Here is a 56,531-nt window from a genome sequence, read left to right on the forward strand (position 1 = left end):
CGTGGCCCGCGTCCTGATCATGTCCCAGGTCGCCTCCACCACGGGCGCCGACAACGGCCTGGTGGTGTCCCGCGGCCGCCGCCGCACCGGCGGCGGGGTCCGTCAGCCGGAAGCCATCCGCAAGCTGAAAATCGCCACTTAAGGCGCTTCCCCGCGCCGGAACTGGCTATTGCACGGCCGGGCGTTTCGCCCGGCCGTTGCCGCTTCAAACGCGTCAAATATTGGAAGGAGGACGGAATGTCTTCTCGTGATCTTTACAACAACGTGAAAGCCCTTGGGGCGATCTCGCCGCAGGAAATCGGCAGCAACGGCGCCGTCAACGGCGCAATCATCGATACGGCAGGCTTCGAATCCCTGCTTTTCTCGATCGCGTCCGGAGCCGTCACCGACGGTGCCTTCACCCCGAGCATGACGGAGGGCGATGAATCCGACCTCTCGGACGGAACCGCGGTCGCGGCGGGCGACATGCTCGGCACCGTGGCCGGGGCGACCTTCGCCGATACCGACGACAATGCGGTGAAGAAGGTCGGATACCGGGGCAACAAGCGGTACGTCCGCCTGACCTTGACGGCTGCCGGGGTCACCAACGGCGGTTTCTTCGCGGCGACGGCGCATCTCGGCCACCCGCGTAACGCCCCGGTCGCCTGATAGGCATCCTGCAACTCTAGGGGCGGCGTCTGCCGCCCCTCCCCATTTCGGAGGCAGACATGCCGATCAAGATGAAAGAAACGCAGCCCGGATCGGTCGACGGAGTTAAAATCCACCGGTACCTCAAGGGCGAAACCTATGACCTGTCCCGGACGCCTGGCGAACGCGACCTGAAAAAGGTGTTTCTCGACAACGATTGGGCCGAAGAAGCCGAAATCACCGGTTCCGGGGGCGACGACACGCTCTACGGCGGTGACGGCAACGACACCCTCGCCGGTACCGGGGGCGACGACACGCTCTACGGCGGTGACGGCAACGACACCCTCGTCGGTACCGGAAAGTTCGAAGCGGTGCACGCCGGCGGTCCTCACTTCCATGTGGTCGACGGCGCCGGAAATCCGGTCACGAAGAAGATGCGGAAGGCGGAGGCGGAAGCCGAGGCCAAGAAGCGGAACGGTGGAGCCTGATAAGTGCTCACCACACTTGCAACGGTCAAGGAAGACCTCGGCTATACCGACACGGCCGCCGACACGCGCCTGCAGCGGTATATTGCCGAGGCTTCCTCCCGCATTGAGGGCTGGTGCAAGCAGCCCCTGCTGGAAGCGTCCTATTCACATATCGAGCGCAGTCCTGGCGCGGCAATCTTGTTGCCGCCTGACGGGAAACTAGCGTCAACGGTTTCAATAACGACCGTCACCATCGGCAGCGAAGAGCTCGACGCGGCTTTCTATGAACTCGACGGCGCCATTCTTTACCGCCTGTCCGTTTCCGGCGCCCGGGTCTGCTGGGGGTTATCGCCGGTAACGGTTGCCTATCAGGCCGGATACAAGGGCGCCGCCGAGGCCGGGGCAAATGTCCCTGCCGATCTGGAGCGGGCCTGTATCGACCTGGTCAAGGACCTGGAAAGGTCGCGCGAACGGGATTCCTTCATTCGCCGCGAAGATTACAGCGACGGAACGTCGCTTTCCTACGGCACGATGGGCGCCGGGCAGACCATCTTCGACGCCAAGCGAGGTCCCCTCGCCCCCTATCGCAAGTGGGCGCCGGTATGACGCCCGCGAAGATGGGAGGGATCCTGCGGCGCCTCGGAGAAGCCGCGATCTACACCCCGCCTTCGGGCCCGGCGGTCGCCTGCCACGTGAAGCGCGTCGGCGGTGCGCGGTCGGTTCAGATCGGGCAAGTGACGGTTACCGTCTTCGACCTTGGAATTCACGTTCTGAGAGACGCCCTGACGCCGGTTTCCGGCGGGCAGATTTCCATCGGCTCGCAGACCTGGACAATCGGGGCCGTCGAACCGCTTGAAAAGGATCCTCTGGGGCTGCTTTGGAATTGCCGGGCGACCTGGGGTGTTCCGGTCATCTGGAAGCACAAAGCGGGCGCCGGCACCACCCGGCAGCCGGTCATCGGCGGGCCGTTCGCCGCCTCCGGCGACGCGGGTGTCGGCCTGATGACGGTCGCCGCGACGGGCGCCCATCCATTCGCCGCCGGCATCCTCTCCGCCGGCGCCAAGATCACGGTCGGTGGAACCGAATACACCGTCACGGGCGAGGTAAAAGCTTCGTCCAACCAATTCACCAATGTGCCCGTCACGCCGGTCCTGGCGGCCACTTATGCCAGTGTCGCCTGCGAAATCACTCAGGCGGGCGAGAACAGTATCACGGCGGCCGTCGGCCACTATTCGGAAACCGAGATCCTCGGCGGCGTCGCGTCCGGTGACCGGCGCCTGGTCGTGCGCGCCTCCGAATTTGCAACGGCGCCGGAGCCGGGCGACGTGGTCGAGATGGAAGGCGACGAACTCCTGGTGGTCGACGCCAGGCCGATCTTCGAAGGCGCGACTATCGCCGTTTGGGACGTTCAGCTGCGCAAATGAGCCTCGCTGATTTCTCGCGTGCGATTGCTGCCGCAAAGGCGCTGACGACCAGGCTGCACCTGTCGTTCGTCACCGACCTTGCAAACAGTATTGCGGCCTCCGGTCCGTCCGAAGTCATCCCCGATCAGAAGTGGGGGAAATACATCGGGGGAACGGCCTCGGTTCGGTTCGGCGCGCAGGCGCCGGCCGTAGACCTCGCCCTCGAAACGCTGGAGCGCCTCTCGCCCGTTCTCACGGGTCAATACCGGGCCAGCCATGAGGTCCTGGTCAACGGGAATTTCGTGGATTGGCCGGTGCAGCTAGGCCCGCAGGACCGGGTGAAGATCATCAACATATTGCCCTATGCGCGCCGGATCGAACTCGGCTGGTCTGCCAGCGCTCCGGACGGGGTCTATGAGGTCGCTGCTTCGATAGTCGCCGGGCAGTTCGAAAACGTCCGGGTCCGCTTCTCCTATCAGAGCGCTCCTGGCGATCCTCACGCCCGCAACCCGGGGATGGAGATTTCTCTGCGATGACCGATTCCGCCGTTATTGCACTGATCCTTGCAAGAGCGGACGCCTTCGCGGGCGCCCCGCGCCGGGGGGAGAACGACCATTTCGATGCCAACGGCCGGCCGTTCTTCGAAATTGCGTTCCCGGGCGCCGGGAAGCGCCGGGGGGCCATCGGCGACGCCTCTAACCCCCTCTGGAGCGAGGACGGGGCCTTCATGTGCCACGCCTATGTCCCGCTCGGCGCCGGCCGCGAGCATGCGGATGCCATCTGCGACGGGCTCAGTGATTTGTTCCTGGAATGGGCCACGCCGCCGGCGGGGCTGACGATCTTCGAGAGGTTCCCCGGATCCGAAGGACCGCGGGACGTATCGGGCGAGCGGTGGTGGGGCCGGTCGTTCGGAATCCGGTACCGGTACCAGTCGACCGGCTGAACGCCCCACCAGATATCGCAACAGCTTTTCGGCCCGCTCTTAGCGGGCCGTTTCTCTTCGGGAGACAAACATGGCTACCACTGGATATTTCGCGTCCCAGCAGACGGACGATCTCACTATCGGCCTCGCGCGCGAGGCCACCTGGGGCACCCCGCCCGCCTCCACCTATACCGGCATGCGGGTGCAGTCGATCAGCCTGAACGAGAGCAAAACCCGTTCGCGCCCGAACGAAATCCGCTCCGACCGGCAGGCATCGCCCGCAGTTACGCAGGACGTTTCCGCCTCCGGCGGCCTGCAGTTCGCCATTTCCTACGGCAACCAGGACCTGATCTGGCCGACGCTTTTCACCGGCGACTGGTCCACGGCCCTTGCGATCGCCGATACCGGTCTTTCGGCCGACAATTCCGGCGGAACCTTCGACGGCGGCGCCAGTGATTTCGACAGTGTCACGGTCGGCCAGTGGATCAAGGTTGCCGGTTTCGATACCGCCGGCGCGAACGGCTATTTCCGCGTGATCGACAAGGCCGGCGACGGATCCTCCATCACGGTTTCCCCGGCCCCCTCGACCGACGCCAATGGCGGTTCCAACGAGATCAGCATCACCGGCTCGATCCTGCACAACGCGAACGTCGTGAACACGCTTGCCGTTCAGGAACGCTACAGCGCATCTGTCGGGACAATGTTCTCCGGCTGCATCGCCACAGGCGGTCAGATCAACGCGGCCCGCGGCCAGTTCTTCAGCGGCACGTGCGACCTGGTGGCCAAGAGCAAGACCAAGCAGACGTCGGTGGTGGGCACGATGGGAGCCGCGCCGCAGAACGACGTGTTCAACACCGTCGGCAACATGAATGCGATCGCGCTCGGCAACCTACCCAACGCCAAGGTGAACAGCATCACCACCACCATTTCCCGCACGGGTGCCGGTGCGAGCTATGCAATTGGGGACCCCGCGGCTATCGGCGTTCGCCCCGGGTCCTTCATGTCGTCCGGCCAAATCGAACTCTATTTCAAGGATTTCGAGGCTTACGACGCCTACGCGGCCGAAACCAAGCTGGTGGTCTACTACCGGGTGACCGACGCCGCCGGTAACTCCTACATCGTGACACAGCCCCGAGTGGTGCTCGGCAGCGAAACGCTCTCCCGCGGCGGCCCGGGACAGGACGTCATGGCGACCTACGCCTTCGAAGCCGACCCGGACCCGGATCTCGGATGGATCATGCAGATCGACCGCTTCCCGGCCGCTGCCTGACAGGCGGCGCCTTAGGGCGCCGCTTCCCCTTCCCCACCAACCTCAAACCTAAGGACCATTTGACATGGAACTGAACGAATTCGCCGTTGACCCGAAGAAGTCCGAGGATGGCTTCAAGCTCGAACTGTCAGAGACCAGCGGCGTCGTGCTTCGGTCGGCCTCTTCGGAGAAGGCGGCCAAGGTGCTTGAGCGCCTCATGAAACCCTACGTCGCGTTCCAGAAAATCCCGGACGACGTCTCCCGCCGGATCGACGCGCAGTTTGTCTGTCAGGGCCTCGTGGCAAGCTGGTACGGCCCGTGGACGCTCGACGGCAAGAAGATCGACACATCGAAGCCCGGCGAGATGGAGAAGCTGCTTCAGGATCCTCGCTTTGCCGCCCTTCGCCGCAAGTTGATCATGGCGGCCCGCAACGAGGCCAACTTCAAGGAAGAACTCGAGGCGGCGGCGGAAAAAAACTAGCCGCCTGGGCCTCGTGGGTCTTCCGGTGGGCCGACCAGGCTGAAAACATCGCGATGATGCACCTTGAAGACGGCGAGGAGCCGCCGGAAAGGTGCATCCCGCCGGACTTCAACCCCGCATGGGGGGTCTATAGGCGCGCTTTCGACGCGCTGACCTATGACCGCCCCCCGGCGATAAGCGGGGTGGCCCATATACCGACCGCCGTGATCATCGCGCACGCGAAGGAAATGGACGGGGTTTCCGGCAAGGAAGACCTCCGTTTCTACCGCCGCATGGTCAGAGCGATCGACCGGGAGTGGGTGCGGGCCGCTCAAGATCTCAAACCGAAGAAAAAGGCCGCCGAGTGAACGCTCCGGCGGCCTTTTTCGCTTTTCCGGGCCCGCCACGCGAGGCCCGCCCCTCCGAATTTAGTCCCCCTAGAGGATCATCATGAACCTTGAGACCAACCGCATCGTCCACGAGGTCGTTATTGACGACCGCGGCGCCGTGCGTGGTGCTCAAGGGGTAGAGAGCGCGCTCGACAAGGCCGCCGCCGCAACCGCGCGCCTCGACAAGGCCGCCGGCGATGCGGGCGGGAAGCTGCAGGCTGTCGGCAGCGCTGCGGTATCGGCCGCAAAGGGCGTCGGGAGCGCCGCCACGGCAACGCTGGATGCCGCCGCGGGGGTCGCGGCGTTCGCCTCCGAGACGCTGACCGCAGAGCGTGCCTGGACCGCCCTCGAGCTTTCAGTCGCGACCGCGACCGGCGGCATCGGCGGCCTGAAACGGGAAATCGCGGAAACGGTGGTGGAAACCAAGCTGTTCCGCGAAGAGGCGACGGAAGCGGCGAAGGCCTGGTCAACCCTGAAGCGGGCGGCGGCCGGTATCGGCATCGGTCTCTCGATCGGCGGGCTTATTTCCGAAGCGCAGGAATACACCCGGGCTCAGAACCTGCTTGCGCAATCGGTGGAAGGGTCCTCGGCGCTCATCGAACGAAGCGTCTACGGCATCGCGCAGGCTTCCGGTCAAGCCTTTACCGAGTTGGCCGGCCTGACTAAAGCGCTGGACGAACTGCCCGGGGGACAGCGAAAGAGGCTGGACGTCGTAGAAGGCGTCGCCCTTTCCCTCGCAAAAATCCCCGGGGCCGCACAGTCGTCGAGTGCCGCCGTCACCCAGTTCACGCAAGCTATGCAATCTGGCGTTTTTCGTGGCGACGAGTTCAATTCCGTGATGGAGCAGGCGCCGCCGCTTGCCGACGCGCTCGCGAAGGGCCTGGGAGTCGCGCGAGGGGCGCTCCGGGCAATGGCCGAAGAAGGCAAACTCACGACAGAGCGCGTCTCCGAGGCGCTGAGTTCCATGCTGCCGGAACTCCGAAGATTCAACCAAGAATCCGCCCGGGCCTTCAGCCAGTGGGTGCAAATCGTTGACAACGCCTTCGGGCGGTTCTCTGCGAACGTGGACCAGCGCGCCGGCGCGTCCGCGAAGCTCGGCGAAAGCCTCGGTGGCGTTGCCGAGCGCCTGGAAAGCATCCAGGCGCAGAACGCCGCTGTTGCCGTTCTCGAAAAGCTCTCCTCGATAGCGGGTATCGCCGCCGACGCAGTCTTCCTCATGGCCGATAATCTCGACCTTCTCGTGGGTGCGTGGGTGGCTTGGCAGGCTCTCAAGGCGGTCACGGGGATGGGTCTATTTGCCAGCTCGGTTCGAACGGCATCAACCGCGATTGCTACGCTCGAGGATATCAGCGGCAGGTCGATTCCGAAGGTTGCGAAGGGGCTTACTTCTCTCGGTACCGCCGCCGCCTTTTCCGTAAGTCCTATCACCATCTTACTGACAGCCGTTCAAGCGGTAGGCGTTGGCCTCCTGCTCTATCAATCCCGAGTGACCGATGCGCAGCGCGCGAGCGAACTGCAGGCCCAGACCATGGACCTTGTTGCAGACGGCATGGCCAAGGCGCGCCGGGAAACGGATTCCACGGCGAAAGCAATGGCGGCCCTCGCCAAAGCCTCCGCCACCGAGGCAATGGTTCGCGCGCAAGAGAACCTCGCCGCTCAGGCTGAAGAACTGCGCGACCGCGTCGATGCGGTTTCTCACTCCCTGTTCGTGATGACGAACAACCGCGTTCCCGAACTCGCGAACATGCGTTCGGGGGTGAAGGAGATCATGGCCGAATTTGCGGCCGGCCGGATTGATGTCGACGGTGTTGGCGAAGCCCTGGCCAATCTGGTTGCCACCAATGAGAACTGGAGGTCGAAAGCGGGGAACTCTTTCGAGGCCATTTCGGGCTGGCGGGAACAAAACGAAGTTGTTGCCAAGGCCAACGCCCTGATTGCGGTGCTCGCCGGGACCGCGACCGACGCGGAGATTGCTTTGCTCGGGCTTGGGGACAGCGCCGGCAGGACCTCCGGTTCAGTGAACAAGTTTGTAACCGACCTTCGCGCGGAGGCGTCTCTTGTCGGGAAAGTAGGCCTCGCCCGGGAAATCGCCATCAACCTTCGAAAGGCAGAGACGACCGCCACGACCGAACTCGGCCGCGAAGTGATCAAACTTACGGCTGCGCTGGCCGGGGAGGAAAATCTTCGAACCCTCCGCGGGCAGAACGACCGGCTTGCGCTCGCGAAAGCCGAGCTCGATCTCATCGGTGAAGGCGAAGCCGCCCGCGCGAAAGAAATGGCCGTCCTGCAGAAGCAGCTCGACCTGAAGGAACGCGGCATAGACCTGACCAGTACGCAGGCCCTCGAAGAATTGCGGCTCGCAAAAGCCATCGCCGACGTCAACGAAAAAACATCCAACGCGCGCGCGACCCAAGGGCTTGAGCGCAGGGCTGCACTCGCTAAAGCCGAACTTGACCTCGTGGGGGAAGGCGAAGCCGTCCGGGACAAGGCTCTTGCCACCCTGCAGAAGCAGCTCGACCTCAAGGAGCGCGGCGTAGACCTGACCAGTGCCCAAGCGGCGGAAGAGATCCGGCTCGCGCAATCGATAGCCGAAACGACCGCGGCGACAAGCAACGCAAACAAGCTTCAGGGTCTCCGCGAAAACCTTCAACTGATGAAGTCGGAGATTCAGCTCGCCGATCAAGGCGCGGCCATCCGGGAGGCTGGGGTTGCGGTCTTGCAGAAGCAACTCGAGCTCCGCCGCCGCGGGATTGATCTGACCAGCGAGCAGGCCCGGGAGGAACTTCGCCTCGTAGAGGCGATCGCTGAAGCGTCTGCCCAGATCAATAATGTCCAGGCGCTGCTCGGGCTGCGGGAGAGCCTCAAGATTGCGGAAGCCGAACTGGCCCTCGTCGGAGAAACCGCCTCCATTCGGGATTCTCAATTGGAGATCCTGAAAAAAGAACTCGACCTCAAGCGCCGCGGCGTCGACCTCACCAGCGAACAGGCTCGGGAGGAACTCCAGCTTACTGAGCGCATTCAAGCCACGCGGGTACAGCTTGAGAGGCAGCGCGATGACCTTGGCGCGATCCGGGGTATTTTCACGGACCTGTCCTCTGCCGTGTCAGACTTCGCGACAGGGATCGCCCAGGGCACTACTAACATGCGCGACCTTGGGAACGTCGGAGAGGCTGTTCTTGCGAAACTCATCCAACGTTTCAGTGAACTTGCGTTTCTAAATCCCGCACAGAATATGCTGTTTGGCGACACGCTGCCGACTATCAGCTCCGTTCTCTCGACCGGCTCGTCAATACTCGGCGGTGGAGGAGGGATAGGCGGCGGTGGGGTGGGCGGTCTCTCGAACCTATCCGGCGCGGGTTCGTTCTTCGGCAACCTGACAAACACGGGATCGCTGACCTCTTCGTTTGTGCTTGGGCCCACTGGCCAGAGCTTGGGGCTGTCTCAGGCCATCCCGGGCGCTGCGAACGGAGCGATCGCTTCCGGATCCGGTATCGCCCCGACCGCGCTAGGCTCCGGCATCCTCCAAGCTGGATCGCTCGCGGTTGCCCCGTTCCTCGGCATGGGGGTCGCCGCGCTGGCGTCCCTGTTCATGAAGAAAGACCTTCCTCGGTCAGCGGCGCAACTCGGCGCTGAGAACGGCTTGTTCGGCGTGACCGGTGTGGACGTCGGGAACGGCGGTGACCCCGCGGTCGGGCAAGCCATCGGGGACGCTGCGGCCGGCATCGCGAACGCCTTCCTGCAGGTCTCTGGGCTGCGCCTGGGGGCTGACGCCTCGCTCGGCATGATAGGGCTTGATCAGCGGGTATTCCGCTCCACGACGAGTTCGGGCGCCTATAGCGATGCGCCCGACGTGCTCGGCATTGCGGGCTTGCCCCGGGACGGACGTTCGTTCGACAAGACCGTGGGAGGCCAGCGCGCCGCGTCGGCTGACTTCGCGGTTCGGAACCTACTGAAGCAGGTTCTGGAAGGCACACTGGACGGCCTCACCGAAACCACTGCGGACACGCTGAAACTCGGTCTCGGCAATCTGGCCCGGAACATCGAATCCTCAATGACGGAGGGCGAGGCCGAGACCTTCGCCCGCCGCCTCGAGGTGCTCGCCGGGTGGGACAGCCTCCGCGAACAGATGGAGGGCCTTGACGCGGTCGCGGGGGACACGGCGCGGCGCCTGGAGAAGGCCGCGAAGAGCCAGGAACTCTTCAACAACCAGATCTCCGCGCTTCGGGACGAAGCCAACAAGGCGGTCGCGGAATCCGGCTCCGGTCTCAAAGGTATCGGCGACTTCATTGATGACGCGCGGGCCCTGTTCGATCCGACCGGCGGCAACCGTTTCCAACTGCGCTATCAGCTCGCCCTCGGCGGTGGGTCGGATTCCATCGACGGAAATGCGAACGTCTACACCGATCCGGGCGAGAACGGGCGCGGGCGCACGCTTCAGGACATTTTCTCCTTCGGCGCGAACGACCGCTCCAGCGGCGTCAATCCGAACCAGATCGTGGTCTTTGATGAACTGATCGAAACCATTGATCAGAACCTCGGCGACAACGGAAAGCTGATCGAGGCGTTCCACAAGGCTGGTGACAACCTCGATTTCAACATCTCGAAGCTCGCCGACATTCTCGAAGAGCGGGGGGTAGAACTCCAGCCGATCCTGGACGACTTCTTCAACACCGAAGTCGCGCGGGAACGCCTGAACGAAGCCGCCGACATGGCCCGGTTCAAGGTCGACCAGTTCTTCGAAACTCTGGTCGGCGCGGGTGACGCCATATCCGGACCGCGTCAGCTGTTCGAGGACATCGTTCCGGCCGTCTCCCCCATCGTGGAGCAGTTCGAGAATCTCAAGGCCCAGATAGAGGCGACCCGGCCCGATATCGAGGCGTTGAACGAAGACCTGGCCGCGATGGGCGAGGCTGTCATTGACGTCGACGGCAAGATATCTCAGGCGACGGGCAAGGCGGCCGAACAGGCCCAGAACCAGTTCCTCGCGGGCCTCGGAATAGCGGTCGGCGCGGACGGTACCATACGGCAGGCCTCGGTTGATTTCGACGCGATCAACTCGCTGGCCCAGACCATCAAGGGGCTGGACGAAAACGCCCGCGTGATTTTCGAGAATGACCCCCGGGGCCTGTCCGGTCAGGTGGCGACGAAGATCAACGAGATCCTGCAGGCGGGTATCACGCAGATCCTTTCCGGCGCTGAAGACGAAGCGACCACGCTTGAGCAACTGGAAATAGCGTTCGGGGAACGGATCGCCGGCTTTGACCTGGCGATCGGCGACGCGACGGACGCAGTGCAGGAAATTTCCGAGGAAATGCGGCAAGCGCAGTCGCTGATGGCAACGGCCGTCTCGGCTCTCGATAGCGAGATAGCGTCCCGAACCTCGCTGATCTCCTCTCTGCGGGCCCAGGTCGCGCAAATCAGCCAGGCCCGTTTCGGCTATGCGACGAATGCGCAGACCTCGCCCTTCTCGACCCTTGAGCAGCTGAACCGTGCGGAAGCGCAGTTTGACAAGCAACTGGCGGCGGCGCTGGCGGGCGACGAGCAGGCGCAGTCCACGCTCCTGTCCACGTCTCAGTCCTTCCTGGAGGCGTCGAAAACGTTCTACGGGTCCACAACCGACCATTTCGACAACTTCCAGAAGGTCGACCAAGGGCTGGCGCAGCTGGAGACGTCTTTCCGCTCGGAAATCGAAGTGCAGGTTTCCCAGCTTTCGGTGCTTGAGCAGATCCGGGACGAACTTGCGGAGCGTACCGGGGTGACGGAAACAAATCTCACGCCGGTGACCTACGCGCGCGGATCCGACGGGCAGTACATCGCCACGTCCTCCGGTGTGGTTCAGGCCGGTTATTCGCTTGGCGGCAATCCGTCCCAGAACCTGCAGATTCTTCTCCTTCTGGCGGCGGCGGGCCTGCCCCTTCCGTCAGGGTTCGGGTCCGGCCAGCTGAATGCGCTCCGGGCTGGCAATTCAAACGTTGACGCGTTCCTGTCAGCTAACGGTTTCGCGATGGGCGGCATCATGACGCCGCACGGGCCGTTGGCACTGAACACATACGACAATGGTGGGATTGCGAACTCGCCGCAGCTCGCGCTGTTTGGCGAGGGCAGGACGCCCGAGGCCTATGTTCCCCTTCCGGACGGCCGGTCCATTCCGGTGAGCATGAGCTTCAGCGGCGCGGCGAATGATGGAGTATGGGCGGAGCTTAAGGCTGTCCGGCTAGAACTCGCTAGCATGCGCTCGGAGGCCATGAACTTCGGGGCGCCGGCGAATGACGGCTACCTGATCGAGTTGAGGGCCATGCGGCAAGAGATCGTCGCCCTGCGCTCCGAGAACGCGGAATTCCGCCGGACGGTGGCTGCGCTTGGCAACGAGGCCGCCTCGCAACGCGCCGAAAGCAACAAGATCCTCGGCAACATTGAAACGGGGGGCCGCCAGCAAAAGGCGGCGACACGCTGATGACACAATATGTCGACGTCCTCTTGCTGACCGGCGCCCCGAAGGCGGGGGATGGCGTCACGCTTGGGCACGAACTGGCGGTGAACTCTAGCCTTTCGGAAGGTGTTGCAGGGTGGGACGACGGGGTTTCCGAAATCAACTTCACGGAAGCCGGCGGCGTCCTGGCCCTGTCGCCCACCTCCACGCTGAGACAGACGCTAGGCCTGTCCCAGACGGGAAAGACCTACCGATTCGAGATCCGCCTGCGCAACGTCGACGTGAGCACTATCGTCATCGACGTGCGGGCGACAAAGGAAGCCCCCTATACAACCGACGTGCTCTATCTGAACACGTCCTTTTCCAGCACGGATTGGACGGTGATCCAGCAGGATCTGGTGGTTCAGGACGGCTATAACAGGGTTCAGCTTTATCTCGCCGTGTCGGGCTCGGGCTCCCAGACCATGGAGGTCGACTACATCTCTTTCCGGCAGGTTGGCGGCGGCGGGGAAAGCGTTTTCCTCTATGCGCACAACGGCAGCGGTGGCCTCCGCACGTCGGCAACCAACAGCCGCTTTCCGGACAGGTTCATTGCGGACCCAATGACCACGCCTGGGGCGATCACAGAGCGCCTGCAGATGACGCACCTGGTGCGGTTTGACGGGGCCCCCACTTTTTCCGAGGCGCGGCTAAACAACTCCGATGGGGCGCTGAATGGCCTGAAGAATTTCAACTTCAATGAGCGGCCGGCGGAACTTTGGCGTGGGCCTGTGGATCAGGAGCCTTTCGACGGTGACGGGTGGTTCCAGATTTACGATGCGCTGATCCGCGCCGTCGACGTTGCCGAGACGGTCAGTGTGACGGTGCGATCGAAGGCGGAGGCCGCGAACAAACCGCTGCACCGGAACTTCTTCGAAGGCACTTCCGAAGCGACCGGTGGCACCAACGGCGCGCCGGAGGTGGCCGGCCGCTGGCTGCCTGTCATGGTTGGCAATGCCAGGAACGTGGAGTTCCTGCCGCTGAACGGCGTAGACCAGATATTCGCAACCAACTTTGACAAATATGGGAATTACGCGCCGGCGCAATACGCCACAAACGACCTGATCGACATCTTCGACGGCGGGGGCCGGATCCAGTATCAGGAAGATGCCGCCGATCTGGCGGCGCTGCAGGCGCTCACGGTGACGGAGGGATACTTTGCACAGGTGCCCTCTCTCGGCTTGTTCAAGACGGGGAGCCAGCCCGTCTACAAGCTGACCGGGAGCCTCGGACGGAGTTCCAGTTCTTTCAATAGCCAGATGGAAATGAGCGAGACGATCGCCTGGCTGCTGGATAATTTCGGCGAGGGTATTTCCTCCGCCAATTATGACCCGGATGCGCCGACCGGCGGCGATATCGTCATGTACGTTTCCGAGCAGCGGACACTTGGCGAAGTGATCCAGGCCATCGCGGACGGGCAGCTTCACTACACGACGTGGGACTTGCTCGGCACGCTCTATGTCCGCCCGCTGCCGGCGCCGGAAAGCGCGACGCCGGACTACGTCCTGGACGATGCCAATATCATTTCGCTTGATCTGGCGGACCCGGGCCAGTTTGAGCGCAGCCTTGTGCCGGCGGGGCAGATTGTCGTCTATTCCGACTATAACTATGCGCCGCTGCAGCCGGGCGAGATCACCGGCGAAGCGACGGTGGACGGCCGCGCCCTCCGGGCTGAGAAGTTCGACCCGCGATATATCGAGTTGAAACAGAACCTCGAGGCGGACCCGTCAGCGGGCAAGCTGGAAATCGTCGCGCATATGAGCACGAAGAACCGGCAGCTCGAAATCGTGGGTACGCGTGCGATCGAGCTCTTCGGGGTGCCGCGCGACCCTTACTATGTGACTTTCTCGCCCGATCTTTTCGAGAATCCGTGGACTATGAGGCCGGGCAAGGTCATGCAGCTTAAGACCTCGCTCCGCGGCCTTTCGCCGGCCGGGAGCAATTTCGTGATTGTGGAGTTGGTGAAGGATCCCGGGTCGGGGGGCGCGGCGCCTGTGTTCAAAGCGCTTCTTTGGGGATGAACCGGACGCCGTCTTCTCCGATGAACTCGACCCTGAGTGTGTCGCTTCCGGCGCGGAGCGCGGCCTCGATGCTGGCAAGGTTCTCGGCAAGCATCTTCGGGGTAACTGGTGTTCGGTTGATGCGGTCGATCGTGGGCTTGGAAACGCCGGACACTTCGGCAAGGTGCGCGTTGGACCAACCGAGCCCGCCTTTCGCCGCGTATATCTGAACGCCCGTGATCATGATTTCGGAAGTATGGGGCGTGATAATTTTTTTATCACGTCGGGTCATTTTTTCGCGCTCCGGTGGTTGAAAATTTATTCTGTCGTGATAAATTATTTATCACTTAAGCAGAATAGATTGTAAATCGGAGTGTGGCATGCAACGGAAATCATGTTTTGCGCAGACGGCGAATCGGGTGCTGATGGCCGCCATCCTGCTCGTCTCGGTGGTGGCGCCCGCCGCTGCCGAAGATTTCGGTCAGCGGAAGGCTCTGATCGCCGAAGCGGTGGCGGCTTCGCGTTGGGGCCGTCTTTCGGAGCATGAGAAAACCGACTTGTTTGCCGCGCAGGCGTGGGCCGCCCTCGAAAGGGACGGCGCGGTGTGGTGGAAGTTCGATCTGTCGCTTTCCTGTCCGGAGACCCGGGCCGTTGCCGGTGGTGCGGATGCGGACGCGGAATTTCTGTTCCCGCGGCATGTGGCGGGGCGGACGGTCGCGCCGATAGTCTACGAAAAGCGCGCCTCCGAAGGACTGGAGCCGATAAAGGTCAAGGTCTGCGGAACATTCAAGTCCGGCATCATTCTGGTCCGCGACGCTGCGGCGCTGGAAGCTGTCAAAGGTATCTACCGGGTGGTCGAGTAAGGTCTCGGCCCTCGCCTCGGATCGACAATCAAAGAACTTTCGGCGCCGCCTCTCGGGGCGGCTTTTTCTATGGAGCAATCATGGCCGTTGCAGCGCTTGGGTGGATGAACCACGCCTCGACCGTCGAGGGCGGACACTTTCAGTCCGCGTGGCCCGCGGCAAAGGCCCTATCGCTGCCCATGGCGGACGTCGCGCACGCGGCGACGACCGGCGCGCGGCGCTTCTATTTCTGGGTGGAGACCGGGGGCGAGGCGGTTCAGGCGATATCCGCGCACTATCACAATATGTCCGAACACGCACAGTGGAGGGTGGTGGCCTCGGACTCGCCGCTGCCTCGCCCCGATCTGGACCTTGATTTCCGGACCAATGCGCTGGACGACGCCGTGACCCTGACCCGGGCGTCGACGGGGAACTATTACGATGCCGCAGGCGTGGAACAGCTCGCGGCGGTGGATGAGGCGCGTTTCGACCACGACCCGGCAACCGGCCGGCGCAAGGGCCTCCTGATCGAAGGCGAAGCCGTCTCGATCGCCGGGAGCGAGTTTTCCGAATTCTTCACGGCCGGCGCCGGAACGATCTATGCCGAATTCGAGATGACGAACGACACGCTGCAGCAGCAGGGCGTCATCTCCCTGTCGGATGGAACGACCGACAACGAAATCCGCGTGTCATTCGACGGGTCCGGAAACCTCGATTTCGACGTTGCGGCCGGCGCCTCTCCGCAAGCCGCCCTCGACGCGACCGTCGATATCGCGACCGGGACAATCTTCCGGGTGGCGATCGCGTGGGATACCGATGATTTCGCTATCTCCGCAAACGGCGCGGCGGTGGTGACGGATGCCGGGGGCTCGGTGCCAACGGTGGACCGCATCTTGTTCGGCGCGATCGGCGACGGCACGGCGCCCGGTGAGCTCTGGCTGAGAGACGTTCGATACTACCCGGAGCGCTTGCCGAACGCCGCCCTGGTCGCCATGTCGACAAACGGCACGATCACCAGCGCGGTGGATGCTCCGGATCTGGATACCGGGTGGCCCGATATCTGGCCCGGAGACCGGACGCCGGCGAACTCAAAGCACCTGCCGAAGCTGACGCGCATCTTTCTGTCCACCCCGGTCACGCACACGTCATGGCTGGTCGAGATTGTCGACCCTTATCAGGGCCCCGGCGAGGATCCGGCCGACGACGGCCTGGCGCTGCATATCGGCTATTTCGGGCTATTCCAGGTCTACCAACCCGCTATCAATGTCGACTTCGATCTCGAAGAACAAATCGTTCATCGAACGAGCTATCAGGAATCCAGGAGTGGCCAAAAGACTTTCGACGTCCGACCGAGCAGTCGCGAGTGGAGCGGGACATACCGCAACCTGACGCCGGCCGAAAATGCGCTCGCGCGGGAGGTCAAGATCTCGGTCGATAAGAACCTGCCGATCCTGTTCATGTTCGACCCGGCGGCTACCGACTGGCTGCAGACAGATATTCTCGCGACGAATGACGGCCGGTCTGCAAGCAGGCTCTCATACAGCGGTAATTCCGACATATACACGGTCTCCTTCCGCCTGGCGCAGATCGTGGAGCCGACTTCAATTTCATCCGCAGGAGGCGTTGCCGTGGCAAACAATGTGACGGGGCCGGCCTCGTCTGTTCTGAATCGGTGGGTCCGGTGGGCTAATACCATCGGCAACAAGATCAAGGTCAGCCTCTGGAGCGAAGACGATGCCGGTGTTGTGACGGCCGGCGGCGCGCTGAACATGAACAGCAAGGCGGTTAACAATTCCTCGAACCTGATCGAGCAGGGCCTTCACACCTTCGCCGTTCCGATCATCGGCGCGCAGACCAGAACGACGAACGGCGCGGAGCTCTATGAATCGGAGGCCGCGACCAACGATGTCATGAAGGGCGGCTACGCCTTCGATCCAGACACGGAAGAGGGCGTCCAATATTATGGCTGGCTTCCGAAGTCCTACAATGGCGGCACCGTCACCGCGATCATCGCCTGGACCGCCGACAGCGGTTCCGGTGATGTCGTCTGGGGTGTCCGGGCGAAGGTTCTGGGAAACGGCGATACGATCGATAGCGCCTTTGGAACAGAGGTCACAGTCACGGACATGCTGACCGGGGCCGGTGAATTCTGCATCGCAGACGTGACCGGCGCGATCACACCGGCCGGCACCCTGGCCGGCAACAAGCTGCTCATCGTTCAACTCGTCCGCAAGGCCGCGGACGGCTCCGACACTCTCGCGGCCGATGCCGTCGCGATGATCAAGGCGGTCAATATCACCCTGAACGCGGCGACCGACGCATGATCAGGTACGCACTCTATCGTTTCAGCGACGGCGCGTTCATACGGCACCAGGAGTTTCGCGAGGGGCGAGGCCCAGCCGCGTCCGTAGCGGGAAAGGGGCGGGCGTGGGTCGCGGATCCGCCGCCCGCTCTCACGATCTATCAGGACGAGGCTTGGGACAGCGAAGCGAAAACGTCCGTTGCCGTCCTGAAGCCCCTTTCCGAGCAACAAGCCATCAAGAACAGGCTGATCGACGCCAAGGTGATTAGTTTGTTTGGCGAAGGCTTCTATTACGAGATCCCCGGCTCTGGTGAAAAGCATCGCTACCAGCTCGATCTGCACGTTTCGCAGTTTCGCATGGTCTCGGTCATGTCGGCTCATAACGACGGCCAGGGCAACGCGAACCGCAACCGCTGGCGGGACGCGGAAAACGTGAACGTCACGATGAGCTCGGGCCAGAACAAGGCGTTCCTCCGGGCGGGCAAAGATTATGTCCAGGACATTATCCACAACGCGCAAGACCTGAAGGACGACAACGTCGCAACCTCGACGCAACAGGAATTCGACGCGGTCGACGTCGAAACCGGTATAGGCGGACAGGACGGCAGCGCCGCCGGCTGGCCGAACAACGGTAGCTGACATGCTGATCGGCAACACGATGGCGCTTCCGGGAAGGCGTCCCGCCGGCGGCGGCGCCACGGATCCGTATTTTGCAAGCGTCGCGCTGCTGCTGAACATGGACGGAGACAACGAGTCCACGGACTTTACGGATTTGAGCGCGGCCAGCAACACAGTCGCGGCGCAAGGAGGTGCGCAAGTAAAAACCGCAAGAAAGAAATTTGGAACGGGCGCTTGTGAACTGGATGGGGTTGATAGCGCCTTAAGTATTGCGGGCACATCCGCCTTTGATATGGGGGCATCCCATTTTTCGCTGGAATCATGGGTCCTTTTGGACACCCTGAAAACTTATAACGTTATCTTTGCGTCGCATTGGGACGGAACGGCCGGCGGATATTTCTTTTACATAAACAGCTCTGGCCGCCTCGCGCTCTATACCGGATCCGGGTTTCTCACGGCGTCGTCCGGCACGGTGTCGACTGGTGTCTGGAACTTCGTGGCCTGGTATCAGAACGGCGACAACCTAGGCATGTCGCTGAACGGTACCGAGGTTTTTTCCGGAGCCACGCAGACCCTGAACAGGGCCACGACCTCCACATCTGTCAATCCGAAGATCGGAACGGTTGACAACAATGCGTCTGTATTTATGGACGGCGTGCGCGACGGCTTCCGACTGACTATCGGGACAGATCGTGGATTTACCGGCAGCGGCGCACCCACGCCTACCGCCCCCTTCCCGACAAGTGGGCCCTAGCTCTAAGCGTTCGGCTTGTGTGGGACCGTGGGGCGTACCCGTGTTGAGATTTTCTGACGAATTCGGTCGCAACTCCGTGCGGCCGCTTTTCATTGAGGGGAAACGAAATGGATTGGCGGGATCAGGCGTCGGCCTGGCTTTCGAGTTTGGTGCCTTATGTCTCGATTTTCGGGGCATCGATTCTTGGCCGGTTGATGTATCTGGCGGGTCTCTGCCGGCGCGGCGACCGCCGTTTCTGGTCATGGTCGCTGCTCTGGGAAATCCCCGTTGCTTTCGGTATGGGGCTGATCGGCGCGGGTGTCGCGGAATATCTGGATCTCGGTCAGATGGGCGCACTCGGAACCATCGCGGTGGCGTCCTATCTCGGTCCGCGCGGCGCGGAAGCCACGCTGGAGCGTTTCCTTGACAGGAGGTCGACATAATGTCCGCCGCCGCACTCGCGGGCGCGCCCGGCATCGACCACGCCTTCATTGACGAGCGCGAGGGCGGGCTTCGCACGGTGGGCTACGTGCCGCATGCGGACGGCTCGGATTCCGGGGTGACGATCGGCGCGGGCGTGGACCTTGGTCAGCGTTCCGTCGAAGAACTGGAGCGGTGGGGGTGCTCCGCCGCCCTGATTTCCGCGTTGCGGCCGTATCTCGGTCTGAAAACGGCCGATGCGCAGCACGCCCTTGACGAACGGGGCTTGATCCTGGTTGAGGCCGATGCGCGCACGCTCTCGATCGCCGCGCGGCGGTGGGTGACCGAGACGCTTGCGCGCAACTATGAGCGCCACACCGGCGCCCTCTTCGAAGACCTCCCCGCCGCCGCTCAGACCGTCATCGCGTCGGTGGCGTACCAGTACGGGCCGAACCTCTATCTGCCGGCCAATAAAGGTGGTGCGCCGAAATTCTGGGCCGCCGCCTGCCGGCAGGACTGGCCAGGGCTCGAGGAAGAGCTCCGCGACTTCGGCGACAAGTACAAGACACGCAGGATCATCGAGGCCGACTACCTGCGCGACAATCTGAAGGTCGGCTGACCAACCCCTGAAAATCAGAACTGGAGATCCGCCATGCTGCGAAAGCTGGTTGGAATACCCGTGGCGTGCCTTGTGCTGCTCGCTGCGGTGGTTGCGTGCGAGAGCATCCCCGCCCCCATGGACAAGGCCGCGGACGTTGTCGTGGACGCGAAGAGCAACGAAGCCCGAGTGGTCCGCTTCGCCGGTTTCGCTGAAATCGGCTGCGCCACCCTCACGGCCCGCGGTGACACCGATGCGGGGCCCGCCTGCGCGCGACTTCGCGGTCACGCCGAAGCGGTGGCGGCTGCCCTGCAGGGCAATTTCTTCGAGCGCACCATTTCGGCCGGCGGCCAGGCCCTTGCCCTCGAGGCCTACAGGCTCATTCGCGGGGAGGTTCCGTCCGGGAAATTGTCGGCAGACGAATACCTGCAACTTGCCGCCGATGCGCTCCGGACCTTTGAGCCGGCCCGCGCTGCCATGACCGACCTCGCCGGCATGGTCAAGGCGGTGGACGCCGGAGCCATGCCTTACGGGGATGCCCTCGGTGAGGTCATGGCGCAGTTCGACAAATCCACGAAACTCTGACCGGAAGAAGTTCGTCATGAAATGGAAGAAGTACATTCCGGACCGCAAGGTCCTGTCCAGCGGGCTCGTGGGTGTCGTGGGATTCCTCGCCACCCTCGGTCTGAACGCGGCCGGTGTTGCGGTCGACTATGAAACCGTGATGCCGATCATCATCGTGGCGGCCTCTTTGGTCGCCTATTTCGTGCCGCCGTCCGCCCTGGACATCGCCCGCAAACTCAATGATGACATCATCGAGTTTGGCGTGGGCCTTGAGGAGAGCGCCGCGACCTATGAGGGTGCCTATCAGGCCGCCCTTAAGGATCCCGCCCTTAACCGGCCGGAGCGGGCCAGTGACGGTAGGAGCGGCTGATGCGAGGTCTTAGCGATATGCAAATCGCTGGCATCCTGGCGCTCGTTGCCGCCCTTGTAGGTCTCCTGCTCTGCCTCGTCGCGTGGGCTGTCTGCAAATGGATCGGAGTGCCGTTCCCGGGGTGGGTATGGGCTGTCGGCCCGTTTGGCCTCGCGGCGGTGGCGGGTGGTTTCGGTCTTTTCCTGGCATGGTCTGGACCGTGACCGTCACCAAGATCCTCGCCGCTTTGTCCGCCATCGCTGAGGCGGTGGCGGGCTTGGCCCGGTTTCTCACCAATAGGCAGCTCATCAACGCCGGCCGTGCTGCAGAACGCGCGGACCAGGCGAGCAGAGACGGGAAAAAGAAGGATGCGCAAATCAGGGCTCTCCTGGACGCTCCTCGCAATCGCGACGATATCGTTAAGCGCCTGCGCGAGGGCGGGCTCTGACGCCGACCCGCTCCTGAAGGAATACAGCCGCGAGTTCAATAATCGCCTTGCCGACGAGGTGGGGGCGATGGCGGAAGACAGTGCAACTGTTGAGGCCATAGGCGACTATATGGCGCTCCGCGATGCAATTCGCGGCGGTCGAGCGGTCCGCTAGAAATACCGGCGCGCGGCCTCTCTCGCTGACGCCCTGATCATACGCAGGTCATCCAGCCCCTCGACCGCCCACTGCCTACCGCCGAATTTGATCCGGAAGGCGTGGGCGGTTTTCTCGTCTCTGAAATAGACCCTCACGAAACCGCGGTAGCCGTGCATCTCCCAATCCGCCGGCGCAACGCCTTGGCCTGCGGGCCATGCGCGCATCGCATCGTCGGCGCGACCCAATCCCATCCCCGGAATATCGACGTCAACGCCGTGGCGGAAGGTTTTCTCTGCGGCGTCTCGGTATGGGGTGCGCGATTTGGCCGCCATGCAACCTCTCATCATTGGTGAAACGAATGTCTCTCGCCAACACCCCTATCATATCTCCCGAGCGTGACACCCTCTCCGCCTTTTTCAGCGCCGTGGACGCCCGCCTGGCGGCCTTCGGGCTGGAAGGCCACGTCCGGGACACCTGGAGCGGCCTACGGGCGTTCTGGGAGGCCTGCGGCTATCATTTCTTCGAAGGTTATACCGAAGAGGCCAATCCTGACGGATTCTGGCTCGATATCCGGAAGGACGGCCGGACGATCGCTTCCGGCGGCGGTTTTCCTATCGTGCCCCTCGAAACGCTCCGCGAGCACCTCGAGGTGGCCGGGCTGACTGCGGATCCTGCGGACGTCTGGGTGACGGAAGGAGAAGCGCGCACCGCGTGCGAGGCCATCAGGGGGACAACGGTCTTCACCGGTGCGATCGCCGTTGACCCGGACCATTGCGGCACGGCCTTAAGCGACGCGCTCGTGCATAAACTCATTCCGCCGGCGATCCGCGCCATCGGCATGGCCCGGTGGTCCGCTCCGCATTACGTGTTTTTCGTTAAGGAAGGGCGCCGGGTGGCGGAGCGTTTCCGCGCCGAACACACTCCGGTGCCGAGGGTCAGCTGGTACAGAAAGCCGGAAGACGCGCCGGCGGAGGCCCGGGACAACCCCGCCAACTGGACCCTGCAGAATCACCACGTGCTCGGCTACAGCAGCCCCGCTTTTGTGCTGGAGCGTTGCCGGGAGGTCATACGGTCTCAATCTCAAGTGTCTTCGACACGCTGACGACGTCGCCGTTCGGCCAGGGCAGAAGTAGCGTCAGATACTTCGCCCGCACCAGCGACCCGTCGTTCTGACGGATAACCGCCTCACACACGGCCGCTTCCTCCTCCTGTTCGAGGCTGCAGCTGTTCAGCCGCCCGGCGCACCATCTCCCATATTCCTTGTCGGCGGCTTCGACCAAGGGCCGCCCCTCGATGTCCGGCCCCCACAATCTCAGGCCGCCGCCGATTGCCTTCACATATCGCAGGCCGTGCTGCCCCCGGTAGGTGAGCGTCGCCCGCGGCCTGCAGATATCCGGCAGGTCCGTCATCGGCTTGCCCTCGCGCCAACTATCGAACGCCGCGCGCTGATAATCGGCCGCGCCTGGTAGAACGTGCTCCACCTTGCGGCGCGTCATGGCGAAGGCTGCCCGGGGTGTCTCCGGCGCAACAACGACGCCGGAAATCCATTCCTTCCCCTTGTCCTCGAGTTCGCTTTTCGCCATGCCGCCGGCAAACCCGGCCGTGGCGGTGGCCGCAAGCGCGGCTGCCCTCCCGATGAAGTTCCGGCGCGAAACAGCGCCGGCGCGTTCCTTCATGCGCTCGATCTCCTGCATCATCCTGCTGCTCCTTCCATTTTTTTCAAACGTGCTCGCCCGGCGGCCGTGATCGTGTATCCCGACCCGGCCGGTTCCTCCCCGTCTTCCGTCCATAGGCCACGGGCGAATTTCGCCTGTCCCTTGGCCGCCAATCCACGGACAAGCGCCCGGGCAAGGTCCCGGTCAATGACGTCGTCAGTCAGCGCGCGCATGTTGAGGTAGCCTCCCCATTCGCTATAGGCCTCTTCCAGGCGTTCGAGGATCCTCATCTCAAGACAGGAGAGCGCCGCGGTAAGTGTGCCGCCGCGTTTCGCGCTTCTATCTACGCGTAGCAGCACGCCCTCACCAAGCCCCACATGACCTGTCGGGAGAGTTCCGCAATGAAGACCGCAAAGATCACAAGCGGCATCATTGTGATGACGAACAGTCGCGCGGCCATCACGCACCAACCCGACCGGCAACGGCGCGGGAAAGGTTCACGGATTTTCCACGGATTGACGCCGACGTTCGCCGCTTGTTCTCGCATTTTTTCGCCATGCGAGGCGGAATTTCTTCGGCTAAGTCATTGAAATGATGGTGCTGCCGGAGTGATTTGAACACTCGACCTCTCCCTTACCAAGGGAGTGCTCTACCCCTGAGCTACGGCAGCGTTTTTCGGCAATAAAGCCGGGCGGCGAGGGAGGCCCCTCGCGAAGCGCGCGGAACATGCCATAGGCTCCCCCCGGGTGCAAGCCCGTTTCTTGACTGGAAATGAACCCCGCTTCCGGGCACTCTCCGGCCATGGCGAAATCCCCGAAAGAAACGGATTCCCGCGGTGCCAAGAGCGACGCGGACCTGCGCGCGGAGCGCCGGGCGGCGGCCTTGCGCGCCAATCTTCACCGCCGCAAGGCGCAGTCGCGCCAGCGCACCGAGGCACCTGTCGAGAGCGGAAAGAAAAGCACACCCGGCGATTCGTGACCGCCCCGGCGGCGCACAACCGCCTCTCAGCGCCCAAAACCTGCCGCATTCTCGGGAAATTCTGACAGTTCGCGGGGTTGAGAGACCTTATCGCGATGCGGTAGAAATAAGCAGGGTCCGGCGCTTTCAGGCGCGGGCTCTTTCATGAATGGGGACCTTTATGGACAAGTTGGTGATTCGCGGCGGCACTCCGCTCAAGGGACAGATTCCGATCAGCGGGGCGAAGAACGCCGCCTTGCCGCTGATGGCGGCGACCTTGCTGACCGACCAGCCGGTCACCCTGACCAACATTCCGAAGCTGGCCGATATCCGTTCCATGGGTGCCCTGCTCGACCAGCATGGGGTCAAGCGCAGCGTCCAGAACGAGGCCGGCGGCGGTCAGACCGTCGATTTCCACGCCGCGACGATCGAAAGCACGACCGCGCCCTACGATCTGGTGCGCAAGATGCGCGCCTCCGTGCTGGTGCTCGGCCCGCTGCTCGCGCGCTGCGGCGAGGCGACGGTGTCGCTGCCCGGCGGCTGCGCGATCGGCAACCGGCCGGTCGATCTGCATCTGAAGGGCCTCGCCGAACTTGGCGCCGAGGTCGCGCTCGAAGGCGGCTACGTGAAGGCACAGGTGCCTTCAGGACGGCTGCACGGCGGGCGCGTGGTCTTTCCGCTGGTCTCCGTCGGCGCGACCGAGAACCTGATGATGGCAGCCAGCCTCGCAGACGGAGAGACCGTGCTGGTCAATGCCGCGCGCGAGCCGGAGATCACAGATCTCGCCGAATGCCTGATCGCCATGGGCGCGGAAATCGAGGGCCATGGCACCGATACCATCCATATCCAGGGCAAGGAAAAGCTGAACGGCACCACGCACAAGGTGGTCGCGGACCGCATCGAAGCCGGCACCTATGCCATGGCGGCGGCGATCACCGGCGGCGATGTCGAGCTGACCGGCACCCGCCCGGGCCTGCTGGAGAACGTCTTCGAGATCCTGCGCGAGGCTGGGGTAAAGATCGAGGAAGGCGACCGTTCGATCCGGGTTTCGGCGGATCGAAGCAAGCTGCGCGGCGTCGACGTGATGACCGAACCCTTCCCCGGTTTCCCGACGGACCTGCAGGCACAGTTCATGACCCTGATGTGCGTCGCCCGCGGCGCCTCCATGGTCACCGAGACGATTTTCGAAAACCGCTTCATGCATGTGCCGGAACTCAGCCGCATGGGTGCGAACATCAATGTCCATCACGCTTCTGCACTGATCCGTGGTACGGATCGGTTGATCGGCGCGCCGGTCATGGCGACCGACCTCAGGGCGTCGGTCAGTCTCGTACTCGCCGGTCTCGCAGCGGACGGCGTCACCGAAGTGAACCGGATCTATCATCTCGACCGCGGCTATGAGAATCTGGTCGAGAAGCTGCGCGCCTGCGGTGCCGACATCAAACGCGTCGCGGCCGAGGCCGATGAAGAAGTGACAGTCTAAGTGGCGGGGGCCATGGTTTCGCGAGACGTATCCCTACTGCAGGCGGGCGACCGCCCGTTCCGGGTCAGGGCCGAGGACGCCGAGGATCTCGCCATCGTGGCGGCTTTCCTGCAGGACGCCCTGCTGCCGGTCTCCGGCATGACCTACGAGGCGGACACGGGCCGTTTTGTCATGCTGGTGCAGCGCTTCCGCTGGGAGACCGCACCGGAAGCGGGCACCGTTCCCGCCGACGGCGACACGCTTTATGCGGAGCGGGTCCATTGCGGTATCCGCTTCGACGGCGTGACCAAGGTGCAGACCCACGGCTTCGACCGCGGCAAACGGGAGCGGATCCTCAACCTGCTGACCGTGCATCCTTCGGACGGGCAGATCGACATCGCCTTCGCCGACGGCGTGACCATTCGACTCGCAGTCGACCGCATCCTGTGCCATATCGAGGACCTCGGCGAGCCATGGCCGACCGTCTTCACGCCGTCCCATCCCGATGAGGATGCGGAAACGGCAACGGCGGACGAGGCCTCGGACGCCTGAACGGACTGCCGCCGGGCACGGTCGCGGCAGACGGATAAAGACAGGAGATAACGCGGTGAGCGCGAACCAGCCATTGATCCTCGCCCTGCCGAAGGGCCGGATCCTGAAGGCGATCACGCCCATACTGGAACGGGCCGGGATCGAGCCGGAAGACGACTTCTTCAACGAGTCCTCGCGGCGGCTGCAGTTCCATACCAACGATGCGGATCTCGAGATCATCCGCGTGCGCAGTTTCGACACGGCGACTTTCCTCGCCTTCGGCGCCGCCCATCTCGCGATCGCCGGCAGCGACGTGCTGATGGAGTTCGACCATCCGGAGATCTACGCCCCGGTTGACCTCAATGTCGGGCACTGCCGTCTCGCGGTTGCCGAACCGGCGGAACTCGCCGCCAAGGAAAACCCGCAGCACTGGAGCCATCTCCGGATCGCGACGAAATATCCGAACGTCACCCGGCGGCACTTCGCCGCGCGCGGGGTACAGGCGGAATGCATCAAGCTGAACGGCGCGCTGGAGCTCGCGCCCGGCCTCGGGCTCTGCCGCCGCATCGTCGATCTGGTCGAGACCGGCTCGACGCTGAAGGCGAACGGCCTCGTCGAGGTCGAACAGATCGCCGCCGTGAGCTCCCGCCTCGCCGTCAACCGCGCCGCCATGAAGACCCGTCCGGGCCCGGTGAAGGACCTTATCGACCGGATCGGGGAGGCCGCTCTTGCCGCGTAAGCTGACAGCCGGGGCGCCCGGGTTCGAGAAAGAGTTCGAAGCGCTGGTCAATTCGAAGCGCGAGACCGACAGCGATGTCAGCGACACCGTCGCCGCCATCATCGCCGACGTGATCGCCCGCGGCGACGCGGCGCTGATCGAGCTCAGCCGGAAGTTCGACAATATCGATCTGACCGAGACCGGGATCGCGATCTCGGCGGAAGAGATCGCCGCCGCCCGCTCCGCGTGTTCGGCGGAGACCCTCGCCGCGCTGGAAACGGCCGCCGAGCGGATCGAGGCTTTCCACCGCACACAGGTCCCCTCCTCCATCGACTTCACCGACGCGGACGGCGTCGGGCTCGGGCTTCGGCATTCGCCGGTCGACGCCGTCGGGCTCTATGTCCCCGGCGGCAAGGCCGCCTATCCGAGCTCGGTACTGATGAACGCCATTCCGGCACGGGTCGCCGGGGTGGAGCGCCGGGTGATGGTGGTGCCGACGCCGGGCAACGAGATCAACCCGCTGGTCCTCGCCGCCGCAGAGATCGCGGGGATCACCGAAATCTACCGGGTCGGCGGTGCGCAGGCCGTGGCCGCCCTCGCCTACGGTACCGAGACGATCCGTCCGGTCGACAAGATCATCGGCCCGGGCAATGCCTATGTCGCCGCCGCCAAGCGGCAGGTCTTCGGAAAGGTCGGCATCGACTCCATCGCCGGCCCGTCCGAAATCCTCGTGGTCGCCGACGGCAACAACGATCCCTCCTGGATCGCCATCGACCTGCTCTCGCAGGCCGAGCATGACGAGGTCGCTCAGGCGATCCTGATCACCGACGACGCGGACTTCGCGGGCAAGGTCGAGGCGGCGGTCGCCGATCATCTCGCCACCCTGCCGCGGGCGAACATCGCCGGCGCGAGCTGGAACAATCACGGCGCGGTCATCATCGTCGACGATCTCGCGGACGCCCCCGCCTTGGTCGACCGGCTGGCGCCCGAGCATCTGGAACTCGCCGTCGACGATCCGGACGCGCTGGCGGCCAAAATCCGCCATGCGGGCGCGATCTTCCTCGGGCGGCACACCCCGGAAGCGATCGGCGACTACGTTGCCGGCCCGAACCACGTGCTGCCGACTGCCCGTACGGCACGCTTCTCCTCCGGACTTGGCGTGCTGGATTTCCTGAAGCGCACCACCTGGGTGAAATGCGACGAGGCAAGCCTCGCCGCCATCGGCCCCGCCGCGGTCACGCTGGCGGAGGCGGAAGGGCTCGGCGCCCATGCCCGCTCGGTCGCGATCCGCCTCGGAGCGGCCGCCGAATAGGCGGGAGAGGAGCATGGTGCGCGATTTCGGCGACGGCCCGATCGAGGAAGACGACGAGGAGGGCCGCGCCAACGCGCGTATCTCCAAGATCGAGCTCGACGAGCGCACCGTCGTCCGCCGCAGCCCCGAGGTCGAACACGAACGGGCGGTCGCGATCTACGACCTGCTGGAAGAGAATTCCTTCGCTCCCGCGGGCGACGAGGAGGGCGGTCCCTACGAGCTGAAGCTCCGCATCGAGGAGAACCGCCTGCTCTTCGACATTTCCGATCCGGAGCGCGGCGGCAATTACCAGATCTGGCTCGCCATGACGCCGTTCCGCCGCGTCGTGCGGGACTATTTCAAGATCTGCGAGAGCTATTACGACGCCATCAAGCATCTGAACCCGTCGCAGATCGAAGCCATCGATATGGGCCGGCGCGGGCTGCACAATGAGGGTTCGACGCTTCTGAAGGAGCGCCTCGCCGGCAAGGTGGATATCGATTTCGACACCGCCCGCCGCCTCTTTACCCTCATCTGCGTCCTGCATATCCGGGGCTAGGCGGATCATGACGGATCGCGTCACGCCCCCAGACCTCCAGTCGCCGCTCGGCGAACCTATCCGGGAGCCGAGCGCCATCCTCTTCGCCTGTACCCAGAACGCGGTGCGCTCGCCGATGGCGGAGGCGATCATGAAGCATCTGATCGGCATGAAGGCCTATGTGGATTCCTGCGGTGTGCGCAACGGCGATCTCGACCCCTTCGCGGTCGAGGTGCTGAACGAGATCGGCATCGACATCTCACGCCACGCGCCGAAAAGCTTCGAGCAGATGGAGGACGATTTCTTCGACGTCATCATCTCGCTCTCGCCGGAGGCGCAGCACCGCGCCATCGAGATGACCCGCACCATGGCCTGTGATATCGAGTACTGGCCGATGCTGGATGCCACCATCATCGAAGGCTCGCGCGAGATCCGCCTGGACGCCTACAGGCAGGTACGGGACGAGCTGATGCGGCGGATAAAACAGAGATTTTCCGCCCTGATGAAGAAAAACGGGACGCCCGGCTGAACGCTTTGCAGTTCTGCCATGAGGAGAAAAGACCTTGACCCGGGAGACCTCCCGGAGCACTTATTTGCGCGATCTTCGCAGACCTGTAAGGAGTAGGAATGGCCAAAGAAGATGTTATCGAATTCTCCGGGACCGTGTCGGAACTGCTTCCGAACGCCATGTTCCGGGTGAAGCTGGACAATGACCACGAAGTGCTCGCCCATACCAGCGGCAAGATGCGCAAGAACCGGATTCGCGTCCTCGCGGGCGACCGGGTGAACGTGGAAATGACCCCCTACGATCTGACCAAGGGTCGTATCACCTTCCGCTTCAAGTAACTCTTCCGAGGTGACGGCCATGTCTGGCCCCCTACGATTGCGCGCCCCTTCCGGCGCGCATTTCGTTTTGGCCTCGGCCTCGCCGCGCAGGCTCGACCTGCTCGGCCGGATCGGGCTGAAACCCGACCATGTGAGACCAGCCGATATCGACGAGACGCCGAAGAAGGGCGAACTGCCGGACGCCTATGCCGAGCGCGTCGCCTGGGAAAAAGCGCATGCGGTCGCGCAGGAGTTTCCGGACGCCTGGGTTCTGGCCGCCGACACCGTCGTCGCGAGCGGACGCCGCATTCTGCCCAAGGCGGAGAGCGAAGATGTGGCTCGAACCTGCCTGAAACACCTTTCCGGACGCCGCCACCGGGTGATCGGCGCGATCCGCCTGATCGGTCCGGAAGGCTACACGCGCTCCCGGATTTCCGAGACCGTGGTCACCTTCAAGCGGCTGACCCGCGAGGAGATCGAGACCTACATCTCCTCCGGCGAGTGGGACGGCAAGGCCGGCGGTTACGCCATCCAGGACCTCGCGGCGATTTTCATCCGTTTCCTTTCCGGCTCCCACTCCAACGTCGTCGGCCTCGATCTCTATGAGACCCACGCCCTCCTCGCCGGATGCGGTTTCCGCTATGGTGAGGACGATGCGTGACCCGGACCGCCTGATCATCGACAAATCGCCGGGGGAGACCCGGATTGCCGGTCTCTCCGGCGGACAGCTGACCGATCTCTGGCTCGAGCGCGCCGGCACCCCGCCGCGCCGTGCCGGCGAGATCGTTCTGGCACGCGTGACCGCCGTCAGGCCGGAACTGAACGCCGCCTTTCTCGATATCGGACATGGCGAGGCTTTCCTCAATCTCGGCAAACGCAAGGCCCCTGCCGAAGGCGCACTGATCGCGGTGACGGTGACGGCCGACGCCGCCGGCCGCAAACAGGCGCAGGCGTCCCGGCAGGTCGTTCTCCGCGGCCGCTACGTGAGCCTCCGGCCGACGGAGACCGACCTCTCGATCGCCGGTGCGATCAAGGCCAAGGGCAAGCGGGACACTCTGAAGGACCTTCTGGAACCGGGACGGCCCGAAAACATCGGTTTGCTGGTGCATGAAACCGCGACGGATGCGGAAAAGATCCAGCTGCTCTCCGACCTGGCAGCTCTCCTGAAGGAGTGGAAGGCTGTCGAGGATGCGATCGCGGCCGGAGACGGACCGAAGACGGTCCGTCCTGCCCCGGATGCGGAAGCGGCGGCGCGTTCGCTCTTTCCGTATGCGGCAGTCGAGGAAAGCCGCAACGGGAGCGGTTTCGCCGACGACGACGTGGACGGGCAGATCGACCGGGCCCTCGCACGGCGCCTGCAGCTTCCGAACGGCACGGCGCTCACCTTCGACGAGACCGAGGCACTGGTCGCCATCGACGTGGATGTCGCGGCGGCGGCACGTGCACCGAACGGCTGGGCACAGCTTTTCGAGGAGATGGCACCCGCCATCGCGTCGGAAATCCGCCTCCGCCGGCTCTCAGGTCTTGTCCTGGTGGATTTCCCGCGCCTCTCCCAGAAGTCCGACAGGGAGCGCGTCGCGGACGCGATGCAGACCGCCCTCGCGGGCTGGCCGCTCGGCGGCGGCGACAACGAGCAGCCGCCCCAGGTACTCGGCTGGACGCGGAGCGGGGTGCTCGAGATCACCGTGCAGCGCGCGGGCCGCAGCCTCGCGGAAGACTATCTCCGTCCTGTCGAACAACATCCGCGCGCCGCGACAATCGCGCTCGCGGCGCTGCGCCGGCTGCTCACCGAGACCGGCGGGATCGCGCATCCGGAAATGATCTGCGCTCCCGATATCGCCGACTGGCTGGCGGGCCCCGGAGCGACGGCGCTGGAGGAGACGAAAGAACGCCTCGGCGGCGCCTTGCGGGTGACCCCGCAAACGGACTATGCGTTGGAGCGGATCGAGATCGGTCCGGCGCGACGTTAGGACCGGAGAGGGCGATGGGCGAAATCAGCGAATTCGACAAGAAAAAACGCAAGCGCAAGCCCGGCTGCGCGATCTGCGGCAAGCCGGTCGACACGGCCTTCCGGCCCTTTTGTTCCGAGCGCTGCAAGACCATCGATCTCGGCCGCTGGCTCGGCGGCGAATACCGGCTGCAGACCAACGAAGTGCCCGACGAGGCGGAACTGCTCGATCTGGCGAAGGCGCTGGAAGAACGCCAGGAGCGCTAGGCCGCCTGACACCAGAACTGGTACATGGCGAGGAAACTCTCCGGAAAGGCCCGCTCGAAAGCGTCCCAGTTGGCCGGGTCTGTCGCCGAGGGATCATTCGGGAATCGCTTGAGATAGGCTTCCCGCAGCGCCTGTGACGCCGTTTCCACCCCGACGAGTTTCAGATCCAGCTCCGCCACCGCCGCGCCGATCTCCGGCCAGGTGAAGCGCACCTCTCGTCGGTGGAACAGCAGGTCGCGGCAGCCGCTGAGGGAATAGAAATCGCCGGTCTGCCAGACGATCGCCGCCGGATCGTCCTCCGCCAGCAGCAGCGCGTCCCGCCGCCGGACGCGGATCTCGGAGGCTATCTCCCCCTCCCCGGTCGCCTTGATCTCCGCCCGGAGCTTCGCGAACCGCTCCCGCGCGATCTCGCTGTAGAGCGCTACTCGCATCAATCCGCCCGGCTTTAGCAGTCCCCTGAGCGCGCGCCAGCCCGCCATCGGATCCGCCATGTGATGCAGCACGCCAGAGCATTCGATCACGTCGAACCGCTCCTCCAGCGCCCCGAGCCCGAGAATGTCCGCCTGCGCGAAGGAGAGGTTCGTCCGTCCGAGCTCCCGCGCCATGCGGGCCGCGTAGCCGAGCGAGCGACGGCTGAGATCGACGGCGGTGACCTCGACGCCCTCGTAGCGTGCCGCGGTCTGGATCGCGTGCCGCCCGGTGCCGCAGCCCGCTACCAGAAGCTTCGGCGCCTTCAGGTCGATGCCCTCGAAGCGCATGGCCGGAAATCTCTCGCGCAGATGCGCGTCGAGCGGCTTGCGCCGGATCTGCCCGTCGACGCTGCGCCAGCGCGGATAAGGATGGATCTCGTACTGCTCCCGCACCTTCTCCGAGGTCGCGTCGGCGATCAGCGTCAGCGATGGAAGCGCGGCTCCGAGTGCCCGCTCCGCCTCCGGTTCGCATACCACGCGGTCGAGGATCAAAGGGACTTTGGTACCTTCGAGCGCGGCGCATGCGGCCGGAACGCCGGCAATGTCGCGGTAGAGAGCAACCTGCATCGCCTGCTCCGGCGTCAGGGCCGCCAGCGACAGAAGCCGCTCGACGGCTTCCGTTTCCTCGGCCGTCTCGATCCACGCATATTCCGAAGTCATCGCCTGCAGCACGAGCGGCAGGGCGGCGGAAGGTTTCAGCGCTCCTCCGAGCAGGAGCCGCCGGCGTTCCGCCACCATCCAGGCTTCCATGCGCGGATCGGGCAAGGTGGTCCATGAGAGCAGCGCCGAGAGCAACGCGTCCTCCGGCAGCGGCGGTGGCGCCTCCCCGCCCTCCCGGTACCAGCGCCACGCCTCGCCGGCGCCTTTCGCCAGAGCGCGATTGGCGAACACGAGCGACATCGCCGCCGGGGCGAGACGCTGGAGATCGATATCGCGCCGTTCGAAAAGGGCGAGCATAAGTGCCCGAAGCGCCGGGTCGGGTTTCTCGAACCTGAGCCCCGCGAGCGCATCGAGCATCTCGCCGAGGTAGCCCGCTTCCGGCGCCTTGCGGTGCGCGCTCTCGAGATGAAGAACCGCCGCCGCGCCCTCCCCGAGCTGAAGCAGGGCGCGCGCGAGATTGGCCTCGGCGACGGCGTAGCCCGGCGCGAGCTTCAGCGCCCGACGATAGGCCTGCACCGCCTCCTTCGGCTTTCCCGCCGCCTTCAGAGCGACACCGAGATTGTTCTGCAGTTCCGGCTGGCGCGGATTGGTTTTCACGGCCTCGGCGAAGATCGTCGCCGCCTCTCCCGCCCGGCCCTGACGCATCAGCTGCGCGGCCTCGCGGAGCCGCGCCATGGGATCGGGCATCGTCACCGGTCAGCCGTCGATATGCAGGTCGAAGGCGATGCTGATCCGCTCGCCGCCGCCGCGGAACGGGATCGTGCTGTGCCAGACATAGGAGGGGAAGACCACCGCCATGCCGAGCTCGGGACAGATCGCCTCCAGCTTGCGGGTGCCGCGATAGGGAATGCCGTAGCCCGGCCGGTTGAATTCGAGCCAGCCCGCACGTTCCGGATCGTCCGGCCGGACCGTCTCCGGCACGGCGGCATAGTAGGTGCCGCTCAGCCAGCCGGCATTGTGGATATGCGCGCTCTGATGCCCTTCGTCGCCGAGGATGTTGGCCCAGATATTCACCGCATAGCCTTTCGGGATACGGGCGAAGAAGGGATGCGACGGGTCCTTCGCGAGGCCGGCGATGTATTTGTCCAGCCCGGCACTCAGCATGCGTTCGAACGCGGCTGTCGCGGGTCCCTTGTGGTCGAACAGTTGCGGCACGAAAGCGCCACCCCGAATCGCCCGGCGCAAGGGGTCGAGGTCGCCCGAGATGTTCGGGTGATTGCGGATCTCGTCCGAGAGCGCGGCGTTGAACTCCGCATGGTCCCGGTACCCGTCCGGCACCTCGAAGCGGATCGGACGGGTCGCGGTGCCGTGTGCGATCAGCCGGTCGACCTCTTCATAGCGGCCGAGTTCCTCCAGCGCGACCGAGCGGTAGGCCGTCGCACGGACATGGTTGGGATGGCGGGCGAGCACGCGGTCCGTCGCGGCGAGCGCGCCCTCGACATCGCCCTCGATCAGCAGCGCCTGCGCCAGGTTGTTGGCAGCCGGGATGTTTCCCGGCTGCCCGGCAAGCGCCCGACGGTAGGCGGTCCCGGCGGCACCGTAATCCTTGTCGAGCTGGAACCGGTTCCCCAGTCCGACGAACGGCCCGGTATTCTCCGGTCCCGCGAGGAGCGACCTGCGCCAGGCCGTGCTCGCCGCCTCCGGCTCGTTCCGCGCATCCAGCACGTCGCCCCGCGCGTTCCAGGCCTGCATGAAATCCGGCGCTGCCCGGGTGGCGGCCGCGGTCAGGCGGTCTGCTTCGTCAAGTCGGCCTTCCTTCAGATATATCCGGGCCCGCAGCGTCGCTGCCGGCGGGTTTCCCGGCACCACTTCGAGAATCCGGTCGTAGATCTCCGCCGCCGCCGCGGTGCGGCCGGCATTCTGGTGTTGGATCGCGAGCGACAAGGCCTCGGACAATTGCATCTTTCGGGTCCCTCTCCGGCAAGCCCGCTCTTGGATAGCGCCGATGCCCGAGGTCATCAAGCGGCCCGCAAAAAAAGCTCGGATTGGGCGCTGGACAGCCCCGGTGATATCTTCTATACAGCTGCCTCTCATCGATATGGCAGCGCCTGTCGCGGTCATACCGAAAGTGTGCCCAGGTAGCTCAGTTGGTAGAGCAGCGGATTGAAAATCCGCGTGTCGGTGGTTCGAATCCGCCCCTGGGCACCACTTTCCCCATAAACGTTTCTCCCCCATATCGAAGAAACAATTAAGCGCATCCGGCGCGCTGCGTTCGTGCGCAGACCGGAAAGTCGCCGAGCTAACGATCAACCTCGTCAAGCTCTGCCGCGGCCTGTCGCAAGGCATCCCGCAGTGACTGCAGTGCGGCCATTTCCTCATGCTCGGACAATGTGACAAAGCCGATCTGGATCGGCGGCAACTGCAACGACGGCACGTTCGGCACACACAGCTCGCCGGCGGCGATATGGGTATCGAGCATAAACCGGGGCACGCAGGTCAGGACATCCATCTCCCGGGCGAGGATCATCAATGCGGCCAGATCGGCGGATATATCCATCATCGGCTCGGGACCGGCGAGGCCGTGATTTCTGAACTCCCTCTCAAGGGCGATGCGATTGTTCGAATGCACCGGCGGCAGGACCCACGGCCAGTCCGCCAGTTCGGAAATGCCGATGTTCTCCCGGCCCGCGAGCGGATGCCTGATCGAACAGGCGATGACGAGGTCGGTCCGGAATAGAGGTTCGTGTCTCAGCACGGGGATCATCCTCTGGGGGATCTGATCCCAGTCGATCCGTCCTGCATAGCAATCGAGATCACCGTCCCAGAGCGATTGCAGCATGTCGCCGACGATGCCGGTTCGCAGCCTGAACCGCATGTCGGCACTTTCCTTTCCGAGCACGCGCATCGTCGCCGGCAGCATGCGGAACAGGAGCGCCGGGTTTGTGCCGACCCGCAGAACCGGCGATTGACTGGCATGGAGTTCGGCAGCGAGATGATCGAAGGATGCCAGCCCGGAACGCGCGCGCTGGAGTGCCAGTTGACCCGCCGCATTGAGCCATACTCCGCGCGCCGAGCGCTCGACCAGGGTCGCCCCGAGGGCGTATTCCAGATCCTTGACCATCTGCGAGACTGCCGGCTGCGTCCGGCTCAGGACCATTCCGATGGCTCTGAGAGACTGAAGCTCGTCAATGAGTTTAAGCAGCCGGATATGACGCAAGCGCAGGCCGTCCAGCCGTTGAGGGGAGTAGGTCATAAAGAAAACTTATCATATGGAAGAAAATTCCGATTATTTCTTTTGACCCATTCAAAGCTAAGAATCGATCGAAGAAGAGACGTGGCCGCCCGCCCTGCAAGGATGGGAAATGTGCCGCGCAGGGAGGAATCTTGAGACGCGCTAACGTCCTGTCTGGCGTCGTACTGGCCGTGTTCGGCCTCGTGATGCTTGTCGTCGTCATTCCCGCTCAGATCGGCCCCGGACCGGAAGGCATGATGGCGCCGAGTCTCGTGCCGAGCATGATGATGATCCTCGTCATCGTCCTGTCCCTGCTCCTGACCTTCAACAACATGAAGGCGAAGCCGGAGAACGCGGACGATGAACTTCCGGTCCCGATTTCCCGTGGCGAGTTCGCTGCCCTGCTGAAACTCGGTGCCGTCTTTGCCGCCGCCATCGCCCTTTATCTCTGGGTATCGCCGCTGGTGGCCGGCGCGGCCCTGATCGTCGGCGCATTGCTGGCACTCGGCGAACGCCGTCCCCTGGTCATTGTCGCCATGCCGACCGCACTTCTGCTGGCGATCTGGTTCCTCTTCTACAAGGTGCTGGGCACCGGCATCGTATGAGCGCGCTTCTCGTCGGCTTTCAGGATGTGCTCAACCCGGGGACCTTGTTCTGGATCGCCCTCGGCGTGACGCTTGGCTACGTTCTGGGCGCGTTACCCGGCCTCGGGAAAGCGACCGGTGTCGCCGTCTCGATCCCGCTCACGTTTTACCTCAGTCCGGCAGCGGCGCTCGGCATGCTCATCGGCATCGCCAAAGGCAGCGCCGCCGGAAGCGCCGTCTCGGCGATCCTGCTGAATACCCCGGGCGAGCCGTCATCCGCGCCGACCGCGCTGGACGGCTACCCCCTTGCACGGCAGGGCAAAGCTCAGAAAGCGCTCAAGATGGGGCTGTTCGCCTCGGTGATCGGAGACTTCGTATCCACGCTCCTCCTCATCGTGCTGGCGGCGCCGTTGGCCCGCTACGCGCTGCTCATCGGCCCGGTCGAACTCTGCACGATCCTCTTGTTCTCGCTCACCTTCATCGGCGGCCTGTCGGGGCAATCCTTGACCAAGGGATTGATCGCGGGTGCGCTCGGCGTCTTCTTTGCCACCATCGGGCTCGAGACGGAGACCTTCGTTCCCCGTCTGACATTCGGCCTGCTCGAACTCGATGACGGGATCGCGCTGGTCCCGATGGCAATCGGCATGCTCGCGGTCGCGGAGATGATCGTCCAGGCCGGGAACCTAAAGGCGCTCGATAGCGAAACGGCCAAGATCGCCGACAGCACCTCGCGCAACGACCGCGTCGTTCTCGCCTCGGAATGGCGGCGCTGCGCGCCGGTCATCGCGAGAGGCACCCTGATCGGCTCCATCGTCGGCATCCTTCCGGGGCTGGGCGCGAGCGTCGGGTCGTTCCTCTCCTACGGCGCGACACAGAAGGCTTCGAAGACGCCGGAAAAATACGGCACCGGCATGATCGAGGGCGTGGCCGCCGCGGAAAGCGCGGACAATGCCGTCGTTCCGTCAAGCCTGATCCCGCTCTTCGCCCTTGGCATTCCGGGAAGCGTCATCGCAGCGATCCTGATCGCGGCCTTCATACTCCACGGACTGACGCCGGGCCCGCTGATGTTCCAGCAGCAGCCGCGGCTCGTCGCGGATGTCTATGCCGCCATGCTCTGCGCCAGCGTCATCCTGCTGATCGTCGGCTACACCGGCCAGCGCCTCTTCGCGCAGGTGATCAAGGTGCCGCTCCGGCTGATCATTCCTGGCGTCCTGCTGCTCTGCAGCGTCGGCGCCTATATGGAAACCAGCAGCGTATTCTCGATCTACGCCATGCTGTTCTTCACATTGGTCGGCTTCTTCGCCCGAAAGCTGGATTTCTCCTTCGTCACTTTTCTGATCGGCTTCGTCATCGGCCCGAAACTCGAACTGAGCTTCCGCCAGTCGCTCCAGCTTCTCGACCACAACGCGGCGAACCTCGCCAAGCACCCCATTGCGATCGCGTTTATCGCCCTGACGGTCATCGTTCTCTGGTGGACCGGACGGTCAAGCAGAACCAGCGGCAGCAACAGCCGCATCAAATGAGCGGTTCGGGCATCCGACGTTCATAACAAGAGGGAGGACGAACAATGAAACCGATCACCAAACGAGACCTGCTGGGCCTGATGGCCGGTGCCATGATCGGCGCGGCAGGATTGACCAACACCGCACTCGCGGCCGACGGATACCCGACCGGCCCGATCACCATGCTGGTGGGCTACGGCGCGGGCGGCCAGACCGACTTGGTCGCGCGCGCGGCGGCCAAGACCATGTCCGAGCGGCTCGGCGTTCCCGTCAACGTCGTCAACAAGCCCGGCGCCGGCGGCGCGGTCGCGGCCCGAGACCTGAAGAAGGCAAAGCCTGACGGCTACACTGTCCTGTTCCACTCCAACTCGGTGGTGAATTCCGCGCCCTTCATCATGAAGCAGGTCGACTTCAAACCGGCGGACTTTGAGTACGCAGGCATGATCACCGCTTATCAGGTGGGCATGGCGACCCAGAAGGATCAGCCGTTCAACACGATCGCGGAATACGTCGCCTGGGCGAAGAAAAACCCCGGCTCGAGCTACGGCGCCCTCAGCCCCGAAGCGCGGCTCTACATCACCGAGATCGCGAAGAAGAACGACCTCGACATCAATATCGTTCCGGTACGGAGCGGCAGCGAGATGATCAACGTGCTACTCGGCAAGCAGGTCGCGATGGCCTTCTCCGGGGGCATTCACTATCGCTATCCCGACGAGCTGAAGACAATTTCGGCGCTGACGACATTCCGCCATCCTTCGGCGCCCGACGTCCCGACCATCGAGGAGGAAGGCTATCCGCTCGGAATGGACTCCCGCACGACGATCTTCCTGCCCAAGGGGACGCCTCGGCCCATTCTCGAACGGTTGAGCGGGGCGCTGCAGGCGGCCGCGACAGACGACGCTTTCAAGAAGCTTACCGACACCGCGAACATCCCCATCAAGTATCTGAGCGTGGACGAGGCGTACGCGGAGATGGAACGGACCTACGCCAAGCACAAGGGCATCATGGAGAGCGCCGGAATCGTTCCTCAATAACCTCTTGAGCCGCCGCCGCGGGCGCCCTCCGGCGCCCGCGGTCATCCCCACGGAAGATACCGGAAGAGCGAATGTTCCAGCCCCTGAATGGCATACGTGTCGTCGATCTGAGCCAGGTCCTGGCCGGCCCCTACGCCACCTACCAGATGGCCCTAATGGGGGCGGAGGTCATCAAGATCGAGAAACCCGGCGAGGGTGACTGGACGCGGCTCGGCGGTCTCCTGCCGGAACTCGCGGAACGGCAGATGGGGCTGGGATTCCTGCCCCAGAACGCGGCGAAGAAATCGGTCACGCTCAATCTGAAATCACCGGAAGGTCTGGACCTCGCGAGAAAGCTCGTGGCGACGGCCGATGTCTTCGTCGAAAACTTCAAACCCGGTGTCGCCGAGCGCCTCGGCCTCGGTTTCGACGCCGTGCGGTCGATCAGGCACGACATCGTCTATTGCTCGATTTCCGCCTACGGGCAGAACGGACCACTCAGCCGCCGTCCGGCGTACGATCACGTCATTCAGGGCATGTGCGGCATCATGATGACGACGGGGAAACCCGGCGACGGCCCGACGAAAGTCGGCGCACCCTATGTCGACTTCGCCACAGGCATGAATGCCGCCATGGCGGTCATGGCAGGTCTTCTGGAGATAAAGCGCACCGGGACGGCCGTGCAGATAGACGTCGCCATGCTCGATACGGCGCTGATGCTGATGGCGTCACTAATGACCCAGCACAAGTCCGCAGGCTGGAAGCCGGCTCAGAACGGCAACGAAGCCTGGAGTGCGAGCCCCTCATCGGGTGCCTTCGAGACCGCGGCCGGCCTCCTGATGCTGGCTGCCAACAACGAACCGCAGTTCCGCAGGCTTTGCCGGGCGATCGGCCGTGCAGACATCCTGGCCGACGCGCGCTGGCACACGCCGGAGGCGCGCAAGCGGAATGGCGAAAGCCTGCGCGAGGCACTCAACGGCACATTTCGTACGCGCACGGCCGATGACTGGGAAAGCATCCTGGAGAATGCGGACGTTCCGGCGGCCAGGGTCCGCTCACTGGACGAAACTCTGACAGAGCCGCAGATCGCGGCCCGCGGCTTGCTTTGCCAGATGGATCTGGAAGGCCATGACAGCGCGATCCATGTGCCGTCGCTGAGCTTCAGGGCCAATGGAGAAAGCGTGTCGCCGCAAATGCCGCCTCCGGTCCTGGGCGCGGATACCGAATACGTCCTGAGAGATCTTGGAATCGAAGGAACCGAACTGCAGAGGTTGCGGGACAACGGAGCAATCTGAACCACGCCGGGAGCTCTCGGCGGTTTGTCACTGCTTCCAACGCAGGAACAGTCTTTCCGCGATGCAGCATCGTTTTCCGCAATGCAGCATAACAGTTGGCTTCCGGCACCGGCTGCGTTAAGCCACCGCTCCAACCGAATCCTCCGCCGAATTGCGCGGACCGTATCGGGATGGAGAAGACAGATGAACCATCACTCACGCACGGCGGAATCGCTATCGTGCCATATCGGCCCGGCGGATATCCGTGCCGCCACACCCGACCGCCCGCTGGTTTGCCTCACCGCCTACACAGCACCCGTCGCGGCCTATCTCGATCCGCTCTGCGACTTACTGCTGGTCGGCGACTCGCTCGGCATGGTGATCTATGGCATGGACGGCACCGTCGGGGTCACGCTCGACATGATGATCGCCCATGGCCGCGCCGTGACAAGGCGGGCGCGTCATGCCTGTGTCGTCGTCGACTTGCCGGCAGGCAGCTACGAGAACGGACCGGAGCAGGCGCTCGAAAGCGCGCGCCGCGTTATGACGGAGACCGGGGCCGACGCGGTGAAGCTCGAGGGCGGCATCGCCGTCGAGGCCTCGATCGCCGCCCTGGTCGGGGACGGCATCCCGGTGCTCGGCCAAATCGGCCTGCTGCCGCAGCATGCCGAAGACGGTTTCAGGATCCAGGGACGCGGTGAGGACGGCGCCCGGCAGGTGCTGGAGGACGGCCGCGCCGTCGAACGCGCCGGCGCCTTCGCCGTCGTCATCGAGGGCACGGTGGAGCCCGTTGCCCGCCGAATAACCGAAGCGCTCTCCATCCCGACCATCGGGATCGGCGCATCCGCTGCCTGCAGCGGCCAGATCCTAGTCACCGACGATCTGCTCGGACTTTATGACGGGCATCTTCCGAAATTCGCCGAACGGTACGCCGATCTCGCGGGCACGATCCGCGAAGCGGCGCAGCGTTGGGCGGATGACGTACGCAGCCGGGCCTTTCCGGCCGAACGCAACACCTACGCCGAAAAGCCGGCGCGAGAGGGCTGAAAATGGACATCATCCGCACCAAGGCCGAGCTGCGCAAACGCGTGAGCAGTTGGAGGAATTCCGGCGAGACCGTCGCCCTGACGCCGACGATGGGGGCGATCCACGAAGGCCATCTCTCGCTCGTCCGGCTCGGCCTCGAACGCGCGGACCGATGCGTCGGGACGATTTTCGTCAATCCGCGGCAGTTCGGGCCGAACGAGGATTTCGCGACCTATCCGCGGGACGAGGAGGGCGATTTCGCAAAGTTCGAAACCGCCGGATGCAGTGCGGTCTACGCGCCCGCACCGGAAGAGATCTACTCCGCCGGCTACAAGACCGAAGTCATCGTACACGACATCTCCGAGGTCATGGAGGGCGCAAGCCGCCCGGGCTTCTTCACCGGCGTCGCCACCGTGGTCTCAAAACTCCTGATCCAGGCGATGCCGGACATCGCAATCTTCGGCGAGAAGGACTTCCAGCAGCTCGCCGTCATCAGGACCATGGCCCGCGATCTCGATCTGCCGATGGAAATTCTCGGCGCGCCGACGGTCCGCGAGGCGGATGGCTTGGCGCTCTCCTCCCGCAACGCCTATCTGAGCGCGGAAGAACGGCGGATCGCTCCGGCGCTTCATGCGGCGATGACCGCTGCCGCGGCGACCCTCCGCAACGGCGCCAATCCCCCGGCAGCAGCGGAGCAAGCGCGGAAGGCGATGCTCTCGGCCGGCTTTCAGGAGGTCGATTATATCGATATCCGCGATCAGGACAGCTTTCAGCCGGCCTCCGTTCCCGGCGAGAATCTCCGCATCTTCGCGGCGGCGTGGCTCGGCAGCTGCCGCCTGATCGATAATCTCGGGGTCTGACGGAGCGTCCCGATCGGGCTATGCTTCCCTCCGAGGCCGCGACACGACGGCCCGGAGGGAGGACCGCAAGATGGCTATAGAGACGCCGAACTATCCGGAACATGCCGCACTCGGGGCGCTCGACTCACGCCCCGTCGACCCGGAGAAGCTCGACTGGAGCCCGACCCGCTTCGAGGGGGTCGAGATGAAGGTGCTGATGGAGGACAAGGAAACCGGGCTGATGACCGCCCTGTTCCGCTGGCAGCCCGGCGCGGTCCTGCCGTTTCACGAGCATACCGATATCGAGCAGACCTACATGCTCGAAGGCCGGCTCGAGGACGAACAGGGCTCGGTCGGGCCCGGCGAATATGTCTGGCGTCCGGCAGGCAGCCGGCATGTCGCGCGGGCGCCGGAAGGCGCGCTGATGCTGAGCATGTTCCACAAGCCGAACCAGTTTCTCGACGACGGCGCCTGATCAACCCGGAATTTTGACTTCGATATCCCGGTCGGGCAGGCCGGCGGACCGGTTCCCGGCGATCTCCAGGAACGCCGCCTCTAGAGCGGCGACATAGGCTTTCGTCGAGAAGAAACCGCCCGGCTCCGGCTGCCGTAACCGGGCGCGGACGGCGGCGAGAAAGGGAGCGTCGGCGGCGAACCGTTCAACGCGGGCGAGATAATCCGCCGGACTGTCGGCGATCCCCTCCGGCACACCCGCCGCAGCCAGGATGCTTGCCGACATGCGCCACGCGAAGCAGCGCCCCGGCAACGTCACGACCGGAACCCCGCGGGCGAGCGCCAGCGCCGTCGTATGGCCGCCATTGTAGCCGAGCGGATCGAGCGCGATGTCGGCAGCGGCAACGCGTGCCCGGTGATCGCGGATACCGGTCGGCTCGGCGAAACGGATCCGCTCCGGCGCCAATCCCGCCTGCGCGGCGAAGCGGCGGAGATTGTCCGCCCCCTCCTCCGATTGCGTCGCAACCCATAGCAGCGCGCGGGGAATGCGTCTCAGGCACTCGAACCAGAGCCGAAGCGTCGCCATGTCGACCTTGTTGAGCCGGTTGAAGGCGGCCATGACGAAACCATCCTCCGGCAGCCCGAGTTCCGCGCGGGCGGGGGCAGGGTCGTCCTCCGCCTGGTCGTCGACCGGCAGGAAGCTTCCCGGCATCAGGATCAGGCGCTCGGAGAAACCGGAGCGCTCCGCTTCGGGCACGACGACCCGGTCCGCGACCGTATAATCCACGGTCTCCGCGCCGGTCGCCCCCGGAAATCCGATCATCGCGACCCGGACAGGTGCCGGAGCGCGGCGGAAGACATCCTTTTCGGGGCTCAGCGGCGTGCCGCTCAGATCGACCAGGATATCGATCCCGTCGGCACGGATCCTCTCCGCGAGCGCAGCCGGCGCTAGCCCCCCGACCTCCCGGAAATGATCGGCGGCCAGGCGCACAGGGCCCTGAACCGGCCTGACCGGCTCCTCCGTCCGGTCATATACGAAGGTCTCGAACCGGCTGCGATCATGATGAACCAGCATGCTGCGGACGGAAAACCCCACGGGATGCATCCGGAGGTCGGAAGTGACATAGCCGAGGCGGAGACGCCGCCCGCCCCGCCAGCCCCATTCCGCCCGCCATCGAGAGTCCGGCGCACTGGCGATCCGCATCGCCGAAGTGGTTACGGCAAGCGCGATCCCCGGATCGTCCCGGCGCTCCAGCACGGAGAGCGGGGGCTCGAAAACCGTATCGCCGCGCCGCAATTGCTCGGCGAGAACCGCATCGAAAAGCGGCTCGAAAAAATATGAAGCCTGGAAATTGAGCGCATCCCGAAAGCCTGTTTGCCCGCTTACCAGAGTCCTCACGACACTCGCATTCACCGCCAGCAAGCGAGCCGGCGCATCTCTGAGAAAACGCTTCTGCCAGTCGTCGTCGCCCTGGGTGCCAGCAAGCGTACAGAACAGCTCGGCATAGGCGTGAATCCTCTCTGGCCGGTCGAGAATTTCGGTTCTGTTGCTCATGTACCGACGCAGGAACAGTGGAGGAATAGATACGATCGTTCATGTTTAGCGACAGCCGGCGACCGCGTATAGCCGGCAACTCGAACAGCCTTGGAGAGCATTCGGGGCCTTGGAACCATCGCCCGGAATATCTTGTTACGTCAGACAAAACCCGTAAAAAATTAATCCACTATTGGAAAATGGCCGATTCTCATTCAATTTCAGCGGAAATCTGGATTAAGAATCAATTTTAACAAAGCGTAACATATTAATATTACGAAGTATTTTATCAAATCAAACTTGCCGAACAGAATTTGATAACTAGCTTTCACTCCAAACCGCTGAAGCAGATTTTGCTTTTACTGACGTATATATGGCAAACAACGACAAACACTATGCCGGGACGGTAGCGGACGCAGCGGACCTGTCCCATCCGGAGCATCGCGCGCTGTTCGACCACTGGAAGGCGAACCGGCGCGGCGAGGATGTCCCGCTGCGCAGCAGTTTCGACCCGCTGCAATTCCATCGCTCGATGCCGAGAATGGCGATCATCGAGCGCAGCGGCCCGCCGGACGCCTCTGTCTTCCGATATCGCCTTGCGGGCACCGAAATCGCGCGGCGCGCGGGCCGCGATCCGACCGGAAAGAGTTTCGAGGAGCTATACGAAGGAAACTATCTCGAGACCGCGAACCGGACCTATCGCGAGATATCCGAATCGGGCCAAGCGCATTTCTCACAGCGTGTCTTCACGATCGGCGGCGAAAGCGGAAACCTGCGGTATGACCGGCTCATCCTGCCTTACAGTTCCAACGGGTCGTCGGTCGACCAGTTCGTGCTGCTGATCGTCGTCGTCGAGCAGGACGCGCCGGTGAAACAGGTGGGCAGCTTTTCCATATTCGGCAGGAAGCGGAACAAATAAAAAAAACAGGCGCCGAAACGGCGCCTGTTCCTATCGATTCTGCTGGATCCCGGCCCCGATCAGAGCGCTTCGTCGACCCACTGCTGCAGCTGGGCCTTCGGCATCGCGCCCATCTTGGTCGCGGCGACCTGACCGTCCTTGAACAGGATCAGCGTCGGAATGCCGCGCACACCGTATTGCTGCGGGGTCTGCGGGTTCTCGTCGATATTGATCTTGGCGACGGTGACGCGGTCGCCCATCGACTGCGCCACTTCCTCGAGCGCCGGTGCGATCGCCTTGCAGGGGCCGCACCATTCGGCCCAGAAATCGACCAGAACCGGCTTGTCGGAGTTCAGAACGCTGTCGGAGAAACTTGAGTCGGTAACCGTAACCGTCGACATGGGGGCTTCCTCGTTTGCCTTGTCTCGCATGCCGGGCTCCCACCCTTGCATGAACCGTGAATCTAGGAAGCGTCGGCAGCCCCGTCAAGACAACCGGCACGGGCCCAACGTTTCCAAGGGGGAAAGGGCATACCCCTCAACCGGCACGGGCGCCGGGCGCGTATGAGTCGAGCAGATCCGGCGGCAGTTCGGTCAGGAACGGACCGTCCGTCCAGAGCAGCAGGCAGCGGACCTTGCGGCCTTCGAACATGCCGGCGAGCAGCGCCCGGTAGGCCGCCATCTGCTTCAGATAGACTGCCGGCACGTCCTCCAGCCGCTCCGGCGGCGGCCGGTTGGTCTTGAAGTCGACCACCGTCACGCGGCCCTCTTCCACCAGCAGCCGGTCGATCTGACCGGACACGACCGTGATCCCGCCCTCTCCGGTCGCGACCTGACCGACGATCGGCACCTCGGCACGCGAGGCGGACGCGAAAAGTCCGGCCCAGTCCGGATGCTCCAGTACCGTCATGACCTCGTCGAGATAGCGAGCCGCCACATCGGGCGCGAGATCGTGCAGCGGGCGCCCGAGGAAGGAGGCTCCCGCCTCCCGACGGCGCTCTGCGGGCATGTCCGGAAGGACCTGGAGCATACGGTGGATAAGCTGCCCGCGCTTGAAGCGTCCCTGGTCCACGAGAGAGAGCGGGGAGCGCAGCGCCGGTTCCGGGTCGCTCGGCCGAGACGGCATCAACGGGCGCGGCGGAACGGGCTCCGGTGCGGGTTGCGACTGTGCCCAGCCGGGCACCGCCTTCTTCGCGTCCGCGGGAACGATCGTTTCGGACGGCGGCGCCACATCCCTTTCCTGCGGCGTTTCGTGTCGGAGCAACGGGAGGTCCGAGCCGGACGCGGCACTGATCGCGCTGTCTTCGATTTCTGACGCCAGATCGGCCATCGCGGCGCGCACCAGATCGTACCAGTTGCCTTCGGGCGCCCGCTGCTTGGTTGCCCATCCGCCGACATAGAGCCGGTCCTCGGCGCGGGTCATCGCGACATAAAGCAGGCGGCGATATTCTTCGTTCCGTTTGCGCTCGGCGGCCTCCTTCGCATCGCTGCTGGCCGCCGCGTCCTCCGCCTTCGCCGGGGCGCAGAGCGGAACCGGCACGCCGTCGTCGGACTGGCTCCAGAGGATCTTCGCCGTACCGCGCGGGACCTGAAGGGTGTCCGGCATGAAGACGATCGGCGCCTGCAGGCCCTTGGAGCCGTGCACCGTCATCACACGGACCCGCCCGCCCTCGCCGCCTTCCATGTCGCGCTTGATGTCGCTCTCCGATGCCTCAAGCCAATGCAGGAAACCCTGCAAGGACGGCACATGGCCGCGCTCGTATTCCAGCGCCTGGGCAAGGAACTCGTCGAGCGGGTCCGCCGCCTCTATACCGAGCCGCTCAAGGATCCGCCGCCGGCCGCTCGGCTCGCCTTCGGCGAGAATTCCGGCGAAGAGCTCGTAGGGTGGCATCGTGTCGGTGCGGGCGAGATAGGAACTCAGCAGCTCGTCGGCACGGGCGAAGGAAGCCTTTTCCGGCGCACGGCGACGCAGCTCGCGCCAGAGCCGCCTCTCCTTGCGGTTCCAGGCAAGCTCAAAAAGCTCGTCCTCGTCGAGCCCGATCAGTGGGCTCTTCAATACCGTCGCGAGCGTCAGGTCGTCCTCCGGCAGCAGCAGGAAGCGGCCGAGGGCGATCAGATCCATGACCGCGATCTGGTCGCTCAGCACCATGCGATCGACACCGGCGACGTCGATGTCCCGTTCCTTCAGGGCCCGCACCATCTCGTGCACGAAACCGCCGCGCCGGCGCACCAGCACCATGATGTCGCCGGGGCCAATCGGCCGGCCTTTTGAGGGCAGGATTTCTCCCCGGTCGATCCACGACCGGATGCGCCCGGCGATCGCGCCGGCGAGCCGGGAGGCCGGATTGTCGAGCCCGCGCTGGGCGAGCGGCAGGGCCCAACTCCCTTCCTCCTCGCTTTCGGCCGGCAGGAAGGGCGGCCAGACTTCGACCAGGCTCGCATCGCCGCCGCGCGAAACGCCATGGCGGATCGAGAGCAGCTCGCCGTTGCCATCCGCCTCAAGGACTCCTTCTCCCGCCGGACGGCTGTTGAAGAGCCGGTCGACCAGCCCCAGCACCGCCGCACCCGAGCGGAAGGAGACCTCCAGGTCGACCGAGGCCCAGGCCCCTTCCGCCGCAGCCACGCGCTCCGCGAAATGCCTGCGCATGCGCAGGAACCCTTCAGGGTCGGCGCGCTGGAAAGAGAAGATCGACTGTTTCACGTCGCCGACCGCGAAGATGCTGCGCCCGGCATCCCGCGCTTCTTCGTAGGCACCTTCGCCGGCGAAGAATTCCTCGGTCAGCGCCTGCACCACTTCCCACTGCTCGGGGTTGGTGTCCTGCGCCTCGTCGATCAGGATGTGATCAAGGCCACCATCGAGCTTGAACAGCACCCAGGCGGCAACGCCCGGCCGTTTCAGCAGGTCGCAGACCGTGGCGACCAGATCCTCGAAATCGACCAGCGCGCCGCGCCGTTTCCCCGCCTCGTAGCCGTCCAACACCGCAGCAGAAATGCGCAACACCGCAGAGGTGCGCTCGGCAAGACCGTGGGCGTTGAGACGCTCCTTCAGGGCGATCAGCCGCTCACCCTCGCGGGCGAGCACGGTTTCTATATCGGCGAAGAGCTCCAAAGCCGCCTTCGTCGCCAGCCGCTTGCGCATTTCCCCTGCGCCGGTGAGGAAGACACTGCAATAGCTCTCGAAGAGTTCAGACCGTCTCGCACCTTCCGCCACGAGGAAGTCGGCGAGCGCGGCCCCGCGCTCCATATCCGTCTTGCTGCTTTCCACGAGAGCTTCTGCGGCACGGCGTAGCCCGACGAGATCAAGCGCACTGTCGGCAAGCCCGTCACGCAGCACCGTTTCGGCAGTCTCGTCCGGCGGCAGATCGAGATGTGTTCTGAGCGCCGCGTCGATCCTGTCCCTGCCACCGATCGCCTCGATGAAGCGGGCGAGCCGGGCGCGTTCCTGCAGCAATTCAGAGACCAGCCCGTCGAAGGTTTCCTCGGCGAAACGGCGGTTGATCAGGCGGAGCGCCTGGCCGAGCACGCTCTCGGGATCGGCGGCGGCCAGGTTCAGCACCCGGTCGCGCGCGTCCCAGAGCCGCTCGTCGGCGGTGCGATCGTCCATGACCTGGAAATGCGGCGGCAGGCCGGCCTCGAGGGGGAAGCGCTTCAGCACCGCCTGGCAAAAGGCGTGGATGGTCTGGATCTTGAGGCCGCCGGGCGTGTCCAGCGTGCGGGCGAAGAGGCGTCGGGCGAGCGCGATATGGTCCTGCGCCGGCTGTCTGCCGAGCAGCTTCTCCAGCTGCCCGCTTAGTTCCGTCTCGCCGGTGACCGCCCATTCCGAGAGCTTGCCGGAGATGCGCGCCGACATTTCCGCCGCCGCGGCCTTGGTGAAGGTGAGACAGAGAATACGGCCCGGATCGGCACCCGCGAGCAAGAGGTTCAGCACCCGGTCGGTCAGCACCTTGGTCTTACCGGTCCCGGCCGAAGCCGCGACCCAGACCGATGCGGCCGGGTCGGCGGCCCGGCGCTGCGCCCGGTCGGCCTCCTGGATCACCGCTGTCGGATCGTGCTCGGCCATCTCAGGACAGCTCCCCGCCGGCGGACCATTCCTTCACCCGCGCCAGATGCTCGTAGTCGGAATAGCGCGGTGCATATTCCGGCGCCGGGCGCGACCGGTACGGCGTTTCCGGATCGTCGAAGGTCCTGATGAGATTGAGCAACCCCTCCTCGGCCTCGGTGACCAGCGTCTCGACAGCCGCCTTGATCGCCTTGCGCTCCCCCGCCGGATCGCCGCCGCTGAGCCGCCAGTATTCAAGCGCCTCGACAGCGCCTTCCGGCACACCCTCGAACCCGCCCATGGAAAGGATCAGCGCCTCGAGCGGCAATTGCGGCGAGTACCCGGCCGTCACCTGGCTTTCCGTCGGTGGCGCGCCGGTCTTGAAGTCGATGATCGCAAAGCCGCCATCCGCCAGAAGCTCGATCCGGTCGGCCTCGCAATTCAGATCGACCGGGTCCCTCAACCCGCGCACGGTCACGTGGCCCTTCTTCTCCGTCCAGATCGCGGCGATACCGGACCGGCGAACCCGTTCGGTCTCGACGAACCAATCGGCGATACGCTCGAAGCGCGGCCACCAGAAGGCCTGCACCGAGGGATGCGCCATCTCACGGGCGAACTCGCCGCGTCCAATCTCGATCAGACGCTCCAGCGCGCCCGGCGGGATGTCCCGCGGGAACTCGTTGGTGAAAAGTTCCAGCGCCCGGTGGATCATCGTGCCCCGGTCCGCCGCGCCCGGATCGGCGTCCAGCGGATCCAGCGACCGCAAGCCGAGCACCCGCTTGGCATAGATCGCATAGGGATCGCGCACCCAGGTCTCGATCTCGGTGACGGAGAAGCGGCGCGGACGGGCTGCAAGCGGCGGACGCGGGGTCGGCGGCTTCACGGGCTCGACCTTGCGCGGCCTATCCAGTTCTTGCTGCCAGTGCGGATAATCCGCCACCGGACGGCGCACCTTTTCTGTGAGCTGCAACGCGCGGAGTACGGTGTCCATACGCAGCCACCATCGCGACGCGACGGTCGGCGCGCCCTCGACCCGTTCAGCCCGGGTCAGCACCACTTCGGGCGCCGAGGCGGCCATCTGGAAATCGTGCGCAGAGAGCCCGATGCGGCGCTCCGGCGCGGGCAGGCCGAACTCGGCGCGCATCGGCCGGCTCATCCAGGGATCGGCGCCCGGATCGGGCGGCCAGGTGCCTTCGTTCAGCCCGCCGAGGATCATCAGGTCGTATTGCTGCAAACGCCCTTCGAGCGGTCCGAGAATGGCGAGACGCGGATGGGTCCCGTAGCGGGGACGGTGCACCCGTCCGGCCAACAAGGCCTCCAATAGGGAGAGGTAGTCGCGACCGTCGATCCGGGGAAAGTCGCGGGCGGATTCGGCAAGCTCGGCGAGGAAGTTCGCCGCATCCTCGCCCGCCTCTCCGGCCCAGAGCCGCTTGTCGCCACTCTCCTCGTCGGTCGCCGCCAGCGCCTCGGCGACCGCGTTATGGGCGGAGAGCAGGTCGATCAGCGAGACTTCGTCGCTCCGCAGCAACTCCGAGAAGAATTCGGCCGGCTCGGCAAGCCGGTCGATCCAGGCACGCATGTCGCTCCGGTCGTCTTCGTCGAACGCCTCCTCGACGGCCGCGATCAGGCCTGCCGGACCCGGCGCGGGGCGTGGCCCGCGCAGCACCTGGCGTTCGAGGGTCCGCACACGGCGGCGGAAACGCGGCTGCGCCATGCCGCCGGCGGCGAGAGGGTGCTTCAAGGCGGCGAGCAGCGGCACCGGCGCACAGGCCTCGGCCGCCATGTCCGCCGTTGCCAGCCAGAAGGTCATCGGCAGAGTCGCGGCAAGCGGCTGGCCGGCGGAATCGTCGACCTCGACCTCCCAGCGCCGGAGAGCGGCTTTCACACGACGGGCGAGCACCCGGTCCGGCGTGACCAGCGCGGCGGTGCGGGTCTGATCCTCCAGCGCCTCGCGCAACATCAACGCGATGGTCTCCGCCTCCTCGTGATGGCTCGGGCAGCTCAGCACCGAGAGTCCCACGGTCCCACTGGTCAGGAGTTCCTGATCCGTCTCCGCGAGGCGGCGCCAGGCTTCCGTGGTCTCGGCCGGGCGCAGCACTTCCTGGATCAGCCGGGCACGGGCCGCGCGGGTTGTGCGGGCACCGGAGACGGGCCAGTGCTGGACCTCTTCCCTCGTCTTGCCAAGTCGCTTCAGCAACAGGGCGAGATTGTGCTGGGCATGCCCGCTGTCCTCCTCGATCGCGCTCCAGGTCGCCGCGTCCGCGTCCCGGTCGAGCCCTGGAAGTACGACGGAGCCGCGCGGCAGACCGAGCACCGCGCCCATCAGGCGGGCCGTCGCCGGGATACTGCCGGTCGAGCCGGCGACGATCACCGGATCCTCGGGCGGGCTCGCGGCCCAGAGCGCGGCAAGCCGATCGACCAGGGCCACGTGCCGGAGCGGCGCCTCCATCGCGCCCTCCTCGGCCAGCATGGCGGGCCAGAACTCGGTCGCGATGGAGAGGAATTCCACCACTTCCTGCCAGTGGGCGGCGTAGCGCTCGCGCGCAAGACCGGCGAGCCCTTCGTAACTCACCTGCTCGGTATGGACCTGATCGAGAAAGCGCGCGAGTTCGCCCGCGAGCAGGGCCGCGTGATCGACCCCGGCGGCATGGATCGCGGAACCGCTGTCCTTGCGCTCGAGGAAGCGCTGGACGAGCTGGGTCAGCAGGAGCTGTCGGCGGAGGCCAGGAACGGCGGGCGGCAAATCCCCCGCGGCGACGGCACCGTCGAGGCCGCCGAAAGCGCCCTCGTCATCGTCGATATCGCCGACCGGGCGGAGCGAGGGAAGCAGCATCGGCCGCCCGTTGCCGAGGCGAAGGAAACTGTCGCGCAGGGTGCGGACCGCACGCCGGGTCGGCAGCAGCACGGACATCCGGGCGAGTACCATCGGATCCTCACCGGCCTCCTGCCAGAGGCCCCGCGCCAGCGTGTCGGCGAACCCGTCTGTCGCCGCGATGGCATAGAGCCCGCCGATCCCCATGGAGCCTCCCCCGGTGGCGGATTTCAGAAGAACGGCACGTCCGGAACGTGACCCTGGGCATAGAGATGCCGCGCCGTCTCGAGATCCTCATTGGTGCTGATATGGTACCAGAGACCGTCATGCAGGGCACCGTAGAGCCGTCCTGCCTCCTGCGCCTTGTCATAGAGCAGGTTGAGCGAAAACGCCCCTTCGGGCGCGCCCTCGAAGAGATGCGGATGCAGGATGGAGGCGCCCATATAGGCATAGGGCGCGACGCGGCGCTCCTCGCGGCGGGTCAGGCGGCCTTCCGGATCCATGGTGAAATCGCCATAACCGTGCCAGCCGGGCACGCGCGAGAAGGGATGCATCAGCAGCAGCGCATCCATCGCCTTGCCGTCCCAGGCCTCGGCGAGCCGCGCCAGGGTGGGCTTCATCGCATCGACCCAGAGGCTGTCGCCATTGATCACGAAGAACGGCTTGTCGCCGAGCAGCGGCAGGGCTTTCGCGACGCCGCCTCCGGTCTCCAGCAGTTCCTCTTCCCGGCTGAAGACAATCTCGACATCCCCTCGGCTGCCGAGGTGCTTCTCGATCTGCTCCCCGAGATGGAAGGTGTTCACCACCACCTTCTTCACGCCGACGGCGGCCACCCGGTCGAGGATGTGATCGATCAGCGCCTTGCCGTCGACCTCGATCAGGGGTTTCGGTGTCTTGTCCGTCAACGGCGCCAGGCGCGTCCCCTTGCCGGCCGCGAGAATCATCGCGGTCTCCGGGATCGTTACCTTTTTCGTCTTCAGTCTGGTGAGCAGCATGGCGGTCGGATGTTCCTCAAGGCGCGCGGCCGCCCGGCGGCGGCGTCACACGGTAATCGTCTGGCACGTGTTTTTCGATCCAATCCCGCACCGGTGCAAGAGCGTCGTCCGAAAAATTCTCCATCGTGAGACGCCACATCCTGTCGATGAAGCGAAGATAGGAGTGATTTCCCAAGAGCACGGACTGACGGGCAAAGCCTCCGATATTCTTCAGATGCCGTTGCGCGCCCAACACGTGGTAGGATCGAACGAAGCCTTCTCTGTCTGTGATATTGCGTGCAGATTCGAAGAATCTCGCACTGACTTCGTCGACGATAGCGGTCGAAATATCGCGCCGGCAATCCTGCAGGAGTGAAACGAGGTCGTAGCTTGCCGGCCCGATCACCGCATCCTGGAAATCCAACAAGCCGCAGGCCGCGAGATCCCGCCGGTCCGACAGCACCATCATATTGTCGACGTGAAAATCGCGCAGCACCAGAACTTCGGGACCGGACCGGGCGGCCGGAAAGACCGATCGCCAAGCCTCGGCATATTCCTCGCGGGCGTCGTCCGGGATCGCAAGCCCGTGCGCTTTTCGCAAATACCAGTCCACGAACCGCATTGCCTCTTCCAGCAATTTCTCGTCGCTATAGGCTGGCACCCGGTCTCTGATTTCGGAAACGTCGCGCTGCGCCAGATCGCCAAGCAGATCGCCTGCAAGGCAATAGAGCTCGCGTTCCTCGTGCCCGGCAGCAAGGGCGCGGGTGTAAGTCAGGTCGCCAAGGTCTTCCAGCAGCAGGAAGCCCGCCTCCTTGTCGGCGGCGAGTATCTCGGGAACGCTGTAGCCGAAACCTTTCAGGATCTCCGCTATGTCGACGAATGGCCGGACATCCTCTTTGTCCGGCGGCGCGTCCATGACGATCGCGCGCTGCCCGTCCGGCCGGCTCAGGCGGAAATAGCGCCGGAAGGAGGCATCCGCCGCGAGTGCGTTTTCGGACGCGTCGGACCATCCGGCCGCGTCCCAGAAGGCCCTGCGTGCGAGCGCGCGAGGGCCCGATACGAAACTGTCACTCATTCGTCCAAACGACCTCAAATCCCGCTTCCGCAAAGGCATCCGCATATCCCGGCTGCATGTGCTCCGGAAGCGAGAGCGCGACCAGACGGTCGCCATCCTCCGCCGGACCTCCTTCGCATATCTCGAAATGGAGCGCCACCGCTTCCAGCGGCGCGAAGTCACCGAGACGTTCCGGCCATTCGACAAGGCATATGGCCGTCTCGAACGCCTCGTCCAAGCCGAGTTCCAGCACTTCGTCCGGATCGCCGATCCGGTAGAGATCTGCATGCCAGATCTCGATCTCCTGCCCGTCTTTATCGATCGGGCCATATTGCTGCACCAGGGTGAAGGTGGGACTTGGAACCTCTTCGTCCTCGCCGACGAGATAACGGATGAAGGCACGGGCAAAAGTGGACTTTCCGGCTCCCAGCCCGCCCGACAGGAGGAAGCTGCAGCCGGCCCCCGCAAGATCCGCACAGATCCAGGCGAGGGACTCGGTTTGCTCCTGCCCTTCAAGATGGAGGCCGGCGGCCACGTGCGTTTCGGTCACAGGGAGAGCTCGTTGGCGAATGTCGGATTGGCTTCGGGCAGTTCGGCATGGCGCGGCATCCGGCACTTGATGCAGAGCCCCTCACCCTCTACCGGCTCGAGCGACAGGCTGCCACCATGCAGTTCGACAAGGCGGCGTACCAGAGGCAGGGCGAGGTCCGGGCCTTGAGCCCGGCCACCGCGATCGACGCCGGAGAAGACCTCGAACAGCATCGAACGCATCTCCTCCGGCACCCCTTTTCCGCCTTCGAGAATCACGAAATCGACGTGGTCCGCATCGGCGCAGACCCGCAGCGTGATCCGCATCCCCGCCTCGGTGAACTGCAGGGCGCTGGAAACCAGATTGAACAGGATCTGCCGCATCCGGCGATCGTCCGCCTCGATCGTATCGACGCCCTCCTCGAATTCGACGCCGATCACGACATTCTGGGACCGCGCCCTCTCGTCGACCAGCGACACCGCCGCAGTCACCACTTCGCGGACGTCGAGTTCCTTCGGATCGAGCGTGAGATAGCCCGCCTCGATCGAAGCGAGGTCGATGATGTTGCCAATCAGGGACGACAGCCGCCCGGAGGATTCGAGAATGGCTTTCAGGTATTCGCTCTGCCGTTCGCTGACATCGCCGACATAGCCGCCATCGAGCATTTCGGCGAAGCCGATGATCGCGTTCAGGGGCGTCCGCAGCTCGTAGGACACATTGGCGATGAATTCGCTCTTCAGGCGGTCGGCGGTTTCCAGCGCCTCGTTCCGGTCCTGCAGGGCACGCTGCACGTTCAGCGTGTCGGTCACGTCCAGGAAGTTCACCAGCGTGGCGCCGTCCGGCAGGGGAACGAAGGAATATTCGAGCGCCGTACCGTCCGGCCGTTCGGTGCGGCCGTGCTCCACGGATCGATCCGCGAAACGGGCGGCGAATTCCTGCTTGTAGTCTTCCCAGACCGCTTCCTCGACGACCGGGAAGAGCGGCCGCATCGCCTCCAGAACGTCCGAGACATGGAGGGACTGTTCATGGAATTCCGGGTCCAGATCCCACATCCTGAGGAAGGTCGGGTTGGACAGCGTCATCCGCCCGTCCGCGCCAAACACGACGACGCCTTCGGCCAGGTTGTCGATGGTCTCCCGCTGCACCTCGTTCAGGGTATTGTAGCTCCGCTCCAGCGCCAGACGGTCCGTCACGTCCTCGAAAGTCAGGAAGAGGCCGCCGAAAGGATGCGGCATCACCACCATGCGCAGGGTGCGATCGTCCGGCAGGAAGAAGAAATCCTCGAGCGGATCGATCAGACGCGTGAAAAGCCCGTTCCAGTGATCGCGATAGGCGCGGAAATCCGACTGTTCCGGCAGCCGCCGCAATTCCCTCAGGAGCTCCAGGAATTCCGTGATCGTCGGGTCGGCGTCGAGCTTCGCCGGGTCGACCTCCCAGAGATCCGCGAAGGCGCTGTTGAAAAATTTCAGTCGTTTGTCCGGCCCGAAGATCGCGATCGCGGTCGAGAGCCCCTCCAGAACGTCCTCATGGGCCGCGATATGCCGGGCGATTTCCGCTTGCGCCTCTTCCAGAGCCGTGACGTCGATGGCCCAGCCGACCGTACCGCGCCCTCCCGTGCTGGGCGCCTCGGTCACCTCGAACAGCCGACGCTCGCCGTCGACGACGATGAAGCGGCTTTCCGAAAAAGGCGCGCCGAGACGGCGCGCCCGGCGAGACGTGTCGCGCGCCGGTTCGGAATCGAGGTCGATGACGTCCGCCGCGATATTGGCGAAACGGATCCGCATGTCCTCGTCGCGCTGCCAGAACGGGATCGTCTGCAGATTGACGGCAGCGAGCAAGTCTTCCGTCTTGCGACGCCATTTCCGGGCTTCGTCCTCCGCCGCCGAGCGCGCGCCGGCCAGCTCCGAGATATCGACGATGGAGACCGTCGCGCGCCCAAGAGCACCGCTCCCGGCATCGATCGGAATTCCGGAGACCCGGACGATGCGCGCGCCGTTGCGGATACCGCTCTCGAAGCTGAAGGCCTTGCCTTCCGCCATGAGCCTGGAAACCGAAGTCACGAGCCGCGACCCAGATCCGTCCGAAAGCAAAGCTGCGATCGCGTCGATCGAATTCAGACGGTCTGCATCGGCGCGCAACAGGGAGGCGACCGGCGGACTGACATGTCGGAGGACCGATCCTTCACCGGAGCTGTCCGAGGCAACCAAGCCGATGAGGCCGACCTGGGGGCTGTGCAGAGCCGCGTCACGGCCGTCGATCTGATTGGAGAGGCTGTCCAGCTCGGCCTGCAGACCGTTGATGCGCCACCGGTAGATGAACTGCATCGCGGCAAGCCCGATGGCCAGCGCGAGAAGAAACGCGAGCGCAACCGATGTCAGCGGGATCGCGGCAATATTGTCGGAAAGGTTCTCGACCATAGATCCCACCGCACGCGCTTCCGGAACCCGGAAGACGAGGTCGCCGGACACGCCGACGGCTGCGGTGAAGAGAATCGCGATCCTTTTCATTATC

At 64.4% G+C, this 56,531-nt stretch carries 55 protein-coding genes and 2 tRNA genes; 41 read left to right on the forward strand and 16 right to left on the reverse strand.

Annotated elements, in window-relative coordinates; genetic code table 11:
• Positions 1-237 precede the first annotated feature (237 nt).
• The 11 genes from IG122_RS10530 (at position 238) to IG122_RS10580 (ending at position 14,007) form a co-directional block, all read left to right on the forward strand.
• Complete coding sequence (locus tag IG122_RS10530; protein ID WP_193183258.1) at positions 238-648, forward strand: hypothetical protein; 411 nt, start codon at positions 238-240, stop codon at positions 646-648.
• Between the two features lie 59 nt (positions 649-707).
• Entirely contained in the window at positions 708-1,115 is a 408-nt protein-coding gene (locus IG122_RS24455) for a hypothetical protein (RefSeq protein WP_193183260.1), read from the forward strand.
• 3 nt (positions 1,116-1,118) lie between these two features.
• The gene (locus IG122_RS10540) at positions 1,119-1,700 is read left to right on the forward strand and encodes a head-tail connector protein (protein WP_193183262.1); all 582 of its coding nucleotides are present in this window, start codon (positions 1,119-1,121) and stop codon (positions 1,698-1,700) included.
• Entirely contained in the window at positions 1,697-2,518 is an 822-nt protein-coding gene (locus IG122_RS10545; protein ID WP_193183264.1) for a hypothetical protein, read from the forward strand. The genes IG122_RS10540 and IG122_RS10545 overlap by 4 nt, the downstream gene beginning before the upstream one ends.
• On the forward strand, positions 2,515-3,033 hold the full coding sequence (locus IG122_RS10550) for a hypothetical protein (protein ID WP_193183266.1): 519 nt from the start codon (positions 2,515-2,517) through the stop codon (positions 3,031-3,033). Before IG122_RS10545 ends, IG122_RS10550 begins: the two co-directional genes overlap by 4 nt.
• Entirely contained in the window at positions 3,030-3,440 is a 411-nt protein-coding gene (locus IG122_RS10555; RefSeq protein WP_193183268.1) for a hypothetical protein, read from the forward strand. The genes IG122_RS10550 and IG122_RS10555 overlap by 4 nt, the downstream gene beginning before the upstream one ends.
• Before the next feature lie 70 nt (positions 3,441-3,510).
• Positions 3,511-4,689, forward strand: coding sequence for a phage tail tube protein (locus tag IG122_RS10560; protein WP_193183270.1), 1,179 nt, complete (start codon positions 3,511-3,513; stop codon positions 4,687-4,689).
• 64 nt (positions 4,690-4,753) lie between these two features.
• Positions 4,754-5,149, forward strand: a complete 396-nt coding sequence (locus IG122_RS10565) for a hypothetical protein (protein ID WP_193183272.1) — start codon at positions 4,754-4,756, stop codon at positions 5,147-5,149.
• Between the two features lie 53 nt (positions 5,150-5,202).
• A complete protein-coding gene (locus tag IG122_RS10570; RefSeq protein ID WP_226893501.1) occupies positions 5,203-5,496 on the forward strand; it encodes a hypothetical protein in 294 nt (97 codons plus the stop codon).
• 82 nt (positions 5,497-5,578) lie between these two features.
• Positions 5,579-11,971: a tape measure protein gene (locus IG122_RS10575; protein ID WP_193183274.1), complete on the forward strand. Its 6,393-nt coding sequence runs from the start codon at positions 5,579-5,581 to the stop codon at positions 11,969-11,971.
• Positions 11,971-14,007: a hypothetical protein gene (locus tag IG122_RS10580; protein ID WP_193183276.1), complete on the forward strand. Its 2,037-nt coding sequence runs from the start codon at positions 11,971-11,973 to the stop codon at positions 14,005-14,007. The genes IG122_RS10575 and IG122_RS10580 overlap by 1 nt, the downstream gene beginning before the upstream one ends.
• Here the strand turns inward: IG122_RS10580 and IG122_RS10585 are convergent.
• Positions 13,985-14,278, reverse strand: a complete 294-nt coding sequence (locus tag IG122_RS10585; protein WP_193183278.1) for a transcriptional regulator — start codon at positions 14,276-14,278, stop codon at positions 13,985-13,987. The two genes, IG122_RS10580 and IG122_RS10585, sit on opposite strands and share 23 nt — an antisense overlap.
• An 88-nt stretch (positions 14,279-14,366) precedes the next feature.
• Here IG122_RS10585 and IG122_RS10590 point away from each other — a divergent pair, with 88 nt between their 5' ends.
• The 9 genes from IG122_RS10590 to IG122_RS10630 all read left to right on the forward strand — a co-directional run bounded on the left by IG122_RS10590 (position 14,367) and on the right by IG122_RS10630 (position 20,860).
• Positions 14,367-14,849 carry a hypothetical protein gene (locus IG122_RS10590; protein ID WP_193183280.1) on the forward strand — a complete coding sequence of 161 codons (483 nt, stop codon included), beginning with the start codon at positions 14,367-14,369 and terminating at the stop codon, positions 14,847-14,849.
• An 80-nt stretch (positions 14,850-14,929) separates the two neighbouring features.
• Positions 14,930-17,152, forward strand: a complete 2,223-nt coding sequence (locus tag IG122_RS10595; protein ID WP_193183282.1) for a LamG domain-containing protein — start codon at positions 14,930-14,932, stop codon at positions 17,150-17,152.
• On the forward strand, positions 17,149-17,769 hold the full coding sequence (locus IG122_RS10600; protein ID WP_193183284.1) for a DUF4376 domain-containing protein: 621 nt from the start codon (positions 17,149-17,151) through the stop codon (positions 17,767-17,769). Before IG122_RS10595 ends, IG122_RS10600 begins: the two co-directional genes overlap by 4 nt.
• Before the next feature lies 1 nt (position 17,770).
• Entirely contained in the window at positions 17,771-18,502 is a 732-nt protein-coding gene (locus IG122_RS10605; RefSeq protein ID WP_193183286.1) for a LamG-like jellyroll fold domain-containing protein, read from the forward strand.
• Between the two features lie 107 nt (positions 18,503-18,609).
• The gene (locus IG122_RS10610) at positions 18,610-18,924 is read left to right on the forward strand and encodes a phage holin family protein (RefSeq protein ID WP_193183288.1); all 315 of its coding nucleotides are present in this window, start codon (positions 18,610-18,612) and stop codon (positions 18,922-18,924) included.
• Positions 18,924-19,520: a pesticin C-terminus-like muramidase gene (locus IG122_RS10615; RefSeq protein WP_193183290.1), complete on the forward strand. Its 597-nt coding sequence runs from the start codon at positions 18,924-18,926 to the stop codon at positions 19,518-19,520. Before IG122_RS10610 ends, IG122_RS10615 begins: the two co-directional genes overlap by 1 nt.
• A gap of 33 nt (positions 19,521-19,553) precedes the next feature.
• Positions 19,554-20,084, forward strand: a complete 531-nt coding sequence (locus tag IG122_RS10620; RefSeq protein ID WP_193183292.1) for a hypothetical protein — start codon at positions 19,554-19,556, stop codon at positions 20,082-20,084.
• Between the two features lie 16 nt (positions 20,085-20,100).
• Positions 20,101-20,433 (forward strand): hypothetical protein, encoded by a 333-nt coding sequence (locus IG122_RS10625; RefSeq protein ID WP_193183294.1) that lies wholly within the window; start codon positions 20,101-20,103, stop codon positions 20,431-20,433.
• A 199-nt stretch (positions 20,434-20,632) separates the two neighbouring features.
• Positions 20,633-20,860: a hypothetical protein gene (locus IG122_RS10630; protein WP_193183296.1), complete on the forward strand. Its 228-nt coding sequence runs from the start codon at positions 20,633-20,635 to the stop codon at positions 20,858-20,860.
• Positions 20,861-21,010: 150 nt separating this feature from the next.
• Here the strand turns inward: IG122_RS10630 and IG122_RS10635 are convergent, their stop codons facing one another.
• Entirely contained in the window at positions 21,011-21,328 is a 318-nt protein-coding gene (locus tag IG122_RS10635; RefSeq protein ID WP_193183298.1) for a hypothetical protein, read from the reverse strand.
• Between the two features lie 26 nt (positions 21,329-21,354).
• Here IG122_RS10635 and IG122_RS10640 point away from each other — a divergent pair, with 26 nt between their 5' ends.
• Entirely contained in the window at positions 21,355-22,098 is a 744-nt protein-coding gene (locus tag IG122_RS10640; RefSeq protein ID WP_193183300.1) for a hypothetical protein, read from the forward strand.
• On the opposite strand, the gene IG122_RS10645 is transcribed toward IG122_RS10640, so the two are convergent.
• From IG122_RS10645 to IG122_RS10655, 3 genes are all read right to left on the reverse strand, one after another.
• The gene (locus tag IG122_RS10645) at positions 22,061-22,693 is read right to left on the reverse strand and encodes a hypothetical protein (protein ID WP_193183302.1); all 633 of its coding nucleotides are present in this window, start codon (positions 22,691-22,693) and stop codon (positions 22,061-22,063) included. The genes IG122_RS10640 and IG122_RS10645 overlap by 38 nt on opposite strands.
• Complete coding sequence (locus IG122_RS10650; RefSeq protein WP_193183304.1) at positions 22,690-22,941, reverse strand: hypothetical protein; 252 nt, start codon at positions 22,939-22,941, stop codon at positions 22,690-22,692. The genes IG122_RS10645 and IG122_RS10650 overlap by 4 nt, the downstream gene beginning before the upstream one ends.
• A 305-nt stretch (positions 22,942-23,246) precedes the next feature.
• Positions 23,247-23,321 (reverse strand) — tRNA-Thr (locus IG122_RS10655).
• A 131-nt stretch (positions 23,322-23,452) separates the two neighbouring features.
• On the opposite strand from IG122_RS10655, the gene IG122_RS10660 reads away from it, so the two are divergent.
• The 11 genes from IG122_RS10660 (at position 23,453) to IG122_RS10710 (ending at position 31,188) form a co-directional block, all read left to right on the forward strand.
• Complete coding sequence (locus IG122_RS10660; protein WP_193183306.1) at positions 23,453-23,629, forward strand: hypothetical protein; 177 nt, start codon at positions 23,453-23,455, stop codon at positions 23,627-23,629.
• Between the two features lie 160 nt (positions 23,630-23,789).
• The gene (gene murA / locus IG122_RS10665; protein WP_193183315.1) at positions 23,790-25,091 is read left to right on the forward strand and encodes a UDP-N-acetylglucosamine 1-carboxyvinyltransferase; all 1,302 of its coding nucleotides are present in this window, start codon (positions 23,790-23,792) and stop codon (positions 25,089-25,091) included.
• A gap of 12 nt (positions 25,092-25,103) precedes the next feature.
• On the forward strand, positions 25,104-25,622 hold the full coding sequence (locus tag IG122_RS10670; RefSeq protein WP_193183317.1) for a DUF2948 family protein: 519 nt from the start codon (positions 25,104-25,106) through the stop codon (positions 25,620-25,622).
• A gap of 55 nt (positions 25,623-25,677) precedes the next feature.
• Positions 25,678-26,340 (forward strand): ATP phosphoribosyltransferase, encoded by a 663-nt coding sequence (gene hisG / locus IG122_RS10675; protein ID WP_319024860.1) that lies wholly within the window; start codon positions 25,678-25,680, stop codon positions 26,338-26,340.
• Positions 26,330-27,631 (forward strand): histidinol dehydrogenase, encoded by a 1,302-nt coding sequence (gene hisD, locus IG122_RS10680; RefSeq protein WP_193183319.1) that lies wholly within the window; start codon positions 26,330-26,332, stop codon positions 27,629-27,631. The genes hisG and hisD overlap by 11 nt, the downstream gene beginning before the upstream one ends.
• Positions 27,632-27,644: 13 nt before the next feature.
• Positions 27,645-28,169, forward strand: a complete 525-nt coding sequence (locus tag IG122_RS10685; protein WP_193183320.1) for a UPF0262 family protein — start codon at positions 27,645-27,647, stop codon at positions 28,167-28,169.
• Positions 28,170-28,176: 7 nt separating this feature from the next.
• The gene (locus IG122_RS10690; protein WP_193183321.1) at positions 28,177-28,677 is read left to right on the forward strand and encodes an arsenate-mycothiol transferase ArsC; all 501 of its coding nucleotides are present in this window, start codon (positions 28,177-28,179) and stop codon (positions 28,675-28,677) included.
• 98 nt (positions 28,678-28,775) lie between these two features.
• Entirely contained in the window at positions 28,776-28,994 is a 219-nt protein-coding gene (infA, locus tag IG122_RS10695; RefSeq protein ID WP_193183322.1) for a translation initiation factor IF-1, read from the forward strand.
• Positions 28,995-29,013: 19 nt separating this feature from the next.
• A complete protein-coding gene (locus IG122_RS10700; protein ID WP_193183323.1) occupies positions 29,014-29,634 on the forward strand; it encodes a Maf family protein in 621 nt (206 codons plus the stop codon).
• A complete protein-coding gene (locus IG122_RS10705; protein ID WP_193183324.1) occupies positions 29,627-30,943 on the forward strand; it encodes a ribonuclease E/G in 1,317 nt (438 codons plus the stop codon). The genes IG122_RS10700 and IG122_RS10705 overlap by 8 nt, the downstream gene beginning before the upstream one ends.
• A 14-nt stretch (positions 30,944-30,957) precedes the next feature.
• Positions 30,958-31,188, forward strand: a complete 231-nt coding sequence (locus IG122_RS10710; RefSeq protein WP_193183325.1) for a DNA gyrase inhibitor YacG — start codon at positions 30,958-30,960, stop codon at positions 31,186-31,188.
• Here IG122_RS10710 and IG122_RS10715 read toward each other — a convergent pair.
• On the reverse strand, positions 31,185-33,005 hold the full coding sequence (locus IG122_RS10715; RefSeq protein ID WP_193183326.1) for a class I SAM-dependent methyltransferase: 1,821 nt from the start codon (positions 33,003-33,005) through the stop codon (positions 31,185-31,187). The genes IG122_RS10710 and IG122_RS10715 overlap by 4 nt on opposite strands.
• A gap of 9 nt (positions 33,006-33,014) precedes the next feature.
• Positions 33,015-34,220: a 2OG-Fe(II) oxygenase family protein gene (locus IG122_RS10720; protein WP_193183328.1), complete on the reverse strand. Its 1,206-nt coding sequence runs from the start codon at positions 34,218-34,220 to the stop codon at positions 33,015-33,017.
• A 170-nt stretch (positions 34,221-34,390) separates the two neighbouring features.
• Here IG122_RS10720 and IG122_RS10725 point away from each other — a divergent pair.
• Positions 34,391-34,466 (forward strand) — tRNA-Phe (locus tag IG122_RS10725).
• Positions 34,467-34,557: 91 nt separating this feature from the next.
• Here the strand turns inward: IG122_RS10725 and IG122_RS10730 are convergent.
• Entirely contained in the window at positions 34,558-35,511 is a 954-nt protein-coding gene (locus tag IG122_RS10730) for a LysR substrate-binding domain-containing protein (RefSeq protein WP_193183331.1), read from the reverse strand.
• Between the two features lie 131 nt (positions 35,512-35,642).
• Between IG122_RS10730 and IG122_RS10735 the strand changes: the two genes are divergently transcribed.
• The 7 genes from IG122_RS10735 to IG122_RS10765 all read left to right on the forward strand — a co-directional run bounded on the left by IG122_RS10735 (position 35,643) and on the right by IG122_RS10765 (position 42,203).
• Entirely contained in the window at positions 35,643-36,095 is a 453-nt protein-coding gene (locus tag IG122_RS10735) for a tripartite tricarboxylate transporter TctB family protein (protein ID WP_193183333.1), read from the forward strand.
• Complete coding sequence (locus tag IG122_RS10740) at positions 36,092-37,597, forward strand: tripartite tricarboxylate transporter permease (protein WP_193183335.1); 1,506 nt, start codon at positions 36,092-36,094, stop codon at positions 37,595-37,597. The genes IG122_RS10735 and IG122_RS10740 overlap by 4 nt, the downstream gene beginning before the upstream one ends.
• Before the next feature lie 44 nt (positions 37,598-37,641).
• Positions 37,642-38,610 carry a Bug family tripartite tricarboxylate transporter substrate binding protein gene (locus IG122_RS10745; RefSeq protein WP_193183337.1) on the forward strand — a complete coding sequence of 323 codons (969 nt, stop codon included), beginning with the start codon at positions 37,642-37,644 and terminating at the stop codon, positions 38,608-38,610.
• A gap of 71 nt (positions 38,611-38,681) precedes the next feature.
• The gene (locus IG122_RS10750) at positions 38,682-39,884 is read left to right on the forward strand and encodes a CaiB/BaiF CoA transferase family protein (protein ID WP_193183339.1); all 1,203 of its coding nucleotides are present in this window, start codon (positions 38,682-38,684) and stop codon (positions 39,882-39,884) included.
• A gap of 183 nt (positions 39,885-40,067) precedes the next feature.
• A complete protein-coding gene (gene panB / locus IG122_RS10755; RefSeq protein WP_193183341.1) occupies positions 40,068-40,910 on the forward strand; it encodes a 3-methyl-2-oxobutanoate hydroxymethyltransferase in 843 nt (280 codons plus the stop codon).
• Between the two features lie 2 nt (positions 40,911-40,912).
• Entirely contained in the window at positions 40,913-41,749 is an 837-nt protein-coding gene (gene panC, locus IG122_RS10760; protein ID WP_193183343.1) for a pantoate--beta-alanine ligase, read from the forward strand.
• A gap of 70 nt (positions 41,750-41,819) precedes the next feature.
• Entirely contained in the window at positions 41,820-42,203 is a 384-nt protein-coding gene (locus tag IG122_RS10765; protein ID WP_193183345.1) for a cupin domain-containing protein, read from the forward strand.
• Here IG122_RS10765 and IG122_RS10770 read toward each other — a convergent pair whose 3' ends face one another.
• On the reverse strand, positions 42,204-43,736 hold the full coding sequence (locus IG122_RS10770; protein ID WP_193183347.1) for an O-linked N-acetylglucosamine transferase, SPINDLY family protein: 1,533 nt from the start codon (positions 43,734-43,736) through the stop codon (positions 42,204-42,206).
• A 352-nt stretch (positions 43,737-44,088) separates the two neighbouring features.
• Between IG122_RS10770 and IG122_RS10775 the strand changes: the two genes are divergently transcribed.
• On the forward strand, positions 44,089-44,634 hold the full coding sequence (locus tag IG122_RS10775; RefSeq protein WP_193183349.1) for a PAS domain-containing protein: 546 nt from the start codon (positions 44,089-44,091) through the stop codon (positions 44,632-44,634).
• Between the two features lie 59 nt (positions 44,635-44,693).
• Here IG122_RS10775 and trxA read toward each other — a convergent pair whose 3' ends face one another.
• The 7 genes from trxA to IG122_RS10810 form a co-directional block, all read right to left on the reverse strand.
• Positions 44,694-45,044: a thioredoxin TrxA gene (gene trxA, locus IG122_RS10780; RefSeq protein ID WP_193183351.1), complete on the reverse strand. Its 351-nt coding sequence runs from the start codon at positions 45,042-45,044 to the stop codon at positions 44,694-44,696.
• 106 nt (positions 45,045-45,150) lie between these two features.
• Positions 45,151-48,672 carry a double-strand break repair helicase AddA gene (addA, locus tag IG122_RS10785; RefSeq protein WP_193183353.1) on the reverse strand — a complete coding sequence of 1,174 codons (3,522 nt, stop codon included), beginning with the start codon at positions 48,670-48,672 and terminating at the stop codon, positions 45,151-45,153.
• Between the two features lies 1 nt (position 48,673).
• A complete protein-coding gene (gene addB, locus IG122_RS10790) occupies positions 48,674-51,670 on the reverse strand; it encodes a double-strand break repair protein AddB (RefSeq protein ID WP_193183355.1) in 2,997 nt (998 codons plus the stop codon).
• Between the two features lie 23 nt (positions 51,671-51,693).
• Positions 51,694-52,458, reverse strand: coding sequence for a nucleotidyltransferase family protein (locus tag IG122_RS10795; protein WP_193183357.1), 765 nt, complete (start codon positions 52,456-52,458; stop codon positions 51,694-51,696).
• A 16-nt stretch (positions 52,459-52,474) separates the two neighbouring features.
• Positions 52,475-53,512: an aminoglycoside phosphotransferase family protein gene (locus IG122_RS10800; protein ID WP_193183359.1), complete on the reverse strand. Its 1,038-nt coding sequence runs from the start codon at positions 53,510-53,512 to the stop codon at positions 52,475-52,477.
• Positions 53,505-54,041, reverse strand: a complete 537-nt coding sequence (gene tsaE, locus IG122_RS10805) for a tRNA (adenosine(37)-N6)-threonylcarbamoyltransferase complex ATPase subunit type 1 TsaE (RefSeq protein WP_319024861.1) — start codon at positions 54,039-54,041, stop codon at positions 53,505-53,507. Before tsaE ends, IG122_RS10800 begins: the two co-directional genes overlap by 8 nt.
• Entirely contained in the window at positions 54,038-56,527 is a 2,490-nt protein-coding gene (locus tag IG122_RS10810) for a PAS domain-containing sensor histidine kinase (RefSeq protein WP_193183361.1), read from the reverse strand. Before IG122_RS10810 ends, tsaE begins: the two co-directional genes overlap by 4 nt.
• Positions 56,528-56,531 lie beyond the last annotated feature (4 nt).

The organism is Nisaea sediminum, assembly GCF_014904705.1.
GTDB classification, from domain to species: Bacteria; Pseudomonadota; Alphaproteobacteria; order Thalassobaculales; family Thalassobaculaceae; genus Nisaea; species Nisaea sediminum.

Coding starts and splice junctions, on each gene's coding strand:
- IG122_RS10530 (WP_193183258.1), top strand. CDS start 238: ATGTCTTCTCGTGATCTTTACAACAACGTGAAAGCCCTTGGGGCGATC.
- IG122_RS24455 (WP_193183260.1), top strand. CDS start 708: ATGCCGATCAAGATGAAAGAAACGCAGCCCGGATCGGTCGACGGAGTT.
- IG122_RS10545 (WP_193183264.1), top strand. CDS start 1,697: ATGACGCCCGCGAAGATGGGAGGGATCCTGCGGCGCCTCGGAGAAGCC.
- IG122_RS10550 (WP_193183266.1), top strand. CDS start 2,515: ATGAGCCTCGCTGATTTCTCGCGTGCGATTGCTGCCGCAAAGGCGCTG.
- IG122_RS10555 (WP_193183268.1), top strand. CDS start 3,030: ATGACCGATTCCGCCGTTATTGCACTGATCCTTGCAAGAGCGGACGCC.
- IG122_RS10560 (WP_193183270.1), top strand. CDS start 3,511: ATGGCTACCACTGGATATTTCGCGTCCCAGCAGACGGACGATCTCACT.
- IG122_RS10565 (WP_193183272.1), top strand. CDS start 4,754: ATGGAACTGAACGAATTCGCCGTTGACCCGAAGAAGTCCGAGGATGGC.
- IG122_RS10570 (WP_226893501.1), top strand. CDS start 5,203: ATGATGCACCTTGAAGACGGCGAGGAGCCGCCGGAAAGGTGCATCCCG.
- IG122_RS10575 (WP_193183274.1), top strand. CDS start 5,579: ATGAACCTTGAGACCAACCGCATCGTCCACGAGGTCGTTATTGACGAC.
- IG122_RS10580 (WP_193183276.1), top strand. CDS start 11,971: ATGACACAATATGTCGACGTCCTCTTGCTGACCGGCGCCCCGAAGGCG.
- IG122_RS10585 (WP_193183278.1), bottom strand. CDS start 14,278: ATGACCCGACGTGATAAAAAAATTATCACGCCCCATACTTCCGAAATC.
- IG122_RS10590 (WP_193183280.1), top strand. CDS start 14,367: ATGCAACGGAAATCATGTTTTGCGCAGACGGCGAATCGGGTGCTGATG.
- IG122_RS10595 (WP_193183282.1), top strand. CDS start 14,930: ATGGCCGTTGCAGCGCTTGGGTGGATGAACCACGCCTCGACCGTCGAG.
- IG122_RS10600 (WP_193183284.1), top strand. CDS start 17,149: ATGATCAGGTACGCACTCTATCGTTTCAGCGACGGCGCGTTCATACGG.
- IG122_RS10605 (WP_193183286.1), top strand. CDS start 17,771: ATGCTGATCGGCAACACGATGGCGCTTCCGGGAAGGCGTCCCGCCGGC.
- IG122_RS10610 (WP_193183288.1), top strand. CDS start 18,610: ATGGATTGGCGGGATCAGGCGTCGGCCTGGCTTTCGAGTTTGGTGCCT.
- IG122_RS10615 (WP_193183290.1), top strand. CDS start 18,924: ATGTCCGCCGCCGCACTCGCGGGCGCGCCCGGCATCGACCACGCCTTC.
- IG122_RS10620 (WP_193183292.1), top strand. CDS start 19,554: ATGCTGCGAAAGCTGGTTGGAATACCCGTGGCGTGCCTTGTGCTGCTC.
- IG122_RS10625 (WP_193183294.1), top strand. CDS start 20,101: ATGAAATGGAAGAAGTACATTCCGGACCGCAAGGTCCTGTCCAGCGGG.
- IG122_RS10635 (WP_193183298.1), bottom strand. CDS start 21,328: ATGGCGGCCAAATCGCGCACCCCATACCGAGACGCCGCAGAGAAAACC.
- IG122_RS10640 (WP_193183300.1), top strand. CDS start 21,355: ATGTCTCTCGCCAACACCCCTATCATATCTCCCGAGCGTGACACCCTC.
- IG122_RS10645 (WP_193183302.1), bottom strand. CDS start 22,693: ATGATGCAGGAGATCGAGCGCATGAAGGAACGCGCCGGCGCTGTTTCG.
- IG122_RS10650 (WP_193183304.1), bottom strand. CDS start 22,941: ATGAGGATCCTCGAACGCCTGGAAGAGGCCTATAGCGAATGGGGAGGC.
- IG122_RS10660 (WP_193183306.1), top strand. CDS start 23,453: ATGGCGAAATCCCCGAAAGAAACGGATTCCCGCGGTGCCAAGAGCGAC.
- murA (WP_193183315.1), top strand. CDS start 23,790: ATGGACAAGTTGGTGATTCGCGGCGGCACTCCGCTCAAGGGACAGATT.
- IG122_RS10670 (WP_193183317.1), top strand. CDS start 25,104: ATGGTTTCGCGAGACGTATCCCTACTGCAGGCGGGCGACCGCCCGTTC.
- IG122_RS10685 (WP_193183320.1), top strand. CDS start 27,645: ATGGTGCGCGATTTCGGCGACGGCCCGATCGAGGAAGACGACGAGGAG.
- IG122_RS10690 (WP_193183321.1), top strand. CDS start 28,177: ATGACGGATCGCGTCACGCCCCCAGACCTCCAGTCGCCGCTCGGCGAA.
- infA (WP_193183322.1), top strand. CDS start 28,776: ATGGCCAAAGAAGATGTTATCGAATTCTCCGGGACCGTGTCGGAACTG.
- IG122_RS10700 (WP_193183323.1), top strand. CDS start 29,014: ATGTCTGGCCCCCTACGATTGCGCGCCCCTTCCGGCGCGCATTTCGTT.
- IG122_RS10705 (WP_193183324.1), top strand. CDS start 29,627: ATGCGTGACCCGGACCGCCTGATCATCGACAAATCGCCGGGGGAGACC.
- IG122_RS10710 (WP_193183325.1), top strand. CDS start 30,958: ATGGGCGAAATCAGCGAATTCGACAAGAAAAAACGCAAGCGCAAGCCC.
- IG122_RS10715 (WP_193183326.1), bottom strand. CDS start 33,005: ATGCCCGATCCCATGGCGCGGCTCCGCGAGGCCGCGCAGCTGATGCGT.
- IG122_RS10720 (WP_193183328.1), bottom strand. CDS start 34,220: ATGCAATTGTCCGAGGCCTTGTCGCTCGCGATCCAACACCAGAATGCC.
- IG122_RS10730 (WP_193183331.1), bottom strand. CDS start 35,511: ATGACCTACTCCCCTCAACGGCTGGACGGCCTGCGCTTGCGTCATATC.
- IG122_RS10740 (WP_193183335.1), top strand. CDS start 36,092: ATGAGCGCGCTTCTCGTCGGCTTTCAGGATGTGCTCAACCCGGGGACC.
- IG122_RS10745 (WP_193183337.1), top strand. CDS start 37,642: ATGAAACCGATCACCAAACGAGACCTGCTGGGCCTGATGGCCGGTGCC.
- IG122_RS10750 (WP_193183339.1), top strand. CDS start 38,682: ATGTTCCAGCCCCTGAATGGCATACGTGTCGTCGATCTGAGCCAGGTC.
- panB (WP_193183341.1), top strand. CDS start 40,068: ATGAACCATCACTCACGCACGGCGGAATCGCTATCGTGCCATATCGGC.
- panC (WP_193183343.1), top strand. CDS start 40,913: ATGGACATCATCCGCACCAAGGCCGAGCTGCGCAAACGCGTGAGCAGT.
- IG122_RS10765 (WP_193183345.1), top strand. CDS start 41,820: ATGGCTATAGAGACGCCGAACTATCCGGAACATGCCGCACTCGGGGCG.
- IG122_RS10770 (WP_193183347.1), bottom strand. CDS start 43,736: ATGAGCAACAGAACCGAAATTCTCGACCGGCCAGAGAGGATTCACGCC.
- IG122_RS10775 (WP_193183349.1), top strand. CDS start 44,089: ATGGCAAACAACGACAAACACTATGCCGGGACGGTAGCGGACGCAGCG.
- trxA (WP_193183351.1), bottom strand. CDS start 45,044: ATGCGAGACAAGGCAAACGAGGAAGCCCCCATGTCGACGGTTACGGTT.
- addA (WP_193183353.1), bottom strand. CDS start 48,672: ATGGCCGAGCACGATCCGACAGCGGTGATCCAGGAGGCCGACCGGGCG.
- addB (WP_193183355.1), bottom strand. CDS start 51,670: ATGGGGATCGGCGGGCTCTATGCCATCGCGGCGACAGACGGGTTCGCC.
- IG122_RS10795 (WP_193183357.1), bottom strand. CDS start 52,458: ATGCTGCTCACCAGACTGAAGACGAAAAAGGTAACGATCCCGGAGACC.
- IG122_RS10800 (WP_193183359.1), bottom strand. CDS start 53,512: ATGAGTGACAGTTTCGTATCGGGCCCTCGCGCGCTCGCACGCAGGGCC.
- IG122_RS10810 (WP_193183361.1), bottom strand. CDS start 56,527: ATGAAAAGGATCGCGATTCTCTTCACCGCAGCCGTCGGCGTGTCCGGC.